The organism is Streptomyces sp. A012304 (genome assembly GCF_026008495.1).
In the GTDB taxonomy this organism is placed as follows: domain Bacteria; phylum Actinomycetota; class Actinomycetes; order Streptomycetales; family Streptomycetaceae; genus Streptomyces.
Window position 1 is genome coordinate 1 of sequence record NZ_BQUN01000031.1, and the last position, 57,671, is coordinate 57,671.

At 70.9% G+C, this 57,671-nt stretch carries 50 protein-coding genes and 1 pseudogene; 36 read left to right on the forward strand and 15 right to left on the reverse strand.

What is annotated here, in order from left to right; genetic code table 11:
- Positions 1–320 (reverse strand): annotated as a pseudogene (locus tag ALMP_RS06555) (DNA helicase RecD); the annotation flags it as partial.
- A complete protein-coding gene (locus ALMP_RS06560; protein WP_264925269.1) occupies positions 317–1,303 on the reverse strand; it encodes an aldo/keto reductase in 987 nt (328 codons plus the stop codon). The pseudogene ALMP_RS06555 and the gene ALMP_RS06560, both read right to left, overlap by 4 nt.
- A gap of 190 nt (positions 1,304–1,493) precedes the next feature.
- Between ALMP_RS06560 and ALMP_RS06565 the strand changes: the two genes are divergently transcribed.
- Together ALMP_RS06565 and ALMP_RS06570 are read left to right on the forward strand one after the other, a co-directional pair.
- Entirely contained in the window at positions 1,494–2,549 is a 1,056-nt protein-coding gene (locus tag ALMP_RS06565; protein ID WP_264925270.1) for an LLM class F420-dependent oxidoreductase, read from the forward strand.
- A gap of 230 nt (positions 2,550–2,779) precedes the next feature.
- Positions 2,780–3,568 carry a ferritin-like domain-containing protein gene (locus tag ALMP_RS06570; RefSeq protein ID WP_264925271.1) on the forward strand — a complete coding sequence of 263 codons (789 nt, stop codon included), beginning with the start codon at positions 2,780–2,782 and terminating at the stop codon, positions 3,566–3,568.
- Between the two features lies 1 nt (position 3,569).
- Here ALMP_RS06570 and corA read toward each other — a convergent pair whose 3' ends face one another.
- On the reverse strand, positions 3,570–4,562 hold the full coding sequence (gene corA, locus ALMP_RS06575) for a magnesium/cobalt transporter CorA (RefSeq protein WP_264925272.1): 993 nt from the start codon (positions 4,560–4,562) through the stop codon (positions 3,570–3,572).
- Positions 4,563–4,624: 62 nt separating this feature from the next.
- On the opposite strand from corA, the gene ALMP_RS06580 reads away from it, so the two are divergent.
- The 5 genes from ALMP_RS06580 (at position 4,625) to ALMP_RS06600 (ending at position 9,477) form a co-directional block, all read left to right on the forward strand.
- Positions 4,625–5,311: a histidine phosphatase family protein gene (locus ALMP_RS06580; RefSeq protein WP_264925273.1), complete on the forward strand. Its 687-nt coding sequence runs from the start codon at positions 4,625–4,627 to the stop codon at positions 5,309–5,311.
- Positions 5,312–5,398: 87 nt separating this feature from the next.
- Positions 5,399–5,989: a DUF3090 domain-containing protein gene (locus ALMP_RS06585; protein WP_264925274.1), complete on the forward strand. Its 591-nt coding sequence runs from the start codon at positions 5,399–5,401 to the stop codon at positions 5,987–5,989.
- Complete coding sequence (locus tag ALMP_RS06590; protein WP_264925275.1) at positions 5,953–6,807, forward strand: SCO1664 family protein; 855 nt, start codon at positions 5,953–5,955, stop codon at positions 6,805–6,807. The genes ALMP_RS06585 and ALMP_RS06590 overlap by 37 nt, the downstream gene beginning before the upstream one ends.
- Positions 6,808–7,137: 330 nt before the next feature.
- Positions 7,138–8,367 (forward strand): cysteine--1-D-myo-inosityl 2-amino-2-deoxy-alpha-D-glucopyranoside ligase, encoded by a 1,230-nt coding sequence (mshC, locus tag ALMP_RS06595; protein WP_264925276.1) that lies wholly within the window; start codon positions 7,138–7,140, stop codon positions 8,365–8,367.
- Between the two features lie 150 nt (positions 8,368–8,517).
- The gene (locus ALMP_RS06600) at positions 8,518–9,477 is read left to right on the forward strand and encodes a superoxide dismutase (protein ID WP_264925277.1); all 960 of its coding nucleotides are present in this window, start codon (positions 8,518–8,520) and stop codon (positions 9,475–9,477) included.
- A gap of 38 nt (positions 9,478–9,515) precedes the next feature.
- Here the strand turns inward: ALMP_RS06600 and ALMP_RS06605 are convergent, their stop codons facing one another.
- From ALMP_RS06605 to ALMP_RS06630, 6 genes are all read right to left on the reverse strand, one after another.
- The gene (locus ALMP_RS06605) at positions 9,516–10,451 is read right to left on the reverse strand and encodes a PAC2 family protein (protein ID WP_264925278.1); all 936 of its coding nucleotides are present in this window, start codon (positions 10,449–10,451) and stop codon (positions 9,516–9,518) included.
- A 149-nt stretch (positions 10,452–10,600) separates the two neighbouring features.
- On the reverse strand, positions 10,601–11,272 hold the full coding sequence (locus tag ALMP_RS06610) for a FadR/GntR family transcriptional regulator (protein WP_264925279.1): 672 nt from the start codon (positions 11,270–11,272) through the stop codon (positions 10,601–10,603).
- A gap of 194 nt (positions 11,273–11,466) precedes the next feature.
- Positions 11,467–13,083, reverse strand: coding sequence for a glycerol-3-phosphate dehydrogenase/oxidase (locus ALMP_RS06615; RefSeq protein ID WP_264925280.1), 1,617 nt, complete (start codon positions 13,081–13,083; stop codon positions 11,467–11,469).
- A gap of 53 nt (positions 13,084–13,136) precedes the next feature.
- Positions 13,137–14,675 carry a glycerol kinase GlpK gene (glpK, locus tag ALMP_RS06620; protein WP_264925281.1) on the reverse strand — a complete coding sequence of 513 codons (1,539 nt, stop codon included), beginning with the start codon at positions 14,673–14,675 and terminating at the stop codon, positions 13,137–13,139.
- A 78-nt stretch (positions 14,676–14,753) separates the two neighbouring features.
- Positions 14,754–15,548: an MIP/aquaporin family protein gene (locus tag ALMP_RS06625; protein WP_264925282.1), complete on the reverse strand. Its 795-nt coding sequence runs from the start codon at positions 15,546–15,548 to the stop codon at positions 14,754–14,756.
- Between the two features lie 456 nt (positions 15,549–16,004).
- Positions 16,005–16,769 carry an IclR family transcriptional regulator gene (locus ALMP_RS06630; RefSeq protein WP_264925283.1) on the reverse strand — a complete coding sequence of 255 codons (765 nt, stop codon included), beginning with the start codon at positions 16,767–16,769 and terminating at the stop codon, positions 16,005–16,007.
- A gap of 315 nt (positions 16,770–17,084) precedes the next feature.
- Here ALMP_RS06630 and metH point away from each other — a divergent pair, with 315 nt between their 5' ends.
- From metH to ALMP_RS06650, 4 genes are all read left to right on the forward strand, one after another.
- On the forward strand, positions 17,085–20,612 hold the full coding sequence (gene metH / locus ALMP_RS06635) for a methionine synthase (protein WP_264925284.1): 3,528 nt from the start codon (positions 17,085–17,087) through the stop codon (positions 20,610–20,612).
- Positions 20,613–20,749: 137 nt separating this feature from the next.
- Positions 20,750–21,448, forward strand: coding sequence for an HAD family phosphatase (locus ALMP_RS06640; protein WP_264925286.1), 699 nt, complete (start codon positions 20,750–20,752; stop codon positions 21,446–21,448).
- Positions 21,449–21,949: 501 nt separating this feature from the next.
- Positions 21,950–23,557: an ABC transporter substrate-binding protein gene (locus ALMP_RS06645; protein WP_264925287.1), complete on the forward strand. Its 1,608-nt coding sequence runs from the start codon at positions 21,950–21,952 to the stop codon at positions 23,555–23,557.
- Positions 23,558–23,625: 68 nt separating this feature from the next.
- On the forward strand, positions 23,626–25,209 hold the full coding sequence (locus ALMP_RS06650; RefSeq protein ID WP_264925288.1) for an ABC transporter substrate-binding protein: 1,584 nt from the start codon (positions 23,626–23,628) through the stop codon (positions 25,207–25,209).
- Positions 25,210–25,304: 95 nt separating this feature from the next.
- Here ALMP_RS06650 and ALMP_RS06655 read toward each other — a convergent pair whose 3' ends face one another.
- Positions 25,305–25,976 carry a response regulator transcription factor gene (locus tag ALMP_RS06655; RefSeq protein ID WP_020141342.1) on the reverse strand — a complete coding sequence of 224 codons (672 nt, stop codon included), beginning with the start codon at positions 25,974–25,976 and terminating at the stop codon, positions 25,305–25,307.
- A 131-nt stretch (positions 25,977–26,107) separates the two neighbouring features.
- Positions 26,108–27,079, reverse strand: a complete 972-nt coding sequence (locus tag ALMP_RS06660) for a RecB family exonuclease (RefSeq protein ID WP_264925289.1) — start codon at positions 27,077–27,079, stop codon at positions 26,108–26,110.
- A gap of 174 nt (positions 27,080–27,253) precedes the next feature.
- Between ALMP_RS06660 and ALMP_RS06665 the strand changes: the two genes are divergently transcribed.
- The 3 genes from ALMP_RS06665 to ALMP_RS06675 all read left to right on the forward strand — a co-directional run bounded on the left by ALMP_RS06665 (position 27,254) and on the right by ALMP_RS06675 (position 30,584).
- Positions 27,254–28,804: a site-2 protease family protein gene (locus tag ALMP_RS06665; protein WP_264925290.1), complete on the forward strand. Its 1,551-nt coding sequence runs from the start codon at positions 27,254–27,256 to the stop codon at positions 28,802–28,804.
- A 79-nt stretch (positions 28,805–28,883) separates the two neighbouring features.
- Positions 28,884–29,786 (forward strand): tRNA (adenine-N1)-methyltransferase, encoded by a 903-nt coding sequence (locus ALMP_RS06670; protein WP_023551928.1) that lies wholly within the window; start codon positions 28,884–28,886, stop codon positions 29,784–29,786.
- Positions 29,787–30,005: 219 nt separating this feature from the next.
- The gene (locus ALMP_RS06675) at positions 30,006–30,584 is read left to right on the forward strand and encodes a hypothetical protein (protein ID WP_264925291.1); all 579 of its coding nucleotides are present in this window, start codon (positions 30,006–30,008) and stop codon (positions 30,582–30,584) included.
- Positions 30,585–30,641: 57 nt separating this feature from the next.
- Here ALMP_RS06675 and ALMP_RS06680 read toward each other — a convergent pair whose 3' ends face one another.
- Entirely contained in the window at positions 30,642–30,947 is a 306-nt protein-coding gene (locus ALMP_RS06680; protein ID WP_264925292.1) for a ferredoxin, read from the reverse strand.
- A 243-nt stretch (positions 30,948–31,190) separates the two neighbouring features.
- Between ALMP_RS06680 and arc the strand changes: the two genes are divergently transcribed.
- From arc to prcA, 5 genes are all read left to right on the forward strand, one after another.
- Positions 31,191–32,957, forward strand: coding sequence for a proteasome ATPase (gene arc / locus ALMP_RS06685; protein ID WP_264925293.1), 1,767 nt, complete (start codon positions 31,191–31,193; stop codon positions 32,955–32,957).
- 234 nt (positions 32,958–33,191) lie between these two features.
- Positions 33,192–34,703 (forward strand): depupylase/deamidase Dop, encoded by a 1,512-nt coding sequence (gene dop / locus ALMP_RS06690; RefSeq protein WP_375803446.1) that lies wholly within the window; start codon positions 33,192–33,194, stop codon positions 34,701–34,703.
- 189 nt (positions 34,704–34,892) lie between these two features.
- The gene (locus ALMP_RS06695; RefSeq protein ID WP_062154959.1) at positions 34,893–35,111 is read left to right on the forward strand and encodes a ubiquitin-like protein Pup; all 219 of its coding nucleotides are present in this window, start codon (positions 34,893–34,895) and stop codon (positions 35,109–35,111) included.
- A gap of 223 nt (positions 35,112–35,334) precedes the next feature.
- Positions 35,335–36,180 carry a proteasome subunit beta gene (gene prcB, locus ALMP_RS06700; protein ID WP_264925294.1) on the forward strand — a complete coding sequence of 282 codons (846 nt, stop codon included), beginning with the start codon at positions 35,335–35,337 and terminating at the stop codon, positions 36,178–36,180.
- A gap of 59 nt (positions 36,181–36,239) precedes the next feature.
- Positions 36,240–36,986, forward strand: coding sequence for a proteasome subunit alpha (gene prcA / locus ALMP_RS06705; protein WP_264925295.1), 747 nt, complete (start codon positions 36,240–36,242; stop codon positions 36,984–36,986).
- 52 nt (positions 36,987–37,038) lie between these two features.
- On the opposite strand, the gene ALMP_RS06710 is transcribed toward prcA, so the two are convergent.
- Positions 37,039–38,055 carry a LacI family DNA-binding transcriptional regulator gene (locus tag ALMP_RS06710; protein WP_264925296.1) on the reverse strand — a complete coding sequence of 339 codons (1,017 nt, stop codon included), beginning with the start codon at positions 38,053–38,055 and terminating at the stop codon, positions 37,039–37,041.
- A 140-nt stretch (positions 38,056–38,195) separates the two neighbouring features.
- Here ALMP_RS06710 and ALMP_RS06715 point away from each other — a divergent pair, with 140 nt between their 5' ends.
- From ALMP_RS06715 to ALMP_RS06790, 16 genes are all read left to right on the forward strand, one after another.
- Positions 38,196–39,455, forward strand: coding sequence for an MFS transporter (locus ALMP_RS06715; RefSeq protein WP_264925297.1), 1,260 nt, complete (start codon positions 38,196–38,198; stop codon positions 39,453–39,455).
- A gap of 9 nt (positions 39,456–39,464) precedes the next feature.
- A complete protein-coding gene (gene pafA, locus ALMP_RS06720) occupies positions 39,465–40,826 on the forward strand; it encodes a Pup--protein ligase (RefSeq protein WP_055622880.1) in 1,362 nt (453 codons plus the stop codon).
- A gap of 129 nt (positions 40,827–40,955) precedes the next feature.
- A complete protein-coding gene (locus ALMP_RS06725) occupies positions 40,956–41,963 on the forward strand; it encodes an FKBP-type peptidyl-prolyl cis-trans isomerase (protein WP_264925300.1) in 1,008 nt (335 codons plus the stop codon).
- 60 nt (positions 41,964–42,023) lie between these two features.
- On the forward strand, positions 42,024–42,395 hold the full coding sequence (locus tag ALMP_RS06730) for an FKBP-type peptidyl-prolyl cis-trans isomerase (RefSeq protein WP_264925301.1): 372 nt from the start codon (positions 42,024–42,026) through the stop codon (positions 42,393–42,395).
- Between the two features lie 129 nt (positions 42,396–42,524).
- Positions 42,525–43,502, forward strand: coding sequence for a YafY family protein (locus tag ALMP_RS06735; RefSeq protein WP_264925302.1), 978 nt, complete (start codon positions 42,525–42,527; stop codon positions 43,500–43,502).
- 18 nt (positions 43,503–43,520) lie between these two features.
- Positions 43,521–44,711, forward strand: coding sequence for a YafY family protein (locus ALMP_RS06740; protein WP_264925303.1), 1,191 nt, complete (start codon positions 43,521–43,523; stop codon positions 44,709–44,711).
- The gene (locus ALMP_RS06745; protein WP_264925304.1) at positions 44,708–45,001 is read left to right on the forward strand and encodes a hypothetical protein; all 294 of its coding nucleotides are present in this window, start codon (positions 44,708–44,710) and stop codon (positions 44,999–45,001) included. The genes ALMP_RS06740 and ALMP_RS06745 overlap by 4 nt, the downstream gene beginning before the upstream one ends.
- 20 nt (positions 45,002–45,021) lie before the next feature.
- Positions 45,022–45,216 carry a hypothetical protein gene (locus ALMP_RS06750; RefSeq protein ID WP_264925305.1) on the forward strand — a complete coding sequence of 65 codons (195 nt, stop codon included), beginning with the start codon at positions 45,022–45,024 and terminating at the stop codon, positions 45,214–45,216.
- 260 nt (positions 45,217–45,476) lie between these two features.
- The gene (gene tatA, locus ALMP_RS06755) at positions 45,477–45,764 is read left to right on the forward strand and encodes a Sec-independent protein translocase subunit TatA (RefSeq protein WP_264925306.1); all 288 of its coding nucleotides are present in this window, start codon (positions 45,477–45,479) and stop codon (positions 45,762–45,764) included.
- Between the two features lie 47 nt (positions 45,765–45,811).
- Complete coding sequence (tatC, locus tag ALMP_RS06760; RefSeq protein WP_264925307.1) at positions 45,812–46,774, forward strand: twin-arginine translocase subunit TatC; 963 nt, start codon at positions 45,812–45,814, stop codon at positions 46,772–46,774.
- A gap of 185 nt (positions 46,775–46,959) precedes the next feature.
- Positions 46,960–49,809 (forward strand): RNA helicase, encoded by a 2,850-nt coding sequence (locus tag ALMP_RS06765; protein ID WP_264925308.1) that lies wholly within the window; start codon positions 46,960–46,962, stop codon positions 49,807–49,809.
- Positions 49,810–50,350: 541 nt separating this feature from the next.
- Positions 50,351–51,994: an ATP-binding protein gene (locus ALMP_RS06770; RefSeq protein ID WP_264925309.1), complete on the forward strand. Its 1,644-nt coding sequence runs from the start codon at positions 50,351–50,353 to the stop codon at positions 51,992–51,994.
- Complete coding sequence (locus tag ALMP_RS06775; protein ID WP_264925310.1) at positions 51,991–52,398, forward strand: roadblock/LC7 domain-containing protein; 408 nt, start codon at positions 51,991–51,993, stop codon at positions 52,396–52,398. The genes ALMP_RS06770 and ALMP_RS06775 overlap by 4 nt, the downstream gene beginning before the upstream one ends.
- On the forward strand, positions 52,395–52,838 hold the full coding sequence (locus ALMP_RS06780) for a DUF742 domain-containing protein (protein WP_264925311.1): 444 nt from the start codon (positions 52,395–52,397) through the stop codon (positions 52,836–52,838). The genes ALMP_RS06775 and ALMP_RS06780 overlap by 4 nt, the downstream gene beginning before the upstream one ends.
- Positions 52,819–53,439 (forward strand): ATP/GTP-binding protein, encoded by a 621-nt coding sequence (locus ALMP_RS06785; protein WP_264925312.1) that lies wholly within the window; start codon positions 52,819–52,821, stop codon positions 53,437–53,439. Before ALMP_RS06780 ends, ALMP_RS06785 begins: the two co-directional genes overlap by 20 nt.
- A gap of 45 nt (positions 53,440–53,484) precedes the next feature.
- Positions 53,485–55,086, forward strand: a complete 1,602-nt coding sequence (locus ALMP_RS06790; RefSeq protein ID WP_264925313.1) for a cytochrome P450 — start codon at positions 53,485–53,487, stop codon at positions 55,084–55,086.
- Here the strand turns inward: ALMP_RS06790 and ALMP_RS06795 are convergent.
- Positions 55,080–56,054 (reverse strand): RluA family pseudouridine synthase, encoded by a 975-nt coding sequence (locus ALMP_RS06795; RefSeq protein ID WP_264925314.1) that lies wholly within the window; start codon positions 56,052–56,054, stop codon positions 55,080–55,082. The genes ALMP_RS06790 and ALMP_RS06795 overlap by 7 nt on opposite strands.
- A 68-nt stretch (positions 56,055–56,122) precedes the next feature.
- Here ALMP_RS06795 and ALMP_RS06800 point away from each other — a divergent pair, with 68 nt between their 5' ends.
- Positions 56,123–56,704, forward strand: coding sequence for a GNAT family N-acetyltransferase (locus ALMP_RS06800; RefSeq protein WP_264925315.1), 582 nt, complete (start codon positions 56,123–56,125; stop codon positions 56,702–56,704).
- 80 nt (positions 56,705–56,784) lie between these two features.
- On the opposite strand, the gene ALMP_RS06805 is transcribed toward ALMP_RS06800, so the two are convergent.
- Positions 56,785–57,630, reverse strand: coding sequence for a siderophore-interacting protein (locus ALMP_RS06805; protein WP_264925316.1), 846 nt, complete (start codon positions 57,628–57,630; stop codon positions 56,785–56,787).
- Positions 57,631–57,671: the final 41 nt, after the last annotated feature.

Genomic DNA, 57,671 nt, shown 5'->3' on the forward strand with positions numbered 1-57,671 from the left:
TTCTCGGCCTTCCGCCGCTCGATCCGCTCACGCTCCACCTTCTGAGCGGCGAGCTCGGCCTCGGCCTCGGAGAGCTCCGGGGCGGCCTGGCCGCTGCCGCCCTCGGCGGCGGCCTCGCCCTCGGAGTCCGTCCCGGCCTCGGAGTCCGCCCCGGCCTCGGAGTCCGCCCCGGCCGTGGTGTCCGTGGCGTCGCGGGAGCCCTCGGCCTCCCCGCCGCCCGCCGCCTCCGTGTCCGGGACGGCGTCGGTCGGCGCGGCGTCGTCCGGGGTCCCCGGCCCGGCGGGCTCAGTGGTGTCGGGGGTCTCCGGCTCCGTGCTCACAGCGTGCTCCAGTCGTGATCGGGATAGCGGTGCACGGGCGCCGACACGTCGTCGAGAGCCCGGCAGATCTCGTCAGGAAGACTAAGCGCCTCCACTGACAACGCCGCCGTGAGCTGCTGGGCGTTGCGCGGGCCGACGATCGGCGCGCTCACCCCCGGCCGGTCGCGGACCCAGGCGAGGGCGACCTGGAGCGGGGTCACCGCGAGCCCGTCCGCCGCGGTCGTCACGGCGTCCACGATGCGGCTCGCGGTGTCGTCGAGATAGGGCTCGACGAACGGCGCGAAGTGGTCCGAGGCGGCGCGCGAGTCCGGCGGCAGGGCGTCGCCCCGGTACTTGCCGGTGAGGACGCCCCGGCCCAGCGGCGAGGAGGGCAGCAGACCGATGCCCAGGTCCAGCGCGGCCGGCAGCACCTCGCGCTCCACGCCGCGCTGGAGCAGCGAGTACTCCATCTGCGTGCTCGCCAGCCGGGTGCGCGGACCCGGCGCGGCGAGCTGCCAGGTCGCGGCCTTGGCGAGCTGCCAGCCGCAGAAGTTGGAGACGCCGGCGTACCGGGCGCGGCCGCTGGCGACGGCGATGTCGAGGGCCTGGAGGGTCTCCTCCAGCGGGGTGTCCGGGTCGAAGGCGTGCACATGCCACAGGTCGACGTGATCCGTGCCGAGCCGGGCGAGCGAGGCGTCGAGCGCGGCCAGCAGATGGCCGCGCGAGCCGTCGAAGCGGCGGTCCGGGTCGGGCACACTGCCCGCCTTCGTCGAGATGATCAGGTCCCGGCGCGGAACCAGTCCGTCTATGAGACGCCCGAGCAGGTACTCGGCGTCTCCGTCGCCATACACGTCCGCCGTGTCGACGAGGGTCCCGCCCGCCTCCCAGAACGTCTTCAAGAGGTCCGCGGCGTCATGCTCGTCGGTGTCGCGGCCCCAGGTCAGGGTGCCGAGCCCGATGCGGGACACACGCAGGCCGGTGCGGCCGAGATGCCTCTGCTCCATGGGTGCCGAGATTACTGGCCAGAACTGGGCCGTGGGTTGCCTGTGGACAACGGAAAGCCCGCCGGGCCGGGCGGCTCCCCGCAGGTCCGGCACCGGCGCGCCCCCGGCCACAGCGGGCTCCCGGGGCGCGGGCGCCCCGCGCTAAGGTCTCCGGAACACCGTCGTTACTGATCAGTAAGGGGAATCGGCCATGCAGCTCGGTATCAACCTCGGCTACTGGGGTGCCGGAATGGACGCGGACAACCTGGCCGTGGCCCAGGAGGCCGACCGGCTCGGCTACGCCGTGTGCTGGGCCGCGGAGGCCTACGGCTCGGACGCGGCCACCGTCCTCAGCTGGGTCGCCGCGCAGACCGAGCGGATCGACGTCGGCTCGGCCATCTTCCAGATCCCGGCCCGCCAGCCCGCGATGACCGCGATGACCGCCGCCACCCTCGACTCCCTCTCCGGCGGCCGCTTCCGCCTCGGCCTCGGCGTCTCCGGCCCCCAGGTCTCCGAGGGCTGGTACGGCGTCAAGTTCGACAAGCCGCTGTCGCGCACCCGCGAGTACGTCGAGATCGTCCGCAAGGCGATGACCCGCGAGCGGCTGTCGTACGAGGGCGAGCACTGGACGCTGCCGCTGCCGGGCGGCCCGGGCAAGCCGATCAAGCTGACCGTGCACCCGCAGCGCGAGCACATCCCGCTGTACATCGCCGCCATCGGCCCGAAGAACCTGGAGCAGACCGGCGAGATCGCCGACGGCGCCCTGCTGATCTTCCCGTCCGCCGACCACCTCGAGGACACCGCGATCACGTACCTGCGCGCCGGGCGCGAGAAGGCGGGCAAGACCCTGGAGGGCTTCGACGTCTGCCCGACGCTGCCCATCGCCGTCGGCGCCGACCAGGACGTCGAGCAGCTCGCCGACACCTTCCGCCCCTACACCGCGCTGTACGTCGGCGGCATGGGCAGCCCCAAGCAGAACTTCTACAACCAGCTCGCCCGGCGCATGGGCTACGAGGAGGCCGCCGCCGAGATCCAGCAGAAGTACCTCTCCGGTGACAAGCAGGGCGCCGCGGCCGCCGTACCGCACGACCTGATCGACCGGACCACGCTGCTCGGCTCCGTGGAGCGCATCGCCGACCGGATGAAGGCGTACGCCGCGGCCGGCGTCACCACCCTCAGCCTCGCACCCGCGGGCTTCACCCTCGACGAGCGGCTCGCCTCGCTGCGCGCGGGCGCGCGGGCGCTGGAACTCGCCGGACTGGCATAGCCGGGAAGAGGGGGGATTCTCGGCGGCCGTGGTGGGGGCTCGGGGGGTCTTCCCCGCCACGGCCGTCACGGGGAACAACGCGTCGGCGGCCGCCCGGTTACGCCCGGGGCGTGACCGGGTGCGTCATCCTTTCGGCGGAGTTGTCCGACACAGCTGTTGCCGCACCACTCGCACCGCATTTGACTCGTTCTCTGCGACATCCTGCGGAATCCTGCAGAGAGGTGCCCACGATGCTTTCGGCCAAGAGCCTGTTCCAGGAGATCATCGACAACGACGAGTCCTTCCGGCTGTTCTGCTCCATCGCCGCCAGCGGGGAGTCGCAGGGCGGCTGGGAGAACGGCCGGATCGCCGCGCTCGTCCCGCCGGGCGAGCGCGACCTCGCCCCCAGGATCACCCGGCACGGCGCCGACGAGGACAAGCACGGGCGGATCTTCAACGCCCTGCTGAAGAAGCGCGGTCTCGAACCCGTCCCCGTCCCGCCCGAGACCGACTACACGATGCTCCTGGAGCGGCGCGGCATCGGCCTCGCCCACGACAAGCTCAAGGCCGACGAACCGCTGACCGTGCAGGACATCGTCACCTACCTCGCCCACAGCCGGGTCACCGAACAGCGCGCCTCCGAGCAGATGGTGCTGCTGCGCAAGCACTTCGCCGACCACCCCGACCTCGGCCGCGCGGTGAAGATGATCTCCCATGACGAGGACAACCACCTCGCCTACTGCCACGAGGAACTGCTGCGCTTCGCGCGCGCGGGACACGGCCGCGCCATCCAGCGCACCCTGCGCGAGAGCGCGCTCGCCGAGATCCGCGTCTACCGTGACGTCAGCCTCGCCGTCATGGCCCACATGGGCCGCATCCTCGGCTGGTCCCGGCCCAGGGCCGCCGTCCTCGCCGCCGGCATCCACGCCCTGTACGCCTGGGAGCGGTTCGCGGGCTGGCGGCGGATGGTGTCCCTGAAGATGCCCGAACGCCGTGACGCCCTCGGCGGCCCCGCCGGCACCGCCCCCGAGTTCGCCTGACCTACAGCCACCCCCGGCCTTTGAACAGCCGGAAAAGCAGCACCTCCAGGGCGGCCATGAGGGCGATCACCGCGGGATACGCCCACACCCAGCGCAGCTCCGGCATGTGGTCGAAGTTCATGCCGTAGATCCCCGCGATCATCGTGGGGACCGCGGCCATGGCCGCCCACGCGGAGATCTTCCGCATGTCGTCGTTCTGGCGCACGCTCATCTGCGCCAGATGCGCCGACAGGATGTCCGACACCAGCCGGTCCAGGTTCTCCACGGACTCGTTCACGCGCGCGAGGTGGTCGCCGACGTCACGGAAGAAGGGCCGCGCCGTGTCGTTCACGAAGGGCACCGAGCCGAACGCGCCAGTGGCCGCGAGCCGGGACACCGGCAGCGTCAGCGGCCCGGTCGCCCGCCGGAATTCCAGGATCTGCCGCTTGAAGGTGTAGATCCGCGACGCCGTGTGCCGCGAGCCGCCCTCGGCCGGCGAGAACACCTCCGCCTCCAGCTCCTCCAGGTCGGTCTGCAACTCGGTCGCCACGTCCAGGTAATGGTCGACGGTCGCGTCGGCGATCGCGTAGACGACGGCCGTGGGGCCCTTCGCCAGCATCTCCGGCTCCCGCTCCAGCCGGCGCCGTACGGCCGCCAGCGGCGCGCCCTCGCCGTGCCGGACCGTCACCACGAAGGAGTCGCCGAGGAAGACCATCACCTCACCGGAGGAGACGGTGTCGCTCTCCGGCTCGTACACCACCGGCTTCAGCACCAGGAACAACGAGTCGTCGTAGACCTCCAGCTTGGGCCGCTGATGGGCCTTCAGGGCGTCCTCCACCGCCAGCGGGTGCAGCGCGAACTCCCGGGTGACGTGGTCGAACTCCTTCTCGGTCGGCTCGTGCAGCCCGATCCAGACGAAACCGCCCCCGGTGCGCGCCTCGTCCAGCGCGTCGGAGAAGTCCTGCGGGCCCTGACTGCGGCGCCCGTCGCGGTAGATGGCGCAGTCGACGATCACGGAGCGCATTCTCCTCTCGGCCGTTCACCTGCGCACGCGCGCGTACGCCTACCCTGGGCGGCATGCCCACGCTGATCCTCGTCCGGCACGGACGTTCCACCGCCAACACCTCCGGAGTGCTCGCCGGCTGGACGCCCGGCGTCGCCCTCGACGAGCGCGGTGCCGAGCAGGCCGCCGCGCTGCCCGGGCGCCTTCGAGGGCTGCCGCTCGCCGAGGTGGTCGTCAGCCCCCTGCAACGCTGCCAGGAGACGGTCCAGCCCCTCCTCGACGCCCGCCCCGGCCTGCCCGTGCACACCGACGAACGGATCGGGGAGGCCCATTACGGCGACTGGTCCGGCCGCAAGCTCGCGGAACTGAAGGACGAGCCGCTGATGGAGGTCGTACAGGCGCACCCCTCCGCGGCCGCGTTCCCTGGCGGCGAGTCGATGCGGGCCATGCAGACCCGCGCCGCCGAGGCGGTGCGCGAGTGGAACGCGCGCGTGGAGCGCGACCACGGCGCCGACGCCGTCTACCTCATGTGCTCGCACGGCGACATCATCAAGTCGCTCGTCGCGGACGCGCTCGGACTCCATCTCGACCTCTTCCAGCGGATCTCCGTGGAACCGTGTTCCATCACCGCGATCCGTTACACCCGCCTGCGGCCCTTTCTCGTGCGTCTCGGGGACACCGGCGACTTCGCCTCCCTCGTGCCCCGCGAGGAGCCGCCGGCCGGGGACGCCACGGTCGGGGGCGAGGCGGGCGCACCGTGATCGTCGCCCGCAGTAGGGTGAAGCGGTCCACATACGCACGTTCACGCATGGACGTTCCCGTACCCACGACTCCCAGGGAGACAGGACGTGTCCCGTCAGGTGTTCCTCTACGACCCCCCGGACCGCTTCGTGGCCGGTACGGTCGGACTGCCCGGGCGCCGTACCTTCTTCCTCCAGGCCACCTCCGGTTCCCGAGTGACCAGTGTGGCCCTGGAGAAGACCCAGGTCGCCGCGCTCGCCGAGCGCATGGACGAGCTGCTGGACGAGGTCGTACGCCGTAGCGGCGGAAGCGCCGCCGTGCCCGCCGTGGCGCCCTCGGAGATCACCGACACCGGGCCCCTCGACACCCCCGTCGAGGAGGAGTTCCGGGTCGGCACCATGGCCCTCGCCTGGGACGGCGAGGAGCAGCGCATGATCGTCGAGGCGCAGGCCCTCGTGGAGCTCGACGCCGACTCCGAGGAGGACCTCGCCGAGGCCGAGGAGCGGTTGCTCCAGGACGAGGAGAACGGGCCCCCGATGCTGCGCGTCCGGCTCACCGGAGCGCAGGCGAGAGCCTTCGCCAAGAGAGCCCTCGACGTCGTCAACGCCGGACGGCCGCCGTGCCCGCTGTGCAGTCTGCCGCTCGACCCGGAAGGACACGTATGTCCGCGCCAGAACGGATACCGTCGAGGGGCGTGACCACCACCGACCCGGCCGCCTCCGCCGCGCACGCCGCGCCGCGCGAGCTGCTCGCGCGCGGTGAACTGACCGTGCGCGGACGCATCCGTGACGCCTCCAACGCCGCCCTGTACTGCACCGTCACCCACGAGGGCCGCGAGGCCGCCTGTGTGTACAAACCCGTCGCCGGGGAGCGCCCCCTGTGGGACTTCCCCGACGGCACCCTCGCCCAGCGGGAGGTCGCCACGTACGCCGTCTCGGAGGCGACCGGCTGGGGGCTCGTCCCGCCCACCGTGCTGCGGGACGGGCCCTACGGCGAGGGCATGTGCCAGCTCTGGATCGAGACGTCCGGGGAGGACGGGCTGCTCGCCCTCGTCGAGGCGGAGCAGCCGGAGCCGGGCTGGAAGGCGATCGGCTTCGCCGAGGTCGGCGAGGGCCGGACCGCGCTGCTGGTGCACGCCGACGACGAGCGGCTGCGCCGGCTGGCCGTTCTCGACGCGGTCGTCAACAACGCCGACCGCAAGGGCGGCCACCTGCTGACCACCGACGACGGCCGGCTGTACGGCATCGACCACGGCGTCACCTTCAACGTCGACGACAAACTGCGCACGCTGCTGTGGGGCTGGGCGGGGGAGCCCCTCACCGAAGAGGCCGTGGAGGTCCTGACGGGCCTCGCGGCGGACCTGGCCGAGGACGGCGCCCTGACCGCCGCCCTGTCGGCCCTGATCACGCCCGCCGAGATCGACGCCACACGCGCGCGCGTGGCGGCGCTCCTGGCGACCGGGAGACACCCGGAGCCGAGCGGGGAGTGGCCGGCGATCCCCTGGCCGCCCGTCTGAGGCAGCGGCACACCGGCCGCCGACCGTGTGCGGTCGAGCCATCTCGCCTGCTGCCTGTGTGAGGTCGCGGCACACTCGGCCGCCGGCCGTATGAGGTCGCGCCACCTCGCCTGCTGTCACCCCGGTCACCCCCGCTGGTGGCCGTGGCGCACCGCCGGGCGCCCGTCTGAGGCTGCGGCACACCGGTCGCCGGGCGTGCGGGTCGCGCCGCCTCGGCTGTCGCCCGTGTGAGGCCGCAGCACACCGGCCGTCGGTGCGCAAGACCGTCTTCCCGGTCATCCGGCCCGCTCCGGTTCGTATCCGGAACTCCGGTCCGGTTACGCTCATGACATGCATGCCTGGCCCGCTTCCGAGGTCCCCGCCCTGCCTGGTCAGGGCCGCGACCTGAGGATCCACGACACCGCGACCGGCGGCTTGGTCACCCTCGACCCCGGTCCCGTCGCCCGTATCTACGTCTGCGGCATCACCCCGTACGACGCGACCCACATGGGTCACGCGGCGACCTACAACGCGTTCGACCTCGTGCAGCGCGTGTGGCTCGACACCAAGCGGCAGGTTCACTACGTCCAGAACGTCACCGATGTCGACGACCCGCTCCTGGAGCGCGCGGAGCGCGACGGCATCGACTGGGTCGCCCTCGCCGAGAAGGAGACGACCCTCTTCCGCGAGGACATGACCGCGCTGCGGATGCTCCCGCCGCGGCACTACATAGGCGCCGTCGAGGCGATACCCGGCATCGTGCCGCTCGTCGAGCGCCTGCGGGACGCGGGCGCCGCCTATGAACTCGACGGCGACATCTACTTCTCCGTCGAGTCCGACCCGCGCTTCGGCAAGGTCTCGAACCTCGACGCCGCCGCCATGCGGCTGCTGTCCGCCGAGCGCGGCGGCGACCCCGAGCGCCCCGGCAAGAAGAACCCGCTCGACCCGATGCTGTGGATGGCCGCCCGCGAGGGCGAGCCCAGCTGGGACGGCGGCTCGCTCGGCCGCGGGCGCCCGGGCTGGCACATCGAGTGCGTCGCCATCGCCCTGGACCACCTCGGCATGGGCTTCGACGTCCAGGGCGGCGGCTCCGACCTCGCCTTCCCGCACCACGAGATGGGCGCCTCGCACGCCCAGGTGCTCACCGGCGAGTTCCCCATGGCCAAGGCGTACGTGCACGCCGGGATGGTCGCCCTGGACGGCGAGAAGATGTCCAAGTCCAAGGGCAACCTGGTCTTCGTCTCGCGGCTGAGGCGCGACGGCGTCGACCCCGCCGCGATCCGGCTCACCCTGCTCGCCCACCACTACCGGGCCGACTGGGAGTGGACCGACCAGGTGCTGGCGGACGCCGTGGCCCGGCTCGGCCGCTGGCGCGCCGCCGTCTCCCGCCCGGACGGGCCGCCCGCCGAGTCCCTCGTCGAGGAGATCCGCGAGGCCCTCGCGAACGACCTCGACGCCCCCGCCGCGCTCGCCGCCGTCGACCGCTGGGCCGCGCTCCAGCAGGAACACGGCGGCACCGACACCGGGGCGACCGGCGTGGTGACCCGCGCGGTGGACGCCCTGCTGGGCGTGGCGCTGTAACAGCCCGGCCGACCGCCAGGGGCGCCTCCTGTGTCGAGGAGGCGCCCCTGTGTCGCGTTCACCACCCGTCGGCTCCCGCCGTGTGATGGGGTGTGGGTGTTCGTCACCGTTCCGCCGGCCACCGCAAGGCCCCTCACGGAAGGACGCACAGTGACCCCCGCCCCCCGTTCCCCCGCCCGTCGAAGGCTGTTCACCGCGGCCGCCGCCCTCTCCGGCGCGGCCCTGTTCGGCGGCACCGCCATCGCGCACGCCGCCGAGAGCCGCCGGACGGGACGACCGACCGGATTCCCCCTGCCCGACGGCTTCCAGCCCGAGGGCGTCGCCATCGGCACCCGCCCGTTCGCCTACTTCGGCTCCCTCGCCGACGGGGACGTCTACCGGGCCGACCTCGCCACCGGCCGCGGCTCGGTCGTCGTCCCGGGCCTCGGCGCCGGGCACCCCACCGTCGGCCTGAAGATCGACCGGCACGACCGGCTCTTCCTCGCGGGCGGCGCCAGCGGCGAGATCCGCGTCGCCGACGCCCGCACCGGCGAGACCGGGCCGGTGTACGCCACCGGCGGCACCTTCGTGAACGACGTGATCCTCACCCCGGGCGCCGCCTGGTTCACCGACTCCTTCCGGCCACAGCTGTACGAGCTGTCCCTCGGCCGGCACGGCGCCCCGAAGAGCGTGCGGACCGTGCCGCTCGGCGGCGACTGGGTCCAGGGCGAGGACTTCACCGCCAACGGCATCGAGCGCACCCCGGACGGCAGCGCCCTGCTCGTCGTCAACGCCTTCGCGGACGGCGGCAGCCTCATGCGGGTCGACCCGCGCACCGGAACCGCCCGCACGGTCGACCTCGGCCCCGCGAAACTCCCCAACGGCGACGGCCTGCTGCTGCTCGGCCGGATCCTCTACGTCGTCCAGCAGGCGCAGAACGCCGTCGACGTGTTCCGGCTGAACGCGGCCGGCACCCGCGGCACCGCCATCGCGAGGATCACCGACCCCCGCTTCCGCATCCCGACGACCGTCGCGGCGTGGGGCGACCGGCTCTACCTGCCGAACGCGCGCTTCGACGTGGAGCCAGCACCCGACACCGAGTACGACGTGGTGGCCGTGAACCGCCTCTGACCAGCGAGAGGGCGGTGCGCGTCGGCGCACCGCCCTCCTCAGTCCTCCGACGAATCGTCCTCGTCGGTGTTCTCCCCGCTCGGTTTCGGCGGCTTCGGCGGCCGCGTCCGCTCCTCGGGCGCGGGCGGGCCACCGCCGTCCCGCCGCCGCAGGTACCGCTCGAACTCGCGGGCGATCGCCTCACCCGACGCCTCGGGCAGCTCCGCAGTGTCCCGGGCCTCCTCCAGCGTCTGCACGTACTCGGCGACCTCGCTGTCCTCCGCGGCCAGCTGGTCCACGCCCACCTGCCAGGCGCGCGCGTCCTCGGGCAGTTCGCCCAGCGGGATGCGCACGTCGATCAGGTCCTCCAGCCGGTTGAGCAGCGCCAACGTCGCCTTCGGGTTGGGCGGCTGGGAGACGTAGTGCGGTACGGCCGCCCAGAGGCTGACCGCCGGCACGCCCGCGTGCGTGCACGCCTCCTGGAGGACGCCGACGATGCCCGTGGGCCCCTCGTACTTGGTCTCCTCCAGGTCCATGCGCCGCGCCAGGTCCGGGTCGGAGGTGGTGCCGCTGATCGGCACCGGACGCGTGTGCGGGGTGTCGCCGAGCAGGGCGCCCAGGACGACCACCAGTTCCACACCGAGTTCGTGCGCGAAGCCGAGCAACTCGTTGCAGAACGAACGCCAGCGCATGGACGGCTCGATGCCGCGCACCAGCACCAGATCGCGCGGCTTCTCCCCGCCGACCCGCACCACCGACAGCCTCGTCGTCGGCCAGGTGATCTTGCGCACGCCGCCGTCCATGAACACCGTGGGGCGGTTCACCTGGAAGTCGTAGTAGTCCTCGGCGTCCAGCGCCGCGAACACCTCGCCCTTCCACTCCCTCTCCAGATGCGCGACCGCGGTGGAAGCGGCGTCGCCGGCATCGTTCCAGCCCTCGAACGCGGCCACCATGACCGGGTCGATCAGCTCGGGAACCCCCTCGAGCTCGATCACCCAGTGCCTCCTTCCGACGTGCCCTCGCCTGACCACCCAACCTTACGGCGTCCGGCGGGGGCGTCCGCAGTCCCCCGGTACGGGGTGGTGGACGGATCACTGCCCCGTTCGACACCCCGGAACACCCGGCGTGATCAGATCGGTCGGTGTCACAGGCTGGCGCGCAGCCACTGCTCCACGCTCGCGATGTGCACGGTCGCCCAGGACCGCGCCGCCTCCGCGTCCCGGTCGCGCAGCGCCGCGAGGATCGCCCGGTGCTCGCGCAGGGTGCCCGCGACGGCGTCCTCCTGGGTCAGTCCGCGCCAGATCCGGGCCCGGGTCGTGGGCCCGGACAGGCCGTCGAGGAGCGAGCACAGCACCGAGTTGCCCGCGCTCTGCACGATGCCCCGGTGGAACTCCAGGTCGCAGGCGACGAGTTCCTCCACCGACGGCTCCGCGCCCAGCTTGTCCAACTGGGCGTTCAGGGCGTCCAGTTGCTGCTCACTGATGCGCAGCGCGGCCATCGCCGTCGCGGCCGGCTCCAGGATGCGGCGCACGGCCAGGAACTCCAGGACGGTGTCGTCGCGGTGGAAGTCGACGACGAAGCTCAGCGCCTCCAGCAGGAGTTGGGGATCGAGGCTGGTGACATAGGTGCCGTCGCCCTGCCGCACGTCCAGGATCCGGATCAGCGCCAGCGCGCGCACCGCCTCCCGCAGGGAGTTGCGGGACAGGCCCAGCTCGGCGGCGAGCTCGCTCTCCTTGGGCAGCCGGTCGCCGGGGCGCAGCGCACCGGTGACGATCATGCCCTTGATCTTCTCGATCGCCTCGTCGGTGACTGCCATGACGGCCTCCCTGTGGTTCATCGCTCAGACATCGGATGTCTAGGCGCCATTATGCGGGCTGAGCAGGGCGGTGCCGCCATGTCGGGGTCGACCGGCGCCGACGTGCCCGCCCGACAGCCGAAGGGGGCGGCCCGCCGACGCGGAGCCACCCCCTTCGCACAGGAGCCGTACCGAGCCCTCAGGGCTCCGGGAAGCTACTTCTTGTCGAGCAGGTCCTGGACCTTGGCCCGCACCTCTTCCGTCGCCAGGCCCCGGATCGTCAGCGTGGTCCGGCGGCGCAGCACGTCGTCCGCGGTCTCCGCCCACTCGTTGTCCCGGGCGTAGACGACCTGCGCCCAGATCTCGGGGGCGTCCGGGTGGACCCGTCGGCCCAGCTCCGGGTCCTCGTTCGCCAGGCGGGCGATGTCGAAGGCCAGCGAACCGTAGTGGGTCGCCAGGTGCCGGGCGGTGTCGGCGGCCATCCGCGGGCCGGGCGCCGGGCGGTCGACCAACAGCCGGTGGGCGACCGCGCGCGGGTTGGCGACACCCGGCAGCGGCAGCCTCTTCGGCAGCGAGGAGATCGGTTCGAAGTCCTCACCGAGCGGGTGGCCCGGCAGCGACTCCAGCTTCCGCATCACCGTGCGGCCGATGTGGCGGAAGGTCGTCCACTTGCCGCCCGCGATGGACAGCATCCCGCCCCGGCCCTCGGTCACCACCGTCTCGCGCTTGGCCTTCGCCGTGTCACCGGGCCCGCCCGGCAGCACCCGCAGACCCGCGAACGCGTAGGTGATCAGTTCCCGGTCCAGCTGCTGGTCCCGGACGGAGAAGGCGGCCTCGTCCAGGATCTGGGTTATGTCCTTGTCGTTGACGGCGACGTCCGCCGGGTCGCCCTCGAACTCCTCGTCCGTCGTGCCGAGCAGCAGCATGTCCTCCCAGGGGAGGGCGAACGTGATGCGGTACTTGTCGATCGGGGTGGCGAGCGCGGCCTTCCAGGGCGAGGTGCGCTTCAGGACCAGGTGCGCGCCCTTCGACAGCCGGATCGACGGGGCGGCGTTCGGGTCCTCCATCCTCCGCAGGTGGTCGACCCACGGGCCGGTCGCGTTCAGCACGAGCCGGGCGTTCACGCCGAACTCGTCGCCGGACAGCCGGTCGCGCAGCTCCGCGCCGGTCACCCGGCCCTTGGTGAAGCGCAGGCCGGTCACCTCGGCGTGGTTGAGGACCACCGCGCCCGCCTCCACGGCCGCGCGGACCGTCATCAGCGCCATGCGCGCGTCGTTCATCTGGTCGTCGCCGTACACGGCCACGGCCTTGAGGTTCTCGGTGCGCAGCTCGGGCACGTCCTGCCGCGCCCGCGCGGGGGAGAGCAGGTGCCCCACGCCGTCGCCGAAGGCGGACAGCATCGAGTACGCGAAGACGCCGGCCCCCAGCTTCGCCGCGCCGTGCGGCCCGCCCTTGTACACGGGGAGGTAGAACGTGAGCGGGTTCGCCAGGTGGGGGGCCACCTGACGGGAGACCGCACGGCGCTCGAAGTGGTTCTCCGCCACCAGCTTCACCGCGCCGGTCTGCAGATAGCGCAGACCGCCGTGGAGCAGCTTGGAGGAGGCGGAGGAGGTGGCGCCGGCGAAGTCGCCGGCGTCGACCAGTGCCACCCTGAGGCCGGACTGCGCGGCGTGCCAGGCGGTGGAGATGCCCAGGATGCCGCCGCCGATGACAAGAAGGTCGTACGACGCCTTGGCGAGCTGTTCCCGGGTCTCGGCGCGGCTCGGGTGGGAGCCGGAGGCCGGGCGCGTCCCCAGGGCAGGCACGGACTGCAGGGTGGACTGAGTGGTCATGTCGGGTTCTTACTCCTCATCAGAACTAGCGTCGGAGCGGATGGGCGCGCTCGTCAGCTCTCGTCCTCGAGCCAGCCCATGGTCCGCTCGACGGCCTTGAGCCAGTTCTTGTACTCACGGTCGCGGATCTCCGCGTCCATGCGGGGGGTCCACTCGGCGGCCCGCCGCCAGTTGGCGCGCAGGTCGTCGGTGCTGGTCCAGAAGCCGACGGCGAGGCCGGCGGCGTAGGCGGCACCGAGGCAGGTGGTCTCGGCGACCATCGGGCGCACCACCGGGGCGTCCAGGAAGTCCGAGAGGGTCTGCATCAGCAGGTTGTTGGAGGTCATGCCGCCGTCGACCTTGAGGGCCGCGAGCTCGACGCCGGAGTCCTTCGTCATGGCGTCGGTGATCTCACGGGTCTGCCAGGCCGTGGCCTCCAGGACGGCGCGCGCGAGGTGCGCCTTGGTGACGTACCGGGTGAGGCCGGCGATCACACCGCGGGCGTCGGAGCGCCAGTACGGGGCGAACAGGCCGGAGAACGCCGGGACGAAGTAGGCGCCGCCGTTGTCCTCGACCGAGAGCGCGAGCGTCTCGATCTCGGCGGCGGTGGAGATCAGGCCCATCTGGTCGCGCATCCACTGCACCAGCGAACCGGTGACGGCGATCGAGCCCTCCAGGGCGTAGACCGGCTTCTCGTCGCCGATGCGGTAGCCGACCGTGGTCAGCAGCCCCGAGTAGGAGTTGATGATCTTCTCACCGGTGTTCATCAGCATGAAAGTGCCGGTGCCGTACGTCGACTTGGCCTCGCCCTCGGAGAAGCAGGTCTGGCCGAACAGGGCCGCCTGCTGGTCGCCGAGCGCGGAGGCGACCGGGATGCCGCCGAGCAGGTCGCCGAGCTTGCCGCCGGTGATCTCGCCGTACACCTCGGCGGAGGAGCGGATCTCCGGGAGCATCGCGGTCGGGACGCCGATGGACTCGCAGATCTTCGGGTCCCACTCCAGCGTGTGGAGGTTCATCAGGAGGGTGCGGGAGGCGTTGGTGACGTCGGTGTAGTGCTTGCCGCCGTTGACGCCGCCGGTCAGGTTCCAGATGACCCAGGTGTCCATGGTGCCGAAGAGGATGTCGCCGGCCTCGGCGCGCTCGCGCAGGCCCTCGACGTTGTCCAGCAGCCAGCGGGCCTTGGGGCCGGCGAAGTAGGAGGCCAGCGGCAGGCCGGTCTCGCGGCGGAAGCGGTCCTGGCCGACGTTGCGGCCGAGCTCCCGGCAGAGGGCGTCGGTGCGGGTGTCCTGCCAGACGATGGCGTTGTGGACGGGCTCACCGGTGTTCTTGTCCCACAGCAGCGTGGTCTCGCGCTGGTTGGTGATGCCGATGGCCTTGATGTCGTCGCGGGTGATGCCGGCCTTGGCGATGGCCCCGGCGACGACTTCCTGGACGTTGGTCCAGATCTCGTTGGCGTCGTGCTCGACCCAGCCCGGCTTCGGGAAGATCTGCTCGTGCTCCTTCTGGTCGACGGAGACGATCCGGCCGTCCCGGTCGAAGACGATGCAGCGGGACGAGGTGGTGCCCTGGTCGATCGCGGCGATGAAGGGGCCGGCGGTGTGGGCGTCGGTCACTGTGTGCTCCTGGAAGGTCCGTGGGTGAAGGGCGGTGCGTACGGCGCGTGCCTGCGGTGCTGCCGAAGCCGGGTGTCTTTAAGCAAATGCGACGTTGTAGATGCCCGCAGCGATCGCGCCGCCGATCAGCGGACCGACGATCGGGATCCAGGCGTAGCCCCAGTCGGAGCCGCCCTTGTTGGGCAGGGGCAGGAGGGCGTGCACGATGCGCGGACCGAGGTCACGGGCCGGGTTGATGGCGTATCCGGTCGGGCCGCCCAGGGACAGACCGATCGAGACCACCACGAGCGCGGTGATCAGCGCGCCGAGGGTGCCGAGGCCGTCGCCGTCGGCGTTCAGGCCCTGCGTGAGGACGGCGAGCACCAGCACCACGGTGCCGATGATCTCCGTGGCGAGGTTCTGCACCGCGTTGCGGATCTCCGGGCCGGTGGAGAAGATGCCGAGGACCGGGCCCGCGCCCTTCTCCTGGGCCTCCACGGCCTTGGCCGTCGTGGCCTGCGCCCCCGGACCGCCGACGATCTCCTTGTCGGTGAGGTGCGCGTGGAACTGGCCGTAGTAGGTCACCCAGACCAGGGCCGCGCCGATCATGGCGCCGAGCAGCTGACCGGCCCAGTAGGTGGGGACGTCGCTCCAGTCGCCGTCCTTGATCGCGAGCGCGAGGGTCACGGCCGGGTTCAGGTGGGCGCCGGAGAGCGGCGCGGAGGTGTAGACGGCCGTCAGAACGGCGAAACCCCACCCGAAGGTGATGGCGAGCCAGCCGGCGTTGCGTGCCTTGGAGGCCTTCAGCGTGACGGCGGCGCAGACGCCACCGCCGAGCAGGATGAGTATGGCGGTACCGATGGTCTCGCCGATGAAGATGTCGGAGCTGGACACCCGCGACTCCTTTGTCCTTCGTCCAGGGAAACCGAACCCCGGGTCCCTCCGGGGGTCTGGCGCCCTCGGGGGTGAGAGCGATGCCGGTCTCTGGCGTTGTCACACTCTAGCGCCTATTGCCGGTAGGTGTTCGACAATGCCGACCGATGGACGGGAGTCTTGCTCCGGCGTCACGTGTGCGTCAAGAGTCCTGTTATCGAAAGCACGATCGTTATTGATCGCCGTGGACTATCGGCCTTCGGTGCGGAACTCGGCCGGAGTCGGCGCCGCGCAGGATCGGGCGCAGAACCGAACACGGCCGCGCAACAGCATCGAACACAGTCCAAAATTTGCGGATCTCGCCGCTCTCGCCCCGAATGTTCTTTTCAGGGTAGGCGAACACCGGAACGCCGTCCGGCGTCCCGGTGTTCTCTTACGGTCTTCTCGGTAGACGTCCTTCTCGGCTGACGCCGGCGCTCAGAACCGCGCGGCGCCCAGGTCCCGCGAGACCGCCCGGGCGCAGTCGCGCACCGCCGCGATCAGCTCGGGGCGCAGCTCGCCGTCGCGGCACAGGCGCTCCACCGCGCCGGTGATGCCGACAGCCCCCACCGGCATCCGCCGCCGGTCGTGGATCGGCGCGGCGATGGAGGCGACGCCCTCCCAGGTCTCCTCCACGTCGGCCGCGTACCCACGCGCGCGTGTGACGTCGAGGATGTGCTCGAAGTCCTCGAGCTCGCACACCGTGCGCTCGGTGAAGGGCTTGCGGTCGGCTTCCAGCGCCTCGCTGTGCGCGACCGGGTCGTAGGCCGACAGCACCTTGCCCAGGGCCGTGGAGTGCAGCGGCTGCATGGCACCGATCTCCAGTACCTGCCGGCTGTCGTCGGGCCGGAAGACGTGGTGCACGATCAGCACGCCCTGCTGGTGCAGCACGCCCAGGTGGACGCTCTCGCCGCTGGAGCGGGCCAGGTCGTCCGTCCAGACCAGGGCCCGCGCCCGCAACTCGTGCACGTCCAGATACGTGGTGCCCAGGCGCAGCAGCTCCGCGCCCAGCTGGTAGCGGCCGGAGGTGTCGTCCTGCTCGACGAAGCCCTCGTGCTGGAGGGTGCGCAGGATGCCGTGGGCGGTGCCCTTGGCCAGGCCCAGCGCCGAGGCGATGTCCGACAGGCCGAGCCGTCGCTCGCCGCCCGCGAGCAGCCGCAGCATCGCGGCCGCCCGTTCGAGCGACTGGATGTTCCGTGCCATCGCCGTCCTGCCTCCGTCCCCATCGACCGTCCACGGGCAGCCCGTGCCACCGTCGTTCACCCGTGTCACCGTCGTTCGGCAATGCCGAACACTACCGGTCGATGTCGACCTCCCGCTAATGGTCGGTCGATTCCTGTTGCGTCACGTGTCCCGCACAGTGACACAGACGCCGTCCTCGTCCCGTCCCGTGGACGCCCTGACCATAAGCCCACGGACCCGGCTACCCTGGCGGCGTGCGCTCTCCTCGGGAAGCCGCCCGGCCCCCACCCGAGGTGCCGCAAAGCCGACAGCCGTCGCATCAAAGGGAGCCCCTTCATGGCCTCAGTGCCGCCGACCCCTTCCGCCGACAGCCGGACCCGCGTGTCCGCGCTCCGCGAAGCCCTCGCCACCCGAGTGGTGGTCGCCGACGGAGCCATGGGCACCATGCTCCAGGCCCAGGAGCCCACCCTCGAGGACTTCGAGAACCTCGAAGGCTGCAACGAGATCCTCAACGTCACCCGGCCGGACATCGTCCGCTCCGTCCACGAGGCGTACTTCGACGCCGGCGTGGACTGCGTCGAGACCAACACCTTCGGCGCCAACTTCGCCGCGATGGCCGAGTACGACATCCCCGAACGGGTCCACGAGCTGTCCGAGGCCGGTGCCCGCATCGCCCGCGAGACGGCCGACGCCTTCGCCGCCCGCGACGGACGCACCCGCTGGGTCCTCGGCTCCATCGGCCCCGGCACCAAGCTGCCCACCCTCGGCCACGTCGCCTACACCACCCTGCGCGACGCCTACCAGCAGAACGCCGAGGGCCTCATCGCGGGCGGCGCCGACGCGCTGATCGTCGAGACCACCCAGGACCTGCTCCAGACCAAGGCCGCCGTGCTCGGCGCCCAGCGCGCCCGGCGCGTCTGCGGCCTGGACGTCCCGCTGATCGTCTCCGTGACCGTCGAGACCACCGGCACCATGCTGCTCGGCTCCGAGATCGGCGCCGCGCTGACGGCCCTGGAGCCGCTCGGCATCGACATGATCGGCATGAACTGCGCCACCGGCCCCGCCGAGATGAGCGAGCACCTGCGCTACCTGGCCCGCAACGCCCGCGTCCCGCTGGCCTGCATGCCCAACGCGGGGCTCCCGGTGCTCGGCAAGGACGGCGCCACCTACCCGCTGACCGCCCCGGAGCTGGCGGACGCCCAGGAGAACTTCGTCCGCGACTACGGCCTGTCCCTGGTCGGCGGCTGCTGCGGCACCACCCCCGAGCACCTGCGCCAGGTCGTCGAGCGGGTCCGTGACCTCACCCCCGTCGAGCGCGACCCGCGCCCCGAGCCCGGCGCCGCCTCCCTCTACCAGTCGGTCCCGTTCCGCCAGGACACCTCCTACCTCGCCATCGGCGAGCGCACCAACGCCAACGGCTCCAAGAAGTTCCGCGAGGCCATGCTGGAGGGCCGCTGGGACGACTGTGTGGAGATGGCCCGCGAGCAGATCCGCGAAGGCGCCCACATGCTGGACCTGTGTGTGGACTACGTCGGCCGCGACGGCGTCGCCGACATGGAGGAACTGGCCGGCCGCCTGGCCACCGCCTCCACCCTGCCGATCGTCCTGGACTCCACCGAGGTCGAGGTCATCCGCGCGGGCCTGGAGAAGCTCGGCGGCCGGGCGGTCATCAACTCCGTCAACTACGAGGACGGCGACGGCCCCGAGTCCCGCTTCGCCAAGGTCACCCGGCTGGCCCAGGAGCACGGCGCCGCGCTGATCGCCCTGACCATCGACGAGGAGGGCCAGGCCCGCACCCCGCAGAAGAAGGTCGAGATCGCCGAACGGCTCATCGACGACCTCACCGGGAACTGGGGCATCCGCGAGGAGGACATCCTCATCGACGCCCTGACCTTCACCATCTGCACCGGTCAGGAGGAGTCCCGGGGGGACGGCATCGCCACCATCGAGGCGATCCGCGAGCTCAAGCGCCGCCACCCCGCCGTCCAGACCACCCTGGGCCTGTCGAACATCTCCTTCGGCCTCAACCCGGCCGCCCGCATCCTGCTCAACTCCGTCTTCCTCGACGAATGCGTCAAGGCCGGCCTGGACTCGGCCATCGTCCACGCCTCCAAGATCCTGCCGATCGCCCGCTTCGACGAGGAGCAGGTCACCACCGCCCTCGACCTGATCTACGACCGCCGCAGCGAGGGCTACGACCCCCTCCAGAAGCTGATGCAGCTCTTCGAGGGCGCCACCGCCAAGTCCCTGAGGGCCGGCAAGGCCGAGGAACTCGCCGCCCTGCCGCTGGAGGAGCGCCTCAAGCGCCGCATCATCGACGGCGAGCGCAACGGCCTGGAGCGGGACCTCGACGAAGCCCTCCAGAGCCGCCCCGCCCTCGACATCGTCAACGAGACCCTCCTGGACGGCATGAAGGTCGTCGGTGAACTCTTCGGCTCCGGCCAGATGCAGCTGCCGTTCGTCCTGCAGTCCGCCGAGGTCATGAAGGCGGCCGTCGCCCACCTCGAACCGCACATGGAGAAGACCGCCGACGGCGAAGAAGGGGCGGGCAAGGGCACCATCGTGTTGGCCACCGTGCGCGGCGACGTCCACGACATCGGCAAGAACCTCGTCGACATCATCCTGTCCAACAACGGCTACAACGTCGTCAACCTCGGCATCAAGCAGCCGGTCTCCGCGATCCTCGAAGCCGCCGAGGAGCACCGCGCCGACGTCATCGGCATGTCCGGGCTCCTGGTCAAGTCCACGGTGATCATGAAGGAGAACCTGGAGGAGCTCAACCAGCGCGGCCTGGCCGCCAACTACCCGGTCATCCTCGGCGGCGCCGCCCTGACCCGCGCGTACGTCGAGCAGGACCTCCACGAGATCTACGAGGGCGAGGTCCGCTACGCCCGCGACGCCTTCGAGGGCCTGCGCCTGATGGACGCCCTCATCGGCGTCAAGCGGGGCGTCCCCGGCGCCAAGCTGCCCGAGCTGAGGCAGCGCCGGGTGCGCGCCACGGCCGCCGCCGAGGCGGAGGAGCGCCCGCAGGACGGCCACGCCCGCTCCGACGTCGCCACCGACAACCCCGTCCCCACCCCGCCCTTCTGGGGCACCCGTGTCATCAAGGGCATCCAGCTCAAGGAGTACGCCTCCTGGCTGGACGAGGGCGCCCTGTTCAAGGGCCAGTGGGGCCTGAAGCAGGCCCGCACCGGCGACGGACCGACCTACGAGGAACTCGTCGAGACCGAGGGTCGGCCCCGGCTGCGCGGCCTGCTGGACCGGCTCCAGACCGAGAACCTGCTGGAAGCCGCCGTCGTCTACGGCTACTTCCCGTGCGTGTCCAAGGACGACGACCTGATCCTGCTGGACGAGCACGGCAACGAGCGCACCCGCTTCACCTTCCCCCGCCAGCGCCGTGGCCGCCGGCTCTGCCTCGCGGACTTCTTCCGCCCCCAGGAGTCCGGCGAGACCGACGTCGTCGGCCTCCAGGTCGTCACCGTCGGCTCCCGCATCGGCGAGGAGACCGCCAAGCTCTTCGAGTCCAACTCCTACCGCGACTACCTCGAACTGCACGGCCTGTCCGTGCAGCTGGCGGAGGCCCTCGCCGAGTACTGGCACGCGCGCGTGCGCTCCGAGCTGGGCTTCGCCGGCGAGGACCCGGCCGACATCGAGGACATGTTCGCGCTGAAGTACCGCGGCGCCCGCTTCTCCCTCGGCTACGGCGCCTGCCCCGAACTGGAGGACCGCGCCAAGATCGCCGAGCTGTTGCGGCCCGAGCGGATCGGCGTCCACCTGTCGGAGGAGTTCCAGCTCCACCCCGAGCAGTCCACCGACGCGATCGTCATCCACCACCCGGAGGCCAAGTACTTCAACGCCCGGTGAGCCCACACGCACGGCACGGTGTGTCCCATCCAGCACACTGATCCGATAAGTCGTACACTGGTCGGTCCACCGCAGGCCGGTCGCCTCTTGTGAGTGAAGAGGCGACCGGCCTGCTCGTCCCTCACGGAGGTACGTGGATGACCAGCACGGTTTCCGCGCCAGGAACACGCACGGCCGAAGGCTCCGCCCTGCAGGCGGTACTCCTCGACATGGACGGCACCCTGGTGGACACCGAGGGCTTCTGGTGGGACGTCGAAGTCGACATCTTCGCCCGCCTCGGCCACACCCTCGACGACTCCTGGCGCCATGTCGTGGTCGGCGGCCCCATGAGCCGCAGCGCCGGGTTCCTGATCGAGGCGACCGGCGCCGACATCACCCTCGCCGAACTCACCGTCCTGCTCAACGAGGGCTTCGAGGACCGCATCGGCCGCGCCCTGCCGCTGATGCCCGGAGCCGCCCGGCTGCTCGCCGAACTCGCCGAGCACGAGATCCCCACGGCCCTGGTGTCCGCCTCGCACCGGCGCATCATCGACCGTGTCCTCACCTCGCTCGGCCCCCAGCACTTCGCCCTCACCGTGGCCGGCGACGAGGTGCCGCGCACCAAGCCGCACCCCGACCCCTATCTGGCCGCCGCGGCCGGCCTCGGGGTGGACCCGGCCCGGTGCGCCGTCATCGAGGACACCGCGACCGGGGTCGCCGCGGCCGAGGCGGCCGGCTGCCATGTCGTCGCGGTGCCGTCCGTGGCCCCCATCTCCCCGGCCGCCCGACGGACCGTCGTGCCCAGCCTGGAACAGGTCGACCTGACATTTCTGCGCGGCCTGATCCCCGTCTCATGACCGTTCGAAGATCACTGTCGATCGACCCGATGACGGAAATGCGATAGCCCTTCACCCAGCGTGCACCGCCGATAACAAGGAAAATTCGGCGCGTGTGCGCGGTGATTCGACGCGTGCGCGCACGGTGAATTCCGATCATCAACCGAGGCGCCGCGGACGGCCGAATTTCGCTCTTCCCGCACCCCTGCGCGCATGTGACCTTCCCCACGCGGTGGGGGGTCGACAGCGGGTCTCTTCCGTGCATTCCGCCCCCGTACGGGGGGTGTCGACGCGTCCTTGTGTCCCGATTCATGGAACGCTGCACTAATCATTCCACTGTCGGTTTTTCGGTGTGTCCGCACCCGGTTTCGCTGCGTGATGGGCTTTCAACTCCGGTGCCCGCGAACCCTGCTGCTGGTGCGGACTAATCTCATCGCGAGAACATCGCCCTAACCCCGTGTCCCGCCGCGACACCCCTGCATGCCGGGTACACGGACCGAACAGCTGTGGAGAAACTCGAGCATGAACCGCAAGACTTTGGTGCTGCCGACCGTGGTCGGTCTGCTCGCTCCCGTCCTCGCCGGCTGCGGCGGGGCCGACGGCGGCAGCGGCAGCGGCGACGCCATCGTCGTGGGCACCACGGACCGGTTCACCGCCACCAAGGACGCCCCGGCACCGCTCGACCCGGCGTACTCCTACGACGTCGGCACCTGGAACATTCTGCGCCAGACCGTGCAGACCCTGATGATCCAGCCCAAGGGCGAGGGCGACCCGGTCCCGGAGGCCGCCAAGAGCTGCGGCTTCACCGACAGCGGCAACGAGCGCTACGCCTGCACGCTGCGCGACGGACTGAAGTTCTCCAGCGGAGACCCCATCACCGCCGAGGACGTGAAGTTCTCCATCGACCGCGCCCGCGCCATCAAGGCCGACTCCGGCGTGTTCGCCCTGCTGTCCACCATCGACACCGTCGAGACGCAGGGCGACGACGAGGTCATCTTCCACCTCAAGACCGCCGACGCCACCTTCCCGTTCAAGCTGTCCACCCCGGTCGCCGGCATCGTCAACCCCGACGACTACGACAAGGGCAAGCTGCGCGACGGCTTCGCGGTCGACGGCTCCGGCCCGTACACCCTCAAGGCCGAGGCCGACGGCGACGAGATGACCAGGGCCGTCTTCACGAAGAACCCCAACTACAAGGGGACGCTCGACGTGAAGAACGACAAGGTCGAGATGGTCTCCTACAAGGACGCAGAGGACATGGGCACCGCCCTCGACAAGGGCGACATCGACCTGATGACCCGCACCATGACGCCGGAGCAGATCAAGAAGCTCTCCGACGCCTCCGCCGACGGCGCCGTCGACCTGACCGAGCTGGCCGGCCTGGAGATCCGCTACCTGGCCTTCAACACCGACGCGCCCACCGTCAAGACCAAGGCCGTCCGCCAGGCGATGGCCCAGATCATCGACCGCAGCCGCCTCGTCTCCGAGGTGTACGGCACCCAGGCCGAACCGCTCTACTCGCTGGTCCCGGCCTCCGTCACCGGCCACTCCAACGCCTTCTTCAACACCTACGGCGACCCGGACCCCGCCAAGGCCAAGGCCCTGCTGGAGGAAGCCGACGTCAGCACGCCCGTGAAGCTGACGCTGAACTACACGACCGACCACTACGGCGCGGCCACGAAGAAGGAGTTCGAGCAGCTCCAGAAGCAGCTCAACGACAGCGGCCTGTTCGACGTCTCCCTCCAGGGCACGCCCTGGGCGACGTTCGTCCCCGCCGAGCGCAAGGGCGAGTACGCGGTCTACGGCATGGGCTGGTTCCCCGACTTCCCCGACGCGGACAACTTCCTCGCGCCGTTCCTCGACAAGGACAACTTCCTCAAGTCCCCGTACAGCAACGGCGACATCATCAACAACCTCATCCCCGAGTCGCGCCGTGAGGCCGACCGGCTCTCCGCGGCCAAGAGCCTGACGGAGATTCAGGACATCGTCGCCAAGGACGTCCCGGTCCTGCCGCTGTGGCAGGGCAAGCAGTACGTCGCCTCCCGGGACAACGTCACCGGCTCGGCGTACGTCCTCAACTCCTCCGCGACCCTTCAGCTGTGGGAACTCTCCCGCGGCGTCAGCGGCTGACGCACCACCTTCGCCCGGGCCGGTGACCTCGGCCCCGGGTTACGAGAACGACGACAAGGCACCCTTACGTGAACATGCGCAACCAGTGGCCGGTCCTGCCCATCGTGGCGGGGCTGGCCTCCGGCCTGTTGACCGGATGCGGCTCGGAGCAGGGGGACTCCGGCGGCGGCGACGGCTCCTCCGTGGTCGTGGGAATGTCCGACAAGGTCCTGGCCACGGACCCCGCGTCCGGCTACGACCCCGGCTCCTGGCTGTTGTTCAACAACGTCTTCCAGTCTCTGCTGAGCTTCCCCAAGGGCGGCACGGAACCCGAGCCGGACGCCGCCGAGAGCTGCTCCTTCACCGACACGCAGACGAAGGTCTACGAGTGCACGCTGAAGGACGGACTGAAGTTCAGCAACGGTGACGCGCTCACCTCGGAGGACGTGAAGTTCTCCTTCGAGCGCATGCTGAAGATCAACGACGACGCCGGTCCGGCGATCATGTTCCCCATGCTCGACAAGGTCGAGACGCCGGACGACAAGACGGTCGTCTTCAAGCTGAAGGTCCCCGACGCCACCTTCCCCAGCAAGATCGCCTCGGGCGCCGGCTCCATCGTGGACCACCGCCAGTACGACGCCGGCGGGCTGCGCGAGGACGGCCAGGCCGTCGGCTCCGGCCCCTACAAGCTGGAGTCCTTCAGCGACGCCGAGGCCGTCTTCACCGTCAACGAGAACTACAAGGGCACCGCCGACGTGCAGAACACCGGCGTCACCCTGAGGTTCTTCGACGGCGACCAGGGCGCCCTGAAGAAGGCCCTGCTCGACGACGAGATCGACATCGCCTACCGGGGCCTGACCGCCGCCGACATCGCCGACGTCGAGCAGAGCACCGGCGACGCGGGCGTGGAGGTCGTCGAGGGCAGCAGTGCCGAGGTCCAGCACCTGGTCTTCAACATGGACGACCCGGTGGCCGGGAAGCTCGGCGTCCGCCGGGCCATCGCCCATCTGATCGACCGTGAGGCGCTCATCAAGGACGTCTACCAGGGCACCGCCGACCCGCTGTACTCGATCGTCCCGGCCGGCATCGCGGGCCACAACACGGCCTTCTTCGACCGCTACGGCTCCCGGCCCGACAAGGCCAAGGCCAAGGCGGCTCTCCAGGACGACGGCATCGACGGCAAGGTCAAGCTCACCCTGTGGTCCACCCCGTCCCGCTACGGCCCGGCCACCGACCAGGAGCTGAAGACCATCGCCGCCCAGCTCAACGACAGCGGCCTGTTCGACGCGGACGTGAAGTCCGTCGCCTTCGACCAGTACGAGAAGGACATCGCCGCCGGCAAGTACGGCGTGTACGTCAAGGGCTGGGTGCCCGACTACCCGGACGCCGACAACTTCACCGCCCCGTTCTTCGGCGAGGGCAACGTGCTCGGCAACAACTACGCCAACCCCACCATCACCGGCACGCTCATCCCGCGTACCGCCGCCGAGACCAACCGCTCCTCCACGGACTCGGACTTCGGCAAGCTCCAGGACGTCGTCGCCGAGGAACTGCCCGTCCTGCCCGTCTGGCAGGCCAAGCAGTACGCCGTCGTCCACGAGAACGTCTACGGCCTGGAGAACTGCCTGGACGCCTCGACCGTCTTCCGCTTCTGGGAACTCAGCAAGGGCTGAGATCCGGACGGACCACGCGAACGGACGGACAGACGCGAGCGGAGGGCGCCCCTTGCCGAAAGGGGCGCCCTCCGCTCGCTGTTCGCCGTCACGCGCTACTGCGCGCCGGGACGCACCAGCCCGCTCTCGTACGCGTACACCGCGGCCTGCACCCGGTCGCGCAGCCCCAGCTTGGTCAGGACATGCCCCACGTGCGTCTTGACGGTGGTCTCGCTGACGAACAGGTCGGCGGCGATCTCGGCGTTCGACAGCCCGCGCGCCACCAGCTTCAGCACCTCCACCTCACGGTCGGTGAGCGTGTGCAGGGTGTCCGGCACCGGCTCGTCACCCGAGGGCAGATGCGTGGCGTACTTGTCGAGCAGCCGGCGCGTGATGCTCGGCGCGAGCATCGCCTCCCCGGCGGCGACCACCCGGATCGCCTGTACCAGCTCGTTGGCGGGCGCGTCCTTCAGCAGGAAGCCGCTGGCGCCGGCCCGCAGGGCCTCCACCACGTACTCGTCGAGATCGAAGGTCGTCAGCACCAGCACCTTCGCCGGGCCGTCCCGACCGGGGCCGGTGATCTGCCGCGTCGCCTCCACCCCGTCCATACGGGGCATGCGGATGTCCATCAGCACCACGTCGGGCTGGAGCGCCCGCACCTGGTCGAGGGCCTGGAGGCCGTCTCCGGCCTCACCGACGACCGCGATGTCCTGCTCGGCCTCCAGGATCATCCGGAAGCCCGTGCGCAGCAGCGGCTGGTCGTCGACCAATAGGACGCGGATGGCCACGTAAGTCTCCTTCTCTAGCCCGGCCCCATTCTGCCCTGCCCCCACCCCCCGAACTCGGCCGCCCTCACCCGATCAGGACAGGACCGCGCCGGACAATGGCCGGAACCACGACTTTCCGCCGCGGGCCGTCATCACTCGCCCGCCGGAGCCGACGCCTCCGCTCCTGCCGCGCGCACCGGCAGCGGATACGGCGGGGGAGTGCCGCCGAACTCCGGGCAATGCGCCTGGTGGTCGCACCAGCCGCACAGCTTCGTCGGCCGCGGCCGCCAGTCACCCGTCTCCGTCGCCAGCCGGATCGCCTCCCACAGCGCCAACAGCTTGCGCTCGACCCGCTCCAGGTCCGCGAGGACGGGATCGTAGGTCAGCACGTCCCCGCTGCCCAGGTACACCAGTTGCAGCCGTCGCGGGATCACCCTCTTCAGACGCCAGACGACCAGCGCGTAGAACTTCATCTGGAACAGCGCCCCTTCGGCGTATTCCGGCCGGGGCGCCTTGCCGGTCTTGTAGTCGACGATCCGCACCTCGCCGGTGGACGCCACGTCGACCCGGTCGATGATCCCGCGCAGCGTCAGCCCCGACTCCAGCTCGGCCTGCACGAACAGCTCCCGCTCGGCGGGCTCCAGCCGGGTCGGGTCCTCCAGCGTGAACCACCGCTCGACCAGCTGCTCCGCCTCCGCCAGCCAGCCCGCCAGCCGCTCGCCCTCCGGATCGTCGGCGAACAGCTCCACGACCTCCGGCCGGGACTCCCGCAGCCGATCCCACTGCCCGGGGATCAGCGACTTGGCCCGCGGCGCGGTCCGCTCGGCCGCCGGAGCGTCGAACAGCCGCTCGAGGACCGCGTGCACCAGCGTCCCCTTCGTGGCCGCCGGGCTCGGCTTCTCCGGGAGCCGGTCGATGACCCGGAACCGGTACAGCAACGGACACTGCATGAAGTCGCTCGCCCGCGAGGGAGACAGCGAGGCGGGCGCGGTCGCGACGACGGCCTCCTCGGCGGGTGCCCGCCCGGACGCGGCGACCCCCGCATCCGGTACCGCCACCCGCGGCTGCGCCTCCACGACACCCCCGTCGTCCGCGCGGACGACACCTTCGCTGCTGCTCTCCATGCCCACAGACCTTACGGCCCGCCACTGACAGTGACCCCACCGCGACCCCGGCACCGCGCACCACCGGGAAAACACAGGGGTGCCGGGGCGTAACACCCCCCGACGGCCGCATACCATCGGTCCCAGACCCTCCCGTCCGGCAGGCGCGGGAGACGCTTCGAACAAGGGGACACCGTGGTGGAAAGCGGCGGGAGCGGGCGGCCGCGGCCGGACAGGGACGAGTCGGCCGAGCGCCCCACCACACCTGCGGCCCGGCCCGACACCCCCACCGCCGAGCAGCCCGCCGACACCCCGCCGGCCACACCCGCCCCGACGCCGACCGGCCAGGACGGCAAGACCGGCAGGGACGGCCAGGAAGGCGCGACCGCCACGGACGGGAAGGACGCTGCGACTGCCACGGACGGGAAGGACACCGAGGCCAGCACGGACACGTCAAGCAAGGAGCCCGCGCACCAGGACCCGGACGGCACCCCGCCGACCGCAGGCTCCGCGCCCGACACCGCCGGAACCGCCGGCACCCCGGCCACCGGAGCCGACACCCCCACCAAGACCCGGCCGCCCCACCGCCCCCCGGAGCCCCGAGGCGGCCTGCTCATGGGCCGCCCCTTCGGCGTACCCGTCTACGTCGCGCCCAGCTGGTTCCTCGTCGCCATCCTGATCACCTGGGTGTTCGGCGGCCAGCTCGACCGCGTGCTGCCCGAACTCGGCGCCGCCCGCTACCTGGTCTCCCTCTTCTTCGCGGTCGCCTTCTACGCCTCCGTCCTCGTCCACGAACTGGCCCACACGGTCGCCGCCCTCCGCTTCAAACTCCCCGTGCGCCGCATCCAGCTCCAGTTCTTCGGCGGTGTCTCCGAGATCGAGAAGGAGGCCGAGACCCCAGGCCGGGAGTTCTGGCTGGCCTTCGTCGGCCCCCTGCTCTCCCTCGTCCTGTCCGGCCTCTTCTACCTCGCCCTGCAACCCGTCGAGCCCGGCACGGTCCCCGGCGTCCTGCTGGCCGGCCTGATGATCTCCAACCTCATCGTGGCGGTCTTCAACCTCCTCCCCGGCCTCCCCCTCGACGGCGGCCGCATGCTCCGCGCCGTCGTCTGGAAGATCACCGGCAAGCCCATGAGCGGCACCGTCGCCGCCGCCTGGGTCGGCCGCGCCCTCGCCGTCTCCGTCCTCGTCGGACTGCCCCTGCTCACCCAGTCCGGGGCGCTCGGCGCCTCCGCCGAGGACAGCGTCGGCATGGACACCGTCATGGACGCCCTGCTCGCCGCCATCCTCGCCGCGATCATCTGGACCGGCGCCGGCAACAGCCTGCGCATGGCCCGCCTGCGCGAGCACCTCCCCGAACTGCGCGCCCGCAACCTCACCCGTCGCGCCGTCCCCGTCGAGTCCGACACCCCGCTCTCCGAGGCCCTGCGCCGCGCCAACGACGCCGGCGCCCGCGCCCTCGTCGTCGTCGACGCCCACGGCGAACCCCTCTCCCTGGTCCGCGAGGCCGCCATCGTCGGCGTCCCCGAGCACCGCCGCCCCTGGGTCGCCGTCAGCGGCCTCGCCCAGGACCTCACCGACGGCATGCGTCTCTCCGCCGAACTGGCCGGAGAGGACCTCCTCGACGCCCTGCGCGCGACCCCCGCCACCGAGTACCTGGTCGTCGAGGAGACCGGCGAGATCTACGGCGTCCTGTCCGCGGCCGACGTCGAGCGCGCCTTCGTCAAGGCGATGGCCCGGCCCTCCTGACATCCCGCCCCTCAGGCGGCCCGGCGGCCCCCCTGCCCTGGTGGTCGGCGGCCCCCGCAAACCCCGGTAGGCTGGTCACATGTCCGAACCGACCGGTGCCGCCCGCAGGCGCGGGCCCTTCAAGGTCGGGGACCAGGTTCAGCTGACCGACCCCAAGGGCCGCCACTACACGTTCACGCTCGAGGCCGGGAAGAACTTCCACACCCACAAGGGTTCCTTCCCGCACGACGAACTGATCGGCGCTCCCGAGGGCAGCGTTGTCCGCACCACCGGGAACGTCGCCTACCTCGCGCTGCGCCCCCTGCTCCCCGACTACGTCCTGTCCATGCCCCGCGGGGCAGCCGTCGTCTACCCCAAGGACGCGGGGCAGATCCTCGCCTTCGCCGACATCTTCCCCGGCGCGCGCGTCGTCGAGGCCGGCGTCGGCTCCGGCTCGCTCAGCAGCTTCCTGCTGCGCGCCATCGGCGACCAGGGCATGCTGCACAGCTACGAGCGCCGCGAGGACTTCGCTGAGATCGCCCAGCAGAACGTGGAGCGCTACTTCGGCGGCCCGCACCCCGCCTGGCAGCTCACCGTCGGCGACCTCCAGGACAACCTCTCCGACACGGACGTCGACCGCGTCATCCTCGACATGCTCGCCCCCTGGGAGTGCCTGGAGGCCGTCTCCAAGGCGCTCGTCCCCGGCGGCATCCTGTGCTGCTACGTCGCGACCACCACCCAGCTCGCCCGGACCGTGGAGTCCATCCGGGAGATCGGCTGCTTCAACGAGCCGACCGCCTGGGAGACGATGATCCGCAACTGGCACATCGAAGGCCTCGCCGTCCGCCCGGACCACCGCATGATCGGCCACACCGGCTTCCTCCTCACCGCCCGCCGCCTCGCCGACGGCGTCGAGCCGCCCATGCGCCGCCGCCGCCCCGCCAAGGGCGCCTACGGCGAGGACTACGCCGGCCCCAACGCCGACGGAGGCACCGCCCGCTGAGGCAACCGCTGCCCTGCGCCACAGACACCCCGTGCCGCAGTCAACGCACCGGCATCGTGGCCGAGTTCCCGGGGAGCGCCCGGAACTCGGCCACGACGCTGTCCCCTTGACACCCCTCCGGTGCGACCTCGCACCCCGCCGTTCCGTCGGCCTGTGACGTGTGGCACGATGCTGGCCACCTCACCCCCACCGGCACAGCCCTCACAGGAGAAACTCCTCGTGCAGCAATCCGCCGTCCCGGAACTGGCACACACCCACGCCCGGCCGATCCACTGGATCGCCACCGCCACCGCCGTGGCCGGCGTCGTGGCCCTCTCCTCGGTCCTCCAGCCCGGCCCCGCGACGGCCGCCCAGCCCACCACCCCCGGCGCCGAGCCCGGGCCCGTCACCGTCGCGGCCCCCGCCACCACCGGCGTCGACTTCCCGATCGAATGCGGCCCGGTCAAGGCCCTCGTGGTGAAGCAGGCCACCGGAGACCTGGACGGCGACCGCAGGCCCGAAACGGTCGCCGTCGTCCACTGCGACTCACCCATGGGCACCCCGCCCGACGGCGTCTACGTCCTCACCCAGGCCGCCGGAGCGAGCGGCGCGCGCGTGGTCGCCACCCTCGTCGACCCCAAGGACCGCCTCACCGTCACGAGCCTCTCCGTCGGCAACGGCGCCGTCCGCGCCGCATTGCTCGGCTACTCCTCGGCCGACGTGCCCAGTTGCTGCCCCGACGTGAAGGACAGCGCCAAGTGGCAGTGGAAGGACGGCGCGTTCATCCGCTCGGCACCCGCCGGAGCCCACAGCGTCTGACCGACGCCAACCCCACTGTGAGAAATCAGACAGCCGTGACGCGCTGAACCCGAACGCTCACTCAGCGTCAGGGCCGTAGACCTCCACGCTGTCCGAAACCCGCCGCACATGGATGCACTCGCCCGGACACTCCTTCGCCGAGTCCACCACGTCCGTCAGCAGCGGCAGCGGAACCGGCGTCGCGGCCCCCTTGTCCTGCAAGAGCTCGTCGTCCGGCCCCTTCACATAGGCCAAGCCGTCGATGTCCAGCTCGAACACCTCGGGCGCGTACTGGGCGCAGATGCCGTCACCGGTACAGAGATCCTGGTCGATCCAGACCTCCAGCGCCTCGCCACCGACACCGGCCTCCTGCTGCACGCTCATGTCTCCTGCCGTTTACTGCCGAGCCCTACGGGAACGATGCAGGCTCTGACGGGTGTTGAACACTTCGACCCTACCTCCGGCAGCTTTCCAATCATGTTCGGTGGGTATCCCCCTGGCGTGAGGGAGAGCGCAAGGGTGAAGATCGGACACACCCCGACAGTGTTTCTGATCTAGGGGTTTCAATCGACACCCGCCCAGGTAGGGTCTGGAAGCGTCCAGCTCCCCTTGGAGGAGGTGAGGACCGTGGCAGCCCACGACGACGACATGAACCGCGGCATCCGCCCGGGACGAGGGTCCGACGACCCGGCCGGGCAGATCGCCTACCTTGAGCAGGAGATCGCCGTCCTGCGACGCAAGCTCGCCGACTCTCCGCGACACACGAGGATTCTCGAAGAGCGGATCGTCGAGCTGCAGACCAACCTGGCCGGCGTGTCCGCCCAGAACGAGCGACTCGCCAACACGCTCCGCGAGGCCCGCGACCAGATCGTGGCCCTCAAGGAAGAGGTCGACCGGCTCGCCCAGCCACCGGCCGGCTTCGGTGTCTTCCTCGCGGCGAACGAGGACGGTACGGCCGACATCTTCACCGGTGGCCGCAAGCTCCGGGTGAACGTCAGCCCCAGCGTCGAGCTCGACGAGCTCAGGCGCGGCCAGGAAGTGATGCTGAACGAAGCGCTCAATGTGGTCGAGGCCATGGAGTTCGAGCGCGTCGGGGACATCGTCACCCTCAAGGAGATCCTCGAGGACGGCGAGCGCGCCCTGGTGCTCGGGCACACCGACGAGGAACGGGTGGTACGGCTCGCCGAGCCGCTGCTGGACGTCACCATCCGCCCCGGCGACGCCCTGCTGCTCGAACCCCGCTCCGGCTACGTCTACGAGATCGTCCCCAAGAGCGAGGTCGAGGAACTCGTCCTCGAAGAGGTCCCGGACATCGGCTACGAGCAGATCGGCGGCCTCGGCGGCCAGATCGAAGCCATCCGCGACGCGGTCGAGCTCCCCTACCTCTACCCCGACCTGTTCAAGGAGCACGAACTGCGGCCGCCGAAGGGCGTCCTGCTGTACGGGCCCCCCGGATGCGGAAAGACGCTGATCGCCAAGGCCGTCGCCAACTCGCTGGCCAAGAAGGTCGCCGAGGTCACCGGCCAGGCCGCCGGCAAGAGCTTCTTCCTCAACATCAAGGGCCCCGAGCTCCTGAACAAGTACGTCGGCGAGACCGAGCGGCAGATCCGCCTGGTCTTCCAGCGGGCCCGTGAGAAGGCCAGCGAGGGCACGCCCGTCATCGTCTTCTTCGACGAGATGGAATCCCTCTTCCGCACCCGTGGCTCCGGTGTCAGCTCGGACGTGGAGAACACCATCGTCCCCCAGCTGCTCGCCGAGATCGACGGCGTGGAAGGCCTCCAGAACGTGGTCGTGATCGGCGCCTCCAACCGCGAGGACATGATCGACCCCGCCATCCTGCGCCCCGGTCGGCTCGACGTGAAGATCAAGATCGAGCGTCCCGACGCCGAGGCGGCCAAGGACATCTTCGGCAAGTACCTCACCGAGCGCCTCCCGCTCCACGGGGACGACCTCGGTGAGCACGGCGGCGACAAGACCACCACCGTCCAGAGCATGATCCAGACGGCCGTGGAGCACATGTACGCCGAATCCGAGGAAAACCGCTTCCTGGAAGTCACCTACGCCAACGGCGACAAGGAAGTTCTCTACTTCAAGGACTTCAACTCCGGCGCCATGATCGAGAACATCGTGGGCCGCGCCAAGAAAATGGCGATCAAGGACTTCCTGGAAAAGAACCAGAAAGGCCTTCGCGTCTCCCACCTCCTCCAGGCCTGCGTGGACGAGTTCAAGGAGAACGAGGACCTGCCGAACACCACCAACCCGGACGACTGGGCCCGGATCTCCGGAAAGAAGGGCGAGCGGATCGTCTACATCCGCACCCTGATCACCGGAAAGCAGGGCTCCGACACCGGACGCTCCATCGACACGGTGGCGAACACCGGACAGTACCTGTAAAAAACAGGGCGGCTGCGGGTGCCCTTTACGGGGTACCCGCAGCCGACTGCTTTTCGGGCCACGGCTGGAGCAGGCAATGACGCAAATGATCTCCCCACCAGCGCAGAGGCGTTCTAGGCTCTTCCGTACCGCCAGGTCGCGCAGTGCGGGGACGGGCACCGCACACGCACCGGAGCACCTGCGGTATCTGAGCGGCGCCCACGACCGAGGGAGCCGCCGGGCAAGGAGGGCCGCATGACCGTACGGCGAGTAATGGGCATCGAGACGGAGTACGGGATCTCCGTCCCCGGCCACCCGAACGCCAATGCCATGCTCACCTCGTCCCAGATCGTCAACGCCTACGCGGCGGCGATGCACCGGGCCCGCCGGGCCCGCTGGGACTTCGAGGAGGAGAACCCGCTGCGGGACGCGCGAGGCTTCGACCTCGCCCGCGAGGCCGCCGACGCCAGCCAGCTCACCGACGAGGACATCGGGCTCGCCAACGTGATCCTCACCAACGGCGCCCGTCTCTACGTCGACCACGCGCATCCCGAGTACAGCGCCCCCGAGGTCACCAATCCCCGCGACGCCGTCCTCTGGGACAAGGCCGGCGAGCGGATCATGGCCGAGGCCGCCGAACGCGCCGCCGCGCTCCCCGGCGCACAGCCCATCCATCTCTACAAGAACAACACCGACAACAAGGGCGCCTCCTACGGCACGCACGAGAACTACCTGATGAAGCGGGAGACCGCCTTCTCCGACATCGTGCGCCACCTCACGCCCTTCTTCGTCTCCCGTCAGGTCTTCGCCGGCGCCGGTCGCGTCGGCATCGGCCAGGACGGCCACGAGCACGGCTTCCAGCTCAGCCAGCGCGCGGACTACTTCGAGGTCGAGGTCGGCCTGGAGACCACCCTCAAGCGCCCGATCATCAACACCCGCGACGAGCCGCACGCCGACGCCGAGAAGTACCGCCGACTGCACGTGATCATCGGGGACGCGAACCTCTCCGAGATCTCCACCTACCTCAAGCTCGGCACGACGGCCCTCGTCCTGTCGATGATCGAGGACGGCTTCATCGCCGTCGACCTCGCCGTCGACCAGCCCGTCCGCACCCTGCACCAGATCTCCCACGACCCGTCGCTCAAGCGTCTGGTCACCCTGCGCAGCGGCCGCACACTCACCGCGGTCCAGTTGCAGATGGAGTACTTCGAGCTGTCGCGCAAGTACGTCGAGGAGCGCTTCGGCGCGGACGCCGACGCGCAGACCAAGGACGTCCTGGCGCGCTGGGAGGACACTCTCACCCGCCTGGAGAACGACCCGATGAGCCTCGCCGGGGAACTGGACTGGGTCGCCAAGCGAGAGCTCATGGAGGGCTACCGGCGCCGTGACGACCTCGACTGGGACGCGGCACGCCTGCACCTGGTCGACCTCCAGTACGCCGACGTACGGCCCGAGAAGGGCCTGTACAACCGTCTCGCGGCCCGCGGCCGCATGAAGCGTCTGCTGGACGAGGCCGACGTGGAGCGGGCCAAGAGCAAGCCGCCGGAGGACACGCGCGCGTACTTCCGCGGCCGCTGCCTGGAGCAGTACGCCGACGACGTCGCCGCGGCCTCGTGGGACTCGGTCATCTTCGACCTGCCCGGCCGCGACAGCCTCCAGCGCGTTCCAACCCTGGAACCGCTTCGCGGAACGCGAAATCACGTCAAGGAGCTGCTGGACCGCTGCCGCACGGCGGAAGACCTGGTCAGGGTCTTGTCGGGCGGCTGAACGGGTACTCGGCCGGACCCGGGCGAGCGGGGTGGAAACCCCGCCGTCCGGGAATCATCGAGGTGGCCCCCGTACGTTCTGGTAACTACGGGGCCGATGTCGGACCCGGCTTGTAGGGTCTGATCATCACCGATCGGCAGGAAAGCCGACCTGTCGACCATGTCGGGCGAACTGAGCGGGGTGAGGGTAATGGCGACCAAGGACACCGGCGGCGGCCAGCAGAAGGCGACGCGCTCCACGGAGGAGGTCGAGGAGCAGGCGGCGGAGGCGCAGGCTTCGGAGGACCTCAAGGAGCGGCACGAGAAGCTCAGCGACGACGTCGACTCGGTTCTCGACGAGATCGACGACGTGCTTGAGGAGAACGCCGAGGACTTCGTGCGGAGCTTCGTGCAAAAGGGTGGGCAGTAAGCCATCTTTGCCTTCGAATCGAAGGTTCGAGGGGGCGGGGGTGTGAGCGACCGGTGAACCCGCGATCTGGCATGGGTTCACCGGTCCTCGTGCTGACGACCGGGTGCCAGGTGGTCCGCCACAAGGCTTCGGCCGCACATGTGGATCACCGCCGCGAGCCGGGTAAGGTCCCTGCCATACCGATGCTTCAACTGTGAAATTCGGCTCATCCGGAAGGAAACTCGTGGAAGCCAACTCTCGTGGCGTCGGGCGTCTACCAGCTGCCTTCCTGACGCCTGGGTCCTCGTCCTTCATGGACTTTCTCTCCGAGCACCAGCCGGAGCTGCTGCCCGGCAACCGGCAGTTGCCGCCGACGCAGGGCGTGATCGAGGCGCCGCACGGCACCACGATCGTGGCCGTGACGTTCCCGGGCGGTGTGGTGCTCGCCGGCGACCGTCGGGCCACCATGGGCAACGTGATCGCTCAGCGGGACATCGAGAAGGTGTTCCCGGCCGACGAGTACTCGGCCGTCGGCATCGCCGGCACCGCCGGCCTGGCCGTGGAGATGGTCAAGCTCTTCCAGCTGGAGCTGGAGCACTTCGAGAAGGTGGAGGGCGCGCAGCTCTCGCTCGAGGGCAAGGCGAACCGGCTGTCGACCATGATCCGCTCCAACCTCGGCATGGCCATGCAGGGCCTGGCCGTGGTGCCGCTCTTCGCGGGGTACGACGTGGACCGGGGCAAGGGTCGGATCTTCTCGTACGACGTCACCGGTGGCCGCTCCGAGGAGCAGAACTACGCGGCGACCGGCTCGGGCTCGATCTTCGCGCGGGGCGCGATGAAGAAGCTCTTCCGGGAGGACCTGACCGAGGAGCAGGCGACGACGCTCGTGGTGCAGGCCCTGTACGACGCGGCAGACGACGACTCGGCGACCGGTGGTCCCGATGTCGCGCGCCGGATCTACCCCATCGTCACCGTGATCACCGAGGACGGCTTCCGCCGGCTCACCGAGGACGAGTCCTCCGGGATCGCCCGTTCGATCCTTGAGCGCCGTCTGGAGCAGCCGGACGGCCCGCGGGCCGCGCTGCTGTAGCGGGCCGCTCCCGTTGGCTAGGTGATCGAGTGACTTCCACAGAAAGGGACGGATAACCGGTGTCGACGCCGTTCTATGTCTCACCCCAGCAGGCGATGGCCGATCGCGCGGAGTACGCGCGCAAGGGCATCGCCCGTGGACGCAGCCTGGTCGTGCTGCAGTACGCCGACGGCATCGTGTTCGTCGGCGAGAACCCGTCCCGCGCGCTGCACAAGTTCAGCGAGATCTACGACCGGATCGGTTTCGCGGCCGCCGGCAAGTACAACGAGTACGAGAACCTCCGTATCGGTGGTGTGCGCTACGCGGACCTGCGCGGTTACACCTACGACCGGGACGACGTGACCGCGCGTGGCCTGGCCAACGTGTACGCCCAGACGCTCGGCACGATCTTCTCCTCGGCGGGCGAGAAGCCGTACGAGGTGGAGCTGGTCGTGGCCGAGGTCGGGGAGACCCCGGACGGCGACCAGATCTACCGGTTGCCGCACGACGGGTCGATCGTCGACGAGCACGGCTCGGTCGCGGTCGGCGGTAACGCCGAGCAGATCAGCAGCTACCTGGACCAGCGTCACCAGGACGGCATGAGCCTGGCGGAGGCCCTGAAGCTGGCGGTGCAGGCCCTGTCGCGGGACACCAACGGCACCCAGCGGGAGATCCCCGCCGAGCGGCTGGAGGTCGCGGTGCTGGACCGTACGCGGCCGCAGCAGCGGAAGTTCAAGCGGATCGTCGGTCGCCAGCTCGCCCGGCTGCTGGAGGCCGGCGGCGCGGCCACGGAGGCGGAGAGCTCCGAGGAGTCGGACGAGAAGTAGCCCCACGCTCCTGCTGTGCCCCGGCCGTCGCGACGGCCGGGGCACAGGCGTCTCAGAGGGCCCCTGGCGGCGCCGTGGAGCCCCGGACTACGAGTTGGACGGGGATGTCCCCTTCGTCCGGTGTGCGGCCGTCCAGGACGGCCAGGAGGGCCCGCATGCCCCGTTCCCCGAACAGCTCGGCGTCCAGTCGGACGGTCGTCAGTTCGGGGTCCAGGGCGCCGGCCAGGGCGATGTCGTCGACGCCGGTGACGGAGACGTCGTCGGGGACGCGCAGTCCGCGTCGGCGCAGTGCCTTGTAGGCGCCGGCTGCCAGCTTGTCGTCGTCGCAGACCACGGCGGTGGGCAGGGGGCCGGGGGCCTCCAGGGCGGCCTCGGCGGCGGCCAGGGCGCCTTCGATCGTCATCGGGGTGCGGGCGGTGCGCACCGAGGTGCCGGGCACGGCGGCCACGCGCGCGGCCAGCTCACGCGCGCGTACCTCGAACGTCCAGGACGGTACGTCCGCCGCCAGGTGCAGGAAGCGCCGGTGGCCGAGACCCAGCAGGTGGTCGGCGATCTGCCGGGTGCCGTCGACGATGTCCAGGTTGACGGTGGCCGCGCCGAGGCTGCCGGAGGGGTCGCTGTCCAGCATGACCAGCGGCAGCCGCTCGCCGCGGATGGCGGTGACGGCGTCGGCGGCCATGGAGGAGGCCAGGACGCCGTCCAGGGCGGCCTGGGCGGAGGCGAAGGGGTCGCGGGCGGGACCGACGCCCTCGGGGGAGGGGTAGAGCACGACGCCGAAGCCGTGGTCGGCGGCGACCCGGGCCGCGCCCGTGTACACGCCGGCGAAGAATTCGGTGGTCAGCGCGGGGACGACGAGCAGGACGGTGCGGGTGCGGCCGAGGCGGAGGTTGCGGGCGGCGAGGTTGGGCCGGTAGTCCAGCTCCCGCGCGGCGTCCCGTACGCGCTGCGCCGTGGCCTCGGAGACCCGGCCGCGCCACTTGTCGCCGAGGACCAGGGAGACCGCGGCCTGCGACACTCCCGCGGCCTGGGCGACGTCACGGCTGGTCGGGCGCGTGCTACCTCGTGCCACCGTCGGCCTGCTCTTTCGTCTGTCATGTGGACTCTGGACGTGTGAACAGCGCACATGGTATGTATGACAAGACACGTTATACGTAAAACCCGTGTGCGGCGCCCCGCCTCGGGCCGGGGCGAGCAGACGGAGGCGGGACATTGGCCGCGGGATACCGGGAGATCCTCGCGACGAGGCATGCGGCGCGCCTGCTGGTGGGCACGCTCGTGGGCCGGCTGCCCAACGCCACGGCCGCCATCGCGATCGTGCTGTTCGTACGGGCCGAGGGTGGCACGTACAGCCTCGCGGGCGCGCTGGCGGCCGTCTACGGCGTCGCCAACGCCGTCGGGCAGCCCGTGCTCGGACGCCTCGTCGATCTGCGCGGCCAGCCGCGCGTCCAGCTCCCCGCGGTGCTCGTCTCGGCCCTCGCGATGGCCGTCTTCGCCCTCGTCGGCGTCGAACCGCTGCCGGTGGCGTACGCCGCCGTGGCGGCCGCCGGGCTGTTCACACCTCCCCTGGAGGGCGGCCTGCGGGCGCTGTGGCCCTCGGTGCTGCGCCGTGAGGACCAGGTCCACACGGCGTACGCGATGGACGCCGTGGCGCAGGAGGTGATGTTCACGGTCGGTCCGCTGCTGGTGACCCTGTGCGTGTCGCTGTGGTCGGCGCAGGCCGCGCTGCTCGTGCTGAACGCCGTCGGGGTGCTCGGGGCGCTGTCGGTGGTCGTCTCGCCGCCCTCGCGCGCGTGGCGCTCGGCTCCGCGTGAGGCGCACTGGCTCGGCGCCCTGCGCTCGCCCGGGCTGCTGGCGCTGCTCGCCGCCTTCCTGTTCGTGGGCATCGCGCTCGGCTCCATCACCGTCGCCTCCGTGCCGTACGCGGACGACCACGGCGGTGACGTGGTGTACGGCTGGCTGATGGCGGCACTGGGGCTCGGGGCGCTCCTCGGCGGGGTCGTGTACGGGGCGCGGCCGTGGCCGGGTGTGCCCGAGCGGCGACTGCGTGTCCTGGTGGCCTTGCTGGCGGTGTGTTACCTGCCGCTGACGCTGATGCCGGGCGCCGTGGCCATGGTGGGGCTCACCGTGCTCGCCGGTGTGTTCCTCGCGCCCGCCATCGCCTGCGCCTTCGTCATCGTCGACCGGCACGCGCCGCGTGGCACGGTCACCGAGGCGTTCTCCTGGCTGGTGACGACGTTCACCGTCGGTCACTCGCTCGGAACAGGCCTCGCGGGGCCCGTCGTCGAGGCCGGCGGGGCGTCGTGGGGGTTCGCCGTACCGGCTGCGGCGGGGGCCGTGTCGCTGCTGGTTCTGGTGGCCACGCAGCGGGTACTCGCAGCTCCCGCCGGGAGTGCGGTGGTTGCGGCTTCATCGGAAAATGATCCGAACCGTGCCGTCGAACCCCGTTTCAGTTCGAGGGATCGGGCGTAATGTTCAGTCATGGACCGCCGCATTTTCGGGCTGGAGAACGAGTACGGCGTCACGTGCACGTTCAGGGGACAGCGCCGCCTGTCGCCTGACGAGGTGGCGCGGTACCTCTTCCGCCGTGTCGTGTCATGGGGCCGAAGCAGCAATGTCTTTCTGCGGAACGGCGCCCGCCTCTATCTCGACGTGGGATCGCATCCGGAATACGCCACACCCGAATGCGACAACGTGACCGAACTGGTCACCCACGACAAGGCCGGCGAGCGCATTCTCGAAGGACTCCTGGTGGACGCGGAACGACGCCTGCACGAGGAAGGAATCGCGGGCGACGTCTACCTCTTCAAGAACAACACCGACTCGGCGGGCAACTCCTACGGTTGCCACGAGAACTACCTGGTGGCCCGGCACGGGGAGTTCTCCCGGCTCGCGGACATCCTGATCCCGTTCCTGGTGACCCGGCAGCTGCTGTGCGGCGCCGGCAAGGTGCTGCAGACGCCCCGCGGGGCCGTGTACTGCGTCAGCCAGCGCGCGGAGCACATCTGGGAGGGCGTCTCCTCGGCGACGACCCGTTCGCGACCCATCATCAACACCCGCGACGAACCGCACGCGGACGCCGAGCGCTACCGCCGGCTGCACGTCATCGTGGGCGACTCGAACATGTCCGAGACGACGATGCTGCTGAAGGTCGGTGCCACCGATCTGGTGCTGCGCATGATCGAGGCGGGCACCGTGATGCGTGACCTGACCCTGGAGAACCCGATCCGGGCGATCCGCGAGGTCAGCCACGACATCACCGGCCGGCGCAAGGTGCGCCTGGCCAGCGGCCGCGAGGCCTCCGCGCTGGAGGTGCAGCGCGAGTACTACGAGAAGGCCGTGGACTTCTGCGAGCGCCGAGGCATCCGCACCGGCACCGTCGAGCAGGTCCTGGAGCTGTGGGGCCGCACCCTGGACGCGATCGAGACCGAGGACCTCGACCGCATCGGCACCGAGATCGACTGGGTGATGAAGTACAAGCTCATCGAGCGGTACCGGGCCAAGCACAACATGACCATGTCGCATCCGCGGGTGGCGCAGATAGACCTCGCCTACCACGACATCCACCGCCGTCGTGGGCTGTACTACCTGCTGGAGAAGAAGGGCCAAGCCACCCGGATCTGCAACGACTTGAAGATCTTCGAGGGCAAGTCGGTTCCCCCGCAGACCACTCGGGCCAGGCTGCGCGGCGACTTCATCCGCCGGGCCCAGGAACAGCGCCGTGACTTCACGGTCGACTGGGTTCACCTGAAGCTCAACGACCAGGCACAGCGCACCGTTTTGTGCAAGGACCCGTTCCGTTCGGTGGACGACCGGGTGGAGAAACTGATCGCCGGAATGTGAGCCACGCGATCCGGCCATGCGTGCCGGAACGCAACACGGGCGCCGTACGTTTCCCGTACGGCGCCCTTCTCACGCCGTAGAGTTGCGCGCACGCCATCCACAAGATCGACCGATTACGAGGCCCCCACCGTGCGCCGACGCTCACTCCTTCTCGCCGCCGTTCCCGCAGGACTGGTCACGCTCGCCGGGTGCGGCGACGACGGGTCCGACTCCTCGAGCGCGGCCGACGGCAACGCGTCGCCCTCCGCCTCGGACGGCTCCGCCGCGCCCGCGCCGAAGATCGTCGACGGCCCGCTGCCGGCCGTCACCGCGGGCACGAAGTTCGGGGAGAAGCCGACGGTCGCCAGGGGCAGTGGCGCCCCCTCCGACCAGCTCGCGGTCAAGACGCTGATCGCCGGCGGCGGCCAGACCGTCGCGGAGAAGGACTACATCTGGGCCCACTACCTCGGCCAGATCTGGGACACCGGCAAGGTCTTCGACAACTCCTACGACCGCAAGACGCCGCTGTTCATCCAGCTCGCCCCGGGCGGCATCATCGACGGCTGGCGCTACGGACTGGCCGGCAAGAAGGTCGGCAGCCGTGTCGAGCTGGCCGTCCCGCCGACCTGGGGATACGGCAAGGAGGGCCAGCCGCAGGCCGGCATCAAGGGCACCGACACGCTGGTCTTCGTCGTCGACCTCCAGGGCACGTTCAACGGGAAGAGCTCCGCCAAGGGCAAGGAGGTCCCGCAGGACGACGCCGCGCTGCCCAAGGTCGGCACCAACACCGACGGCAAGTCGCCCTCCATGGATATTCCCAAGGCCGCCCCGCCGAAGAAGCTCGTGGCGAACTACGTCATCGAGGGCGACGGCCCGGTGGTCGCGGCGGACGCCAGCGTGGTCGTGCAGTACAAGGGCGTCGTCTGGGACACCGGCAAGGAGTTCGACTCCAGCTACACCCGCAGCGCGCCGACGTCGTTCTCGCTCCAGCAGGTCGTCAAGGGCTGGTCGCAGGGTCTGACCGGCAAGAAGGTCGGCAGCCGCGTCGTCATCGTCGTCCCGCCGGACCTGGGGTACGGCGACAACCCGCCGAGTGGCAGCGGCATCGAGAAGGACTCCACGATGGTCTTCTCGGTGGACATCCTCGCGGCGTCGTGACGCCGTCCGGGATGTAAGACTGTGCACGTTGCCTTTTCGAGACAAGCAGGAGCTACAGACGTGAGCATCGACAAGCCCGAGATCGACTTCCCGGGCGGCGAGCCCCCGGCGGACCTCGAGATCAAGGACATCTGGGAGGGCGACGGCGAGGTGGCGCAGGCGGGCCAGACCGTCACCGTGCACTACGTCGGTGTCGCCTTCAGCACCGGCGAGGAGTTCGACGCCAGCTGGAACCGTGGCACGCCGTTCCGCTTCCCGCTGGGCGGCGGCCGGGTCATCAAGGGCTGGGACCTCGGCGTGCAGGGCATGAAGGTCGGCGGCCGCCGTCAGCTGACCATCCCCGCGCACCTCGCCTACGGCAACCAGAGCCCCGCCCCGGCGATCAAGCCCGGCGAGACGCTGATCTTCGTCGTGGACCTGCTCGGGGTCTGACCGGGATCCGACCGGAGCCGATCACCTGGGGCCCATGCCTGTCCGGGCATGGGCCCTCGGCTTTGCCGGGGCACCGCGGAGCGGTACGGTCATCCGTCAGAAGCATCATGAGGAAGGCGAAGGGCGTCGATGGCCATTGCCAAGGCCGAGCGGCTGATGAATCTGGCGCTGTGTCTGCTCGGGACGCGGCGGCCGCTCAGCAAGCGCGAGCTGCGCGACTCCATCGAGGCCTACGTCGAGGCCTTCGGGCCGGGGAACGGCGCGACCGGCTCCGACGACTCCTTCAACCGCATGTTCGAGCGGGACAAGGACGATCTGCGCGAGCTGGGGCTCGTCATCGAGACCGTGGAGAGCCTGGACGGCGAGGTCGGCTATCTCGCCCGCCGTGACAGCAACCGCCTCCCGCCCATCACGCTCGACGCCGAGGAGGCCGCCGCGCTGGGGCTGGCCGCCAAGGTCTGGCAGCAGGCCCGGCTCGCCGGAGCGGCCAGCGGTGCCCTGCAGAAGCTGCGGGCGGCCGGACTGCCCGAGGATGTCGACCCGTACGAGGCGCACGGCGCGCTCGAGCCCCGCATTCCGGTGCACGAGGCCGCGTTCGAGCCGCTGATGCTGGCCTGCCGCGACCGCCGTCCGGTGGTCTTCGACTACCGCAAGGCCACCGCCGCCCGCCCCGAGCCCCGGCACGTGGAGCCGTGGGCGCTGGAGTGCTGGCGCGGACACTGGTACCTGGCCGGCTGGGACCGCGACCGGGGCGCCGAGCGGGTGTTCCGGCTGTCTCGCATCACCGGCAAGGTGCGCTCGCGCGGAACGGGCTTCACGGCGCCCGTCCCCGACGTCGTCACCGTCCGGGAGACCGTCGCCGGCTGGGCGGGGGAGACCGCCGACCGCAGCGCGCTGATCCGGCTGCGTGCCGACGCCGGGTACCCCTTGCGGGCGAAGGCCACCGCCGTGCGGGAACTCGGCGACGGCTGGGACGAGTTGGAGATTCCGTACGGGCACGGGCTGGACGCCTGGCTGGTGGAGTTCGGGCCGGACGTGGTGGTCCTGGAGCCCGCCGAGCTGCGTGCGGACGTGGTCGACCGGCTGCGGGCCGTGGCCAAGGGCTGAGGGGGAGCGAGCGACACAGTGGCAGGCAAACCGGTCAGGCCGGCGAACGCGATCGACCAGACCCGGCGGATGCTCTCCCTGGTGACGTATCTGCGGGAGCGGCCCGGAGCGCGCATCGAGGACGTGGCGCGCGCCTTCGGCATCACCGAGGACGAGCTGGTCTCGGACCTCGACGTGCTGCCGATGTGCGGCACCAGCTTCCGCGGCGGCGATCTGCTGGACATCGACACCGACGGCGAGCGCATCTGGTGGCACAACCCGGCCGCGCTCGGCGCGGAGGCCGCCGAGCCGCTACGGCTGGCCGCCGACGAGGCGACCGCGCTGCTGGTGGCCGCGCGCGCCGTGGCGACCCTGCCGGGGCTGCGCGAGGGCGACCGGCAGGCCCTGCTGCGGGCCACCGCCAAGGTGGAGGCCGCGGCCGGTGAGGCGGCGGGCGCCAGCTCCCGCCTGTCGGTGACCTTCGAGTCCGAGGGCGGGGTCTTCGCCGACGTCGACCGGGCGATCTCCGAGCGGCGCCGGCTGTGGATCCGCTACTACTCGCCCGCGCGTGACGAGGTCACCGAGCGCGAGATCGACCCCATCCGCCTGGTCAGCGTCGGACACACCTATGTCGAGGCCTGGTGCCGCCGCTCCGAGGCCCGGCGCACCTTCCGCCTGGACCGGGTCGCCGAGATCCGGATCCTCGACGAGCCCGCCGCGCCGCCCGAGATCGAGCTGCGGGACCTGTCGGAGGGGCTGGTGCAGCCGGCCGCCGAGGACCCCGAGGTCGTGGTCGAGGTCGGCCCCGGCGGGCGCTGGGTCGCCGAGTACTACCCCCACGACAGCGCCGAGGAACTGCCCGACGGCGGCCTGCGCATCACCCTGCGCACGCCCGACCCCGCCTCGCTGCGCCGCCTGGCCCTGCGGCTCGGCCGTGACGGGCGGATCGTCTCCCCTCAGGCCCTCGCCGCCAGCGCCCGCCAGGCGGCCCGCGAGGCGCTGGCCGCGTACGACGGCGTGGACGCGCGGGAGACCGGCCCCGACACGCCGGCCGACAGGCGGCCCACCGGGCCCGGGAGCGGACTCACGGGCGGCGGGATACCGTACGGCGTCGTCGGCCAGGGCGGGCCGGGCGGCCTGCCGCCCGCGGTGAACCAGGGCGCGCGCGGCGACGTAGACCACGGTGAGCAGGTGTTCGGGTGGGTCGACGGGCGGGAGCCGGGGATTTGAGCGAGTCGGGGTCGTCCGGCGGACGGGGCATCTCCGTGGCCTCCGCGTTCGCCGGGATGAGGAATGTGGCTCCGGTGGTGTTCAGGGCCGGGTGCCCGGACTGCCGGGGGCGGTTCGAACTCGCCGCGAGCGCGCTGCGGCTGGCCATCGGCGCCTCCAGCAGCACCACCTTCTACTCCTTCACCTGCCCCGACTGCGGGGCGGCCGTCCGCAAGCCGGCCGGCGAGCGGATCGTGGAACTGCTCACGGGCGGTGGCGTCAGGACCCTGCGGCTGCATTCGGCGCCGTAGCAGGGTCTAGGCTCGGCGTCATGTTCTGGCCGATGTTCGCGGTAGCCATGGGTTTTCTGGGTCTCGCCGTTCTCGCGGTGTTCGCGGTCCGGGTCTTCCTGGAGGCGCGGCGCCTGGGGCGGCAGGTCGCGGACTCCGCGCGCCGGATCGACAGGGCCGCCGAGGACCTGGAGCGGGCCGCGGTGAGCGCGGCCCGCGCCGTGGACGCGCTGTGAGTCCTGCTCCGGTGGTCCTGTGAGTCCCGAGCCTCACGCGGTTTGGGTCACTTCGCCCTCCCGCGTCGGTGTGTCCGGCAGGTACGCTGCTGGTCGCGGTCCGGAATACGAGGCTCGGATCGCTGACCGGGAGTACGCAAGGGGATTGCCTCACGTTTACCCCTGAGCGTTACGATCGCTGCCAACACGATCGTTCGGACATATGTCCGACCGGTCGGACAGCACCCCACCCAGCCGCCTCGGTGAGAAGGTAAAGACTTATGTTCGGAAGGCTCGGCGCCCCCGAGATCATTCTCATCCTCGTCGTCATCATCCTGCTGTTCGGCGCGAAGAAGCTTCCGGACATGGCCCGCTCGCTCGGCAAGTCCGCGCGCATCCTGAAGAGCGAGGCCAAGGCGATGAAGGAAGAGGGCAGCAACTCGGCCACCCCGGCCGGCCCGCCGAACACCGGCGAGCAGCCCCCCGCTCAGCGCACCATTCAGGCCGCCCCCGGCGACGTGACCAGCTCCCGTCCGGTCACCGAGCCGACGGACACGACCAAGCGCTGACGCAAGGCCGGTGACCCCCGGCCTGCCGCACGAGATGGGAACGTGGGTTGCTCAAGCCTGCCCGCAATTCTAAGGAGAAGGATCCCGAGGGGCGGATGCCCCTCGCGGAACACCTCCGTGAGCTTCGCAACCGGCTCGCGAAGGCGCTGCTCGCCATCGTCCTCGTGACGGTTGTCGCCGCCTTCTTCTACAACGACATCATCAACTTCCTGACCAAGCCGATCCTCGACTCGGTCGGCTGCGGGAAGACGTTCGAGGAAATCGCGAACAACCTGAAGTCGGCCGACGACACCAATCAGTGCGCACGGATCACGATCAACGGTCTCCTCGCCCCCTTCACGCTGGCCCTCCAGGTCTCCCTGATGGCCGGCATCGTGTTCGCCTCCCCGGTCTGGCTCTACCAGCTCTGGGCCTTCGTCGCGCCGGGCCTGCACCAGCACGAGCGGAAGTACGCCTACGCCTTCGTCGGCACCGGTGTGCCGCTCTTCCTCGGCGGCGGCTACTTCGCCTACATGGTGTTGCCGACCACCGCGAAGGTGCTGATCGAGTTCACCCCGAGCGACGTCAACAACTTCCTGCCGCTGGACGATCTGCTGCAGCTCGTCACACGCATGGTCGTGGTCTTCGGTCTCTCCTTCGAGCTCCCGCTGCTGCTGATCATGCTCAACCTGACCGGCGTCATCACCGGTCAGCGCATGCTCGGCTGGTGGCGCGCCATGATCATCGGCATCACGGTCTTCGCCGCCGTCGCCACGCCCAGCACCGACCCCGTCTCGATGCTGGCGCTCGCCGGACCCATCTGGATCCTGTACTTCGGCGCCGTCGCCTTCTCCCTGCTGAACGACCGCCGCAGGCGCCGTCGTGACGCCCTGGGCCCCGCCGACGACGAGGCCTCCGAGCTGGACCTCACCCCCGAGGACATCGGCGCGGTCGAGACGGTGACCGCGAGCCGCGCCCTGCCGGAGCAGACCAGCACGGAACGGGTCAACGGGTACGACGACGTGACCTGACGCCGCCGGGCTCGCGGGACCACCCCCGTGACCGGCGAGCCCACCCTCACCGACACCCCCACCGCGGGCCGCGGCCGGGGCGCCCGCATGGCGCCGCCGGCCGCTTCCGCTGTGCGCCCGCCGCGCTCCCGGTCACACGTCCGTGAGCTGCGCCGACGCAGGTTTGAGAGCATCCGATCCGGATAATGATCGTCCTGTTGTCAGTGGAGCCCGGTACGCTCGAAAGCACGATGACAGAGGACCTCTCACCGGCCGAGCGGTACGCGGCTGCGCGCAGGCGCGCTGCCGAGCAGGCCACCGCGCTCGCCTCCTTCCGCGAGATGTACGACTTCGGTCTCGACCCCTTCCAGATCGAGGCCTGTCAGGCACTCGAGGCGGGCAAGGGCGTCCTGGTGGCCGCACCCACCGGCTCGGGCAAGACGATCGTGGGCGAGTTCGCCGTCCACCTCGCCCTCCAGCAGGGCAAGAAGTGCTTCTACACGACACCCATCAAGGCGCTGTCCAACCAGAAGTACTCCGACCTGTGCCGTCGCTACGGCGCCGAGAAGGTCGGCCTGCTCACCGGCGACAACAGCGTCAACTCCGACGCCCCGGTGGTCGTGATGACCACCGAGGTGCTGCGGAACATGCTGTACGCCGGCTCGCAGACCCTCCTCGGCCTCGGCTACGTGGTGATGGACGAGGTGCACTACCTCTCCGACCGCTTCCGGGGCGCCGTCTGGGAAGAGGTGATCATCCACCTCCCCGAGTCGGTCACCCTGGTCTCGCTGTCGGCGACCGTGTCCAACGCCGAGGAGTTCGGCGACTGGCTGGACACCGTCCGCGGCGACACCGAGGTGATCGTCTCCGAGCACCGGCCCGTGCCGCTGTTCCAGCACGTGCTCGCCGGACGGCGGATGTACGACCTGTTCGAGGAGGGCGAGGGCCACCGCAAGGCCGTCAACCCCGACCTCGCGCGCCTGGCCCGCATGGAGGCGAGCAGGCCGTCGTACCAGGACCGCCGGCGCGGCCGGATGCGGGAGGCCGACCGCGAGCGCGAGCGCCGGCAGCGCTCCCGGGTGTGGACGCCGGGCCGGCCCGAGGTGATCGAACGGCTCGATGCCGAGGGCCTGTTGCCCGCCATCACGTTCATCTTCAGCCGCGCCGCGTGCGAGGCCGCCGTCCAGCAGTGCCTGTACGCGGGGCTGCGGCTCAACGACGAGGTGGCGCGCGAGCGGGTCCGCTCCCTCGTCGAGGAGCGCACCGCCGCCATCCCCACGGAGGACCTGCACGTCCTCGGGTACTACGAGTGGCTGGAAGGCCTGGAGCGGGGCATCGCAGCCCACCACGCGGGCATGCTGCCGACCTTCAAGGAGGTCGTCGAGGAGCTGTTCGTGCGGGGCCTGGTCAAGGCCGTCTTCGCCACCGAGACCCTCGCGCTGGGCATCAACATGCCCGCCCGCTCGGTGGTGCTGGAGAAACTCGTCAAGTGGAACGGCGAACAGCACGCCGACATCACCCCCGGCGAGTACACCCAGCTCACCGGACGGGCCGGCCGGCGCGGCATCGACGTCGAGGGACACGCCGTCGTGCTGTGGCAGCGCGGTATGAACCCCGATCAGGTCGCCGGTCTCGCCGGCACGCGCACCTATCCGCTGCGCTCCAGCTTCAAGCCGTCGTACAACATGGCGGTCAACCTGGTCGAGCAGTTCGGGCGGCACCGCTCGCGTGAGCTGCTGGAGACGTCGTTCGCGCAGTTCCAGGCCGACCGCTCGGTCGTCGGCATCTCCCGGCAGGTGCAGCGCAACGAGGAGGGGCTCCAGGGCTACAAGGCGTCCATGACCTGCCACCTCGGCGACTTCGAGGAGTACGCGCGGCTGCGCCGCGAGCTGAAGGACCGGGAGACCGAGCTGGCCAAGCAGGGCGCGGCCCAGCGGCGGGCCGAGGCGGCGGTGGCGCTGGAGAGGCTGAAGCCGGGGGACGTCATCCATGTGCCCACCGGCAAGTACGCCGGGCTGGCGCTGGTGCTTGACCCGGGCCTGCCGGCGGGCCGGGCCAACGGCCACCGGGGCTTCGACCACCACGACGGTCCGCGCCCGCTCGTCCTGACCGCCGAGCGGCAGGTCAAGCGGCTCGCCGCGATCGACTTCCCGGTGCCCGTCGAGGCGCTGGAGCGGATGCGGATCCCGAAGACCTTCAACCCGCGCTCACCGCAGTCCCGCCGCGACCTGGCGTCCGCGCTGCGCAGCAAGGCCGGGCACATCCCGCCGGAGCGGGCCCGCAAGAAGCGGTCCCAGGCCGCCGACGACCGGGAGATCGCCCGTCTGCGCAGCGCGCTGCGCGCGCACCCCTGCCACGGCTGCTCCGAGCGTGAGGACCACGCCCGCTGGGCCGAGCGCTACCACCGGCTGCTGCGGGACACCTCGCAGTTGGAGCGGCGCATCGAGGGGCGGACGAACACCATCGCCCGGACCTTCGACCGGATCGTGGCACTGCTGACCGAGCTGGACTACCTGCGCGGCGACGAGGTCACCGAGCACGGCAGGCGCCTGGCCCGGCTGTACGGCGAGCTGGATCTACTGGCCAGCGAGTGCCTGCGGGCCGGCGTCTGGGAAGGACTGGCTCCGGCCGAACTCGCGGCCTGTGTCTCGGCCCTGGTGTACGAGGCGCGCGTCGGCGACGACGCGCTGGCGCCGAAGCTGCCCTCGGGCAAGGCGAAGGCCGCGCTCGGCGAGATGGTGCGGCTCTGGGGGCGGCTGGACGCTCTGGAGGAGGAGTTCCGGATCAACCAGACGGAGGGCGTCGGGCAGCGCGAGCCCGATCTCGGCTTCGCCTGGGCGGCGTACATGTGGGCCTCCGGGAAGGGGCTCGACGAGGTGCTGCGGGAGGCGGAGATGCCGGCCGGGGACTTCGTGCGGTGGTGCAAGCAGGTCATCGACGTGCTCGGACAGATCGCCGCGGCGGCTCCGCCGGAGGGATCCAGCGTGGCGAAGGCCGCGCGCAAGGCGGTCGATCAGCTGCTGCGGGGCGTCGTCGCCTACTCGTCGGTGGGGTGAGCGGCACAGGAAGCCGGGGACCCGGCTTCCGCCCATCAGGCGCATCGCGCCCGGCCGTCCATCAGGCGCATCGCGCCCGGCGCCGTCCCTCAGAAGCACCTCGCCCGGCGTCTCGTCGGGCGAGGTGCTGAGCCCTGCGCCGCTCCGAGCGGTCGACTTGTCGACACAGCTCCCCGCCCTCGCGCGCTGATCCGCCGCCGAGGTGCCCCTCGTACGGTCATGGGCCGAAGGTGCCGTTGAAGGCGGCCGGGATCCGGCCCGAGCCCCACCGCGACTCTCCACCCTCGTAGTTCACCCTCCTCGGTGAACCGCTTTCGCATGCCTGTTCGCCGTCACCTGCTGTGTTCGAATGTATGCGCAGGGTTTAAATGGAGATGAGATTACTCCAAGTGTCGGCCCGGATTCAGGCGGTTGCCGAATATGACACGGCGATGATCCCGTGGGACTAAGCTCGCCCGCGGCGCACCGGGTTGAGGCGAATTCGTGCGCTTGTTCCCAAATCTTCTGAAGATACCGAGAGATCCCTACAGAGGGTGCCCACATGGTGAGTGTTCAGTCCCCACCCGGCAGGCGAGAACTGGCGTATGTGCGCCTGCTGGTGCTGCCGGCGATACTGATGGCCGCGGCGACCGGAGCCGCCGTCGCCCTCGTGGCGCCGCAGGCCCGGCTCGCCGTCGGCGTCTGCGGAGCCCTCGGGACGCTCCTGGTGATCGCGGCCGGGACCGAATCCGTGCGCCGGGGCCGCAAGCTGCGCGACGTGCGGGCGGAGAAGGAACAGCGCCTCGCCTACCTGGAACGCAAGGTCGCCCTCGACGAGCAGCACATCCGCCACCTCGCCGAGAAGTACGTGCCTCAGGCGGTGACCTGGATGCGCTCGGGTCCCGGACCCGAGGAGGTGATCCGCCACCTCAGGAAGACGGATCCCGTCTTCCGTGAGATCGCCGAGGGCCAGCAGAACCTGTTCTTCAAGCTGCTCTGCGTCATCGACCACGAGCAGACCCTGCGCGATTCCGCCCACCGCGCCTTCGTCAGCGTCGCCCGGCGCGTCCAGGCCATCGCCCACCAGCAGGCCAAGGAACTGCGCGAGATGGAGGAGGACCACGGCCGCAACCCCGAGGTCTTCGACGACCTGCTGCGCATCGACCACGGCAACGCCATGATCGGCCGCCTCGCCGACTCCATCGCCGTACTCGGCGGCGGCCGCCCCAGCCGCAGCTGGCCCCGGCCGATCCCGCTGTACAGCGTGCTGCGCGGCGCCATGTCCCGGATCCTGGAGTACCGCCGGATCCAGCTGGACTCCATCGCCAAGGTCAACATCCGCGGACTGTCCGCCGAACCGCTCATCCACGCGCTCGCCGAACTCCTCGACAACGCCACCCGCTACTCGCCCCCGCAGAGCAAGGTGCACGTCAACGCCGTCGAGGTGCAGACCGGCATCGCCGTCGAGATCGAGGACGCCGGCGTCAGCCTCAGCGAGGAGAGCCGCGCCAGGGTCGAGGGCCTGCTGGAGCAGGCCAAGCAGGGCCTCGACATCCAGGACGCGGCGGGCCACCCGCGCCTGGGCCTCGCGGTCGTCGGCCGCCTGTGCACGAGGTACAACCTCGACGTGGCGCTGCGCAAGTCGGCGTACGGCGGTGTGCGCGCCGTGCTCATCGTGCCGAGCGAGATGATGACCAGCGACCCGGCACCCGGCTTCGCGCACGGCATCGGCGCCACCGCGACTCCGCAGATGACGCTCAACGACGCCGTCGAGGGCCCGAAGCGCCCGCCGAAGAAGCGCCGCCCCACCAGCCCGCGCATCCCGGAGGGCGTGTCGCTGGAGGACGACGTCCCCGAGATCACCGAGTGGACCGAAAAGGGCCTGCCGCAGCGCCGCAGCAAGATGAAGGTCTCCCTGCACCAGCGCTACGCCGAGGCGGCCGCCGCCGAACGCGCCGAGCGCGAGGGCATCCCCGACCCGTTCAAGGCCCGCATCGAGGCCGATGCCGCCAAGAAGAAGAGCAAGAAGAAGAGGTCCGAGCCCGGATTGGCGTTCGAGGCCTTCTGGGAGGGCCTCAAGAAGGCCAGCCCGGGTGTCCACCCGACCGACTTCACCCGCAATCCCACCGCATACCTGCACCTGATCGAAGACAAGGCCGACAACAAGGCCGCCAACGAGGCCGACGACGAGGGGGACCTCACGTGATCCAGCAGCGCGCCAACCTGGACTGGATGCTCAAGGAGCTCTACGACGGAGTCCCGGGCATCGAGATGATCGTGGTGCTCTCGGCCGACGGACTGCGCATCGCGCGCTACGCCGGCGAACCCGACGCCGCCGACCGTGTCGCCGCCGCCTGCGCCGGCCTGCAGAGCCTCGCGGGCGCCGTCGCCGACGAAATGCACAGCGTCGAGGGCGAGATGAACCTCGTCGTCATCGAGATGGAGGGCGGCTACTTCTACCTGATGGCCGCCGGCGCCAACGCCTACCTGGCGGTCCTCGCCGACGTCTGCTGCGAGCCCGGCCGGATGAGCGGCATGATGCGCGACCTCGTGGTCCGCATCGGCGCCCATCTCACCAGCCCGCCCCGGCGGAACGGGCAGAGCGTATGACGCCTCCGCGACGCAGGCGGCGACACCCCCTGCCCTCAGTGCCGGCGCAACCCGCACCCCCGTCCCCGTCCCCGCCTCCGCCGCCCCCGCAACCCGTGGCGCAGGGCGAGAAGAAGGAAAAGGACGTCGAGCGGCTGTACGTCATCTCGGGCGGCGAGGGAGAGCGCGCGCCCGTCGACCTGGTCACGTTAATCGTGGCGCACGCCGAACCGCCGACCTCCGCCACTCCCGAGCAGATCGCGGTCCTGCGGATGTGCCAGTCCCCGCTGGCGGTGGCCGAGGTGTCCGCCTACCTCAGCCTGCCGTTCAGCGTGGTGACGGTGCTGCTCACCGAGATGCTGGCGGCCGACCTCGTGCAGGCGCGCGCCCCGATCGTCCGGCAGAAGCTCCCCGACCGTTCCCTCCTCGAAGCGGTGATGCATGGACTTCAACGACTCTGACACCATCCCCGGCCCACGGGCCGAGGACCATCTGCCGCACACCGTCCAGGCCGCGGCCAAGATCGTCATCGTCGGTGGCTTCGGCGTCGGCAAGACGACCATGGTCGGTTCGGTCAGCGAGATCAGACCGCTGACCACCGAGGAGACCATGACGCAGGCCGGCGTCGGGATCGACGACAACTACGGTTCCGAGTCCAAGACCGCCACCACCGTGGCGATGGACTTCGGCCGCATCCGCATCACGGACCAGATCGTGCTCTACCTGTTCGGCACGCCCGGACAGGAGCGCTTCTGGTTCCTCTGGGACGGCCTGTTCGAAGGAGCGCTGGGCGCCGTCGTCCTCGTCGACACCCGCCGCCTGGAGGTCAGCTATGAGGTCATGGGACGGCTGGAGGAGCGCGGCGTGCCCTTCGTGGTCGCCGTCAACACCTTCCCCGACGGGCCTCGTTACCCGCTGGAGGACCTGCGCGTCGCCCTCGACCTGCCGCCCGAGCTGCCGATCGTGGAGTGCGACGTGCGCCGCCGTGCCTCCAGCCGTGACGTGCTGACGACCCTGGTCACCTTCCTTCAGAACCTGCACCTGACCGGCAGCCTCTCCTGACCCACCATCCCCGACACCGGATCCCCCAGTCTCGGAGCGACACCTGTGACGCCTGAACACCCCACGACGACAGGTCTTCACGACCTCGCCCTCGATCCGCCCCCCGGCTGCCCCGCGCACAGCCGCGGTCCAGGAGGGCTGCGCCGGCTCTACGGCCCCGGCGCGGAGGACCTGAGCAGCCTCTACGAGGAACTCCGGGACCAGCACGGCCCCGTGGCGCCCGTCCTGCTCCATGACGACGTACCGATCTGGGTGGTCCTGGGCCACGCCGAGAACCTGCACATGGTGCGCACCCCTTCGCAGTACAGCCGCGACAGCCGCACCTGGACCCCGCTGCGGGAGGGCATGGTCAAGCCCGACCACCCGCTGATGCCGCACATCGCCTGGCAGCCCATCTGCTCCCACGCCGAGGGCGACGAGCACAAGCGGCTGCGCGGAGCGGTGACCGCGGCCATGCAGACCATCAACCAGCGCAGTCTGCGCCGGTACATCTACCGATCCACCCAGGAGCTGGTCAACGGCTTCTGCGAGAAGGGCGAGGCCGAGCTCGTCGGCCAGTTCGCCGAGCACCTCCCGATGTCCGTGATGTGCCATGTCCTCGGCATGCCCGAGGAGTACAGCGACCGGATGGTCCACGCCGCCCGTGACGCGCTCAAGGGCACCGAGACCGCCATCGCCAGCCACTCCTACGTCATGGAGGCGCTGTCCAGGCTCACCGCCCGCCGCCGCGCCCAGCCCGAGGACGACTTCACCAGCCACCTCATCACCGACCCGGCGGCCCTGACCGACGACGAGGTCCGTGAGCACCTGCGGGTGGTGCTCTTCGCCGCCTACGAGGCCACGGTCAACCTGCTGTCCAACGCGCTGCGCATGGTCCTCACCGACCCGCGGTTCCTGGCCCGGCTGAGCGGCGGGCAGATGACGGTTCCCGAGGCGGTCGAGCAGTCCCTGTGGGACGAGCCGCCGTTCAGCACCGTCTTCGCCTACTTCGCCAAGCAGGACACGGAGCTGGGCGGCCAGGCCATCCGCAAGGGCGACGGTCTGCTGTTCGCGCCCGCGCCGGGCAACGTCGACCCGCGGGTGCGCCCCGACCTCGCCGCCAACATGCAGGGCAACCGGTCCCACCTCGCCTTCGGCGGCGGCCCGCACGAGTGCCCCGGCCAGGACATCGGTCGCGCCATCGCCGACGTCGGTGTGGACCTGCTGCTGACGCGGCTGCCGGACGTCCAGCTCGACTGCGAGGAGGACGACCTGCGCTGGACGACGTCGATCGCCTCGCGGCACCTGGTGGAGCTGCCGGTGCGGTTCGAGCCGAAGGCGCAGCAGGACGTCATGGCCCGGCCGGCCATCGGCGCGGCCCCGCAGGGCGGCATGGGGATGGCAAGCGTCTTCCCCACGCCGATGGCCGAACCGCCGGCCGCCGCCGGGCCGACCGGGGCCGCGACCGGCACCTCCGCGGCGGCGTCGGCGGCGACCGGGTCCACGACCGGCACAGCCCCGGCGGCAGGGCCCGCGCCGTCCGCCGCCGAGGCGACGGCCGGTGAGCCCGGCCCGCGGGCCACGCCGCGCGGCCGGCCGGACGCGGAGCCCCGGCGCCGCCGGCCCAAGGTCTGGCGCCGTTTCCTGGCCCGGTGGCGGGGCTACTGACCGCGCTCGCCTCCGCCGCCGGGCCCCTCCCACGCGGCGTACGACGACCAGGCGGCCAGCGTCCGTCCGCTGCGCAGCCGGTGGGCCGTCCCTGTGACCGGATCGGTGAACTCCAGCTCCCGCGCGAGCAGTTGCAGCGGGCGCCGGAAGTCGCCGGCCGGCACGGGGGCGGCGACCTCGGGGTAGAGCGGATCGCCCAGGATGGGCACGCCCAGCGCGGTCATGTGCACCCGCAGCTGATGTGTCTGACCCGTCAGCGGGGTCAGCCGGTAGCGGGCGAGCCCGTCGGGCCGGTGCTCGATCAGCTCGACGCGGCTGACCGCGTTCGGCTCGCCCGGCACCTCACGGGCGGTCAGCGTCCCGCGCTCCTTCACGATCCGGCTGCGCACGGTGACCGGCAGGTCCAGCCCGGGATCGTACGGCGCGACGGCCTCGTACACCTTGCGCACGCGGCGGTCGCGGAACAGCGTCTGGTAGGCGCCGCGCTCCTCGGGGCGCACGGTGAACAGCACCAGTCCGGCGGTCAGCCGGTCGAGGCGGTGGGCGGCGCCGAGCGAGGGCAGCCCCAGCTCCCGCCGCAGCCGCGCCAGGGCGGTCTCGGTGACGTGGCTGCCGCGCGGGGTGGTGGCCAGGAAGTGCGGCTTGTCGGCGACGACGACGTGCTCGTCGCGGTACACGACCTCCAGCGGGAAGGGCACCTGCTCCTCTTCGGCCCGCTCGCGGTGGAACCACACGAACATCCCGGGCGTGTACGCCGTCTCCGGTGCCACGGCCCGCCCGTCGGCCCCGACGATCCGCCCCGCCGCGAACATCCCCTCGACGACGTCGGCCCGCGCCGCGCCGAACCGCTCCAGCAGATGCTCCCGTACGGTCGTCCAGCGGCCCTCGCCCGGCAGCCGCACCCGGACCGGGTCGACCCCGTCGCGCTGGGGGAGGGGGGAGGGCGGGGGAGGGGTGCGGCGTCTCATCGGCGTCCAGCCTACGGGGGCGCGAAAACCCGTTGGCCGAGCCGGACCCGGTCGGCAGGATACGGATCATGCCCTTCCTCACCTCACCGGTCCTGCCCGCCGGCGCCCTCTCCCGCACCCCGCAGCCCGTGCTCCGCACCGGCGACGGACTGATCCTGCGGCCGTGGCGGGCCGAGGACGCGCCCGCCGTCCACGCGGCCTTCCAGGACCCGCTGATGCACCAGTGGCACGTCCGGGCCGCGGAGTCGGTGGCGGAGGTCACCGGCTGGATCGAGGAGTGGCGGGCGGCCTGGGCGAAGGAGGACAACGCGCAGTGGGCCGTCACCGACGCGGAGACCGACGTTCTGCTGGGGCGAGTGGCGCTGCGCTGCGTCGTGCTGGCGGACGGCGTGGCCGAGGTCGCCTACTGGACGACGGCCGAGGCCCGGGGCCGGGGCGTCGCCGCCCGCGCCACGACCGCCCTCTCCCGCTGGGCGCTGGACGAGATCGGCTTCCACCGCCTGGAGCTGATGCACGCCACCGCCAACGCGGCGTCCTGCCGTGTCGCGGTCAAGAGCGGTTTCGCGCTGGAGGGCACCAAGCGCAGCGCACTCCTCCACCCGGACGGCTGGCACGACATGCACCTGCACGCGCGCGTGCGCGGCGACTGAGGCAGGGGAGCGGCGCCGCCGCGAGGACGCCCACCCAGCGCAGGCCCTCCTCGCCCGCGTGCCGAGCCGCTCCCGGTGCGTCAGGCGGCCGGGGCCGCGCCCTCCTGTTCCGCCTCCACCCGGGCGTTCCACTCCCGCTTGGCGGCCTGCCAGCCGTCCTCGTCGTGGCCGAGGCGCCAGTAGCCGGAGATGGACAGGTCCTCGCGGGGGATCGCCAGCTCCACGCGCAGGAGCCGGCGCAGTTCCTTCACACCGGCCGCCTCGCCGTGCACGAAGGCATGCAGCCGGCCCTCGGGGAACTCCAACGCCCGTACGGCCTCGACGAGTTTCTCGCCGACGGGCCGGTCGCCGCGGTGCAGCCACACGACCTCCACGTCGGAGTCGATCTTCTGCTCCTCCTCGGGGCCGGCCACCTCGATGAAGGCGTGGGCCACGGCGCCGGACGGCAGGGACTCCAGCGCGGCGGCGATGGCGGGCAGGGCGCTCTCGTCGCCGGCCAGCAGGTGCCAGTCGGCGGCGGGGTCCGGCGCGTAGGCGCCGCCGGGGCCCATGAAGCGCACGGTCTCGCCGGGCTGGACGCGCGCCGCCCACGGCCCGGCCAGGCCCTGGTCGCCGTGGAGTACGAAGTCGAGAGTCAGCTCACGGTGTTCGGCGTCCCAGTGCCGCACGGTGTAGGTCCGGGTCACGGGCCACTGCTCCCGGGGGAACTCGGCGCGGATCCGCTCCAGGTCGAAGGGCTCCGGGTAGGTCACGCCCTCCGGGCCGAACAGCAGCTTGACGTAGTGATCGGTGCACGTGCCGGCGGTGAACTCGGCCAGCCCCTTCCCGCCGAGGACGACGCGCTGCATGTGGGGGGTCAGCCGTTCGGTGCGGACGACCTGCGCGGAGTGGGGCTTCCGCGGCTGCCGTGCCGGACGTTCTGCCATGACGTCCTCCCAATCTTCTTTGGTTAGGTTTACCTAAGTTA

What these genes read in the sequence shown, in the direction of transcription:
- tatA (WP_264925306.1), top strand. Translation starts at nt 45,477, where the DNA reads ATGTTCGGAAGGCTCGGCGCCCCCGAGATCATTCTCATCCTCGTCGTC.
- ALMP_RS06780 (WP_264925311.1), top strand. Translation starts at nt 52,395, where the DNA reads ATGACGCCTCCGCGACGCAGGCGGCGACACCCCCTGCCCTCAGTGCCG.
- ALMP_RS06645 (WP_264925287.1), top strand. Translation starts at nt 21,950, where the DNA reads ATGAACCGCAAGACTTTGGTGCTGCCGACCGTGGTCGGTCTGCTCGCT.
- ALMP_RS06750 (WP_264925305.1), top strand. Translation starts at nt 45,022, where the DNA reads ATGTTCTGGCCGATGTTCGCGGTAGCCATGGGTTTTCTGGGTCTCGCC.
- pafA (WP_055622880.1), top strand. Translation starts at nt 39,465, where the DNA reads ATGGACCGCCGCATTTTCGGGCTGGAGAACGAGTACGGCGTCACGTGC.
- ALMP_RS06765 (WP_264925308.1), top strand. Translation starts at nt 46,960, where the DNA reads ATGATCGTCCTGTTGTCAGTGGAGCCCGGTACGCTCGAAAGCACGATG.
- ALMP_RS06660 (WP_264925289.1), bottom strand. Translation starts at nt 27,079, where the DNA reads ATGGAGAGCAGCAGCGAAGGTGTCGTCCGCGCGGACGACGGGGGTGTC.
- ALMP_RS06670 (WP_023551928.1), top strand. Translation starts at nt 28,884, where the DNA reads ATGTCCGAACCGACCGGTGCCGCCCGCAGGCGCGGGCCCTTCAAGGTC.
- ALMP_RS06795 (WP_264925314.1), bottom strand. Translation starts at nt 56,054, where the DNA reads ATGAGACGCCGCACCCCTCCCCCGCCCTCCCCCCTCCCCCAGCGCGAC.
- ALMP_RS06560 (WP_264925269.1), bottom strand. Translation starts at nt 1,303, where the DNA reads ATGGAGCAGAGGCATCTCGGCCGCACCGGCCTGCGTGTGTCCCGCATC.
- dop (WP_375803446.1), top strand. Translation starts at nt 33,192, where the DNA reads ATGACCGTACGGCGAGTAATGGGCATCGAGACGGAGTACGGGATCTCC.
- ALMP_RS06565 (WP_264925270.1), top strand. Translation starts at nt 1,494, where the DNA reads ATGCAGCTCGGTATCAACCTCGGCTACTGGGGTGCCGGAATGGACGCG.
- ALMP_RS06640 (WP_264925286.1), top strand. Translation starts at nt 20,750, where the DNA reads ATGACCAGCACGGTTTCCGCGCCAGGAACACGCACGGCCGAAGGCTCC.
- ALMP_RS06800 (WP_264925315.1), top strand. Translation starts at nt 56,123, where the DNA reads ATGCCCTTCCTCACCTCACCGGTCCTGCCCGCCGGCGCCCTCTCCCGC.
- ALMP_RS06785 (WP_264925312.1), top strand. Translation starts at nt 52,819, where the DNA reads ATGGACTTCAACGACTCTGACACCATCCCCGGCCCACGGGCCGAGGAC.
- ALMP_RS06735 (WP_264925302.1), top strand. Translation starts at nt 42,525, where the DNA reads ATGGCCATTGCCAAGGCCGAGCGGCTGATGAATCTGGCGCTGTGTCTG.
- ALMP_RS06805 (WP_264925316.1), bottom strand. Translation starts at nt 57,630, where the DNA reads ATGGCAGAACGTCCGGCACGGCAGCCGCGGAAGCCCCACTCCGCGCAG.
- ALMP_RS06770 (WP_264925309.1), top strand. Translation starts at nt 50,351, where the DNA reads ATGGTGAGTGTTCAGTCCCCACCCGGCAGGCGAGAACTGGCGTATGTG.
- ALMP_RS06615 (WP_264925280.1), bottom strand. Translation starts at nt 13,083, where the DNA reads ATGACCACTCAGTCCACCCTGCAGTCCGTGCCTGCCCTGGGGACGCGC.
- metH (WP_264925284.1), top strand. Translation starts at nt 17,085, where the DNA reads ATGGCCTCAGTGCCGCCGACCCCTTCCGCCGACAGCCGGACCCGCGTG.
- ALMP_RS06570 (WP_264925271.1), top strand. Translation starts at nt 2,780, where the DNA reads ATGCTTTCGGCCAAGAGCCTGTTCCAGGAGATCATCGACAACGACGAG.
- mshC (WP_264925276.1), top strand. Translation starts at nt 7,138, where the DNA reads ATGCATGCCTGGCCCGCTTCCGAGGTCCCCGCCCTGCCTGGTCAGGGC.
- ALMP_RS06610 (WP_264925279.1), bottom strand. Translation starts at nt 11,272, where the DNA reads ATGGCAGTCACCGACGAGGCGATCGAGAAGATCAAGGGCATGATCGTC.
- ALMP_RS06680 (WP_264925292.1), bottom strand. Translation starts at nt 30,947, where the DNA reads ATGAGCGTGCAGCAGGAGGCCGGTGTCGGTGGCGAGGCGCTGGAGGTC.
- ALMP_RS06695 (WP_062154959.1), top strand. Translation starts at nt 34,893, where the DNA reads ATGGCGACCAAGGACACCGGCGGCGGCCAGCAGAAGGCGACGCGCTCC.
- ALMP_RS06590 (WP_264925275.1), top strand. Translation starts at nt 5,953, where the DNA reads ATGTCCGCGCCAGAACGGATACCGTCGAGGGGCGTGACCACCACCGAC.
- ALMP_RS06580 (WP_264925273.1), top strand. Translation starts at nt 4,625, where the DNA reads ATGCCCACGCTGATCCTCGTCCGGCACGGACGTTCCACCGCCAACACC.
- ALMP_RS06630 (WP_264925283.1), bottom strand. Translation starts at nt 16,769, where the DNA reads ATGGCACGGAACATCCAGTCGCTCGAACGGGCGGCCGCGATGCTGCGG.